This window comes from Candidatus Woesearchaeota archaeon (assembly GCA_030651135.1).
In the GTDB taxonomy this organism is placed as follows: Archaea; Nanobdellota; Nanobdellia; order Woesearchaeales; family JACPBO01; genus JACPBO01.
In genome coordinates this window covers 111,979-161,472 of sequence record JAUSCS010000009.1, presented here as the reverse complement: position 1 = coordinate 161,472, position 49,494 = coordinate 111,979, and the positions used below count along the sequence as shown (strand labels likewise).

Genomic DNA, 49,494 nt, shown 5'->3' with positions numbered 1-49,494 from the left:
AATTGCTGAAAAATATAAAAGAAGCAATTGAATTATGCTTACAGGTAGAGAAGGAGATTCCTGGAGGAGAATTTGTAGGCATACAGCAGGTGCAGGTTGAAGTATGAAGCTTCCTTTGTTGTCTGCTCAGGAATTAATAAGATTTCTAAAGAAAAAGGGGTTTGAAGAAATAAGGCAGCATGGAAGCCATAAGTATTTCAAGCATTCTGATGGAAGAGCAACTATAGTTCCAGTCCATTCAGGAAAGGACATAGGAAGAGGATTATTGAAAAAGATTTTGAATGAGATAGACGTAAGCAGAGAAGATTTTTTGAATGAGATAAACTGAGGATGTTTTTATGACGGATGATGACATAGAAGCACTAAGGGAAGCTGAGGAAGACTTCAAAAAAAGAAGAACACAGAGACTGTAAAATCAAGATTGACAAAAGGCCAAGAGTTTACGACAGATAATTGTATAATAAAGCGATATATGAAATAAATCTGTCCTGCAGATTCAAGGAGAATTCAAGATAGAAAACGAAATGGCAAAAAAAGACGATTTGGATGCGTTAACAGAGTCCCTTGAGATCATTGCAAATCCTGAAACAATGAAAATGCTGAAACTAAGTGCAAAGAATAAGGCGAAAGGAAAGGTATTTGAAGCTAATTATGTTAAAGACTTACTTAAACAAAATGTATAGATCTTCTTCACACGAGCTGTCAAGAATTACAAGAGCAAAAGAATTATCAATGAACTTGGTACAAACAGCCATCGAAAGCTTTTTAAACATGAACATTACAGATAATTCACATGGAAGAAACGAGGATGATAGAGACAGGGGTAGATAAATTAGTCGAGCTTATAAAGAAAGCAGGCAGGATCTCTGTGCCTGATGCTGCTGAAAAACTTGGCGTTTCTGAAGATGTTGTTGAAGAGTGGGCTGATTTTCTAGAGGAGGAAGGCATAATAAGCATTGAATACAAGTTTGCAACAGCATACCTGCAGGAAAAGAAATTAAACAGCAGGGAAATCAAGGAAAAAGAAAAGGAATTCGAAAGAAGAAAAGACGTCTTTGTAAGAAAAGCAGAGATTGTCTTGAAGAGCCTTGATAAAGAATCCACTTCCTTTAAAACCGCGGAAGATCAGTTTAAAAAAATAAAAAATGAAATAGGCTCTGAAGTTGAGCATGTCAGGGGCGAAGTTGAAGAGCTTGAAAAGCTTGAAGAAACCAAAAAGAATCTCGATGCTGGTCTGGTGAAGCAAAATCACGATTATGCTGATAAAATCAGAGAGTCGCAGAATGCGATGAAAAAGGAGCAGGAGAAATACAGAGATGTCATGAAAGAGGTCTCTATAGAAGAAAAGAAAGTAAAGAAGAACCTAAAAAGCGAAGAGTGCGATATCAATAAGCTCCAGGGAAATGAAAAGCTGCTGGCCAAAAAGCTTGAAAAATTCAAGGCAATGATAGGCAAAATCGAGGAAAAGGCAAGAGAAGAAAATCAGCTGATTTACGATGAAAAGAACCATGTTGAGAATCTGAAGAGCCTGGCTGAGCAGATAGAAGAAGAAATTGAAGCCGAGCAAAAGAAAGTCCGCAGCCTTGCTGAAGAAAGCAGAGCCAGGGAAAAAGACATCATCAAATCACGCTCCGATATACTTAAAAAATTAAAAGAAAAAAAATACGCTATCAGCTCTAAGGCTAAAAAAGGCAGGGAAGTCTCAAAAAAATTCGAGGAATTTTTCAAGAAAAAATTAAATGTTTACAAAATGATGAGCGACCTTGAGCACCAGAAGCACGATTTGCAGATTGAGCTGAACCAGCTTATAAAAAAGGCGCAGGCTTTTGCAGTTTCAAGCAAGAGCGGAGATATCAAAGGCTATGCCAAAGAGCTCGATAAGAAGTTTAATGAAATAACAAAAAAGAAAGCTGAGTACGAAAGCCACATTAAAAAGATAACAAGCTTAATATAATGTCGGACATCATATATGAAAATTTAGGTTCGTTACTATAAAATAAAAAAAGAGGTTGAGATGGTAATAAAAGAGGAGTATAAATTTTTCTCTGCAGACATGCCTATTTCTGTAAAAATATATATGAAGGCAGGAGAGTATGTTCCAATATACGAGATTTCAATTTCCGCAATAAGCAAGAACACTGAACTAATTCTTGAAAAAATAAGGCAGGAGCTCATAAAAGAAGTCAGCCTGGGCATAGTTGAAATTGCAGATATAAGAAAGGCAGGCGTTATAGAAGAGAAATTCAGGGATATGATTGAGGTTCTTGTAAAGAGATATTTTCCAGATGTTGATGAAAAGGCAACAATGTTTCTTACAACATACCTTATACAGAGAAGCCTTGGCCTGGGCAACATAGAAATACTGATGGATGATGTGAATCTGGAAGAAGTTGCGATCAACAATGCCGACGAGTATGTGTGGGTTTATCATAGGACATACGGCTGGCTGAAAACAAACATAAAGGTTGCAAGCGAAGACCAAATAACGCATTATGCAACAATGATTGGAAGAAAGGTTGGCAAGCAGATCACTGTCCTGGCGCCGTTGATGGACGCCAACCTGGAAACAGGCGACAGGGTTAATGCAACATTGTCTCCGATATCGACAAAGGGGAACACAATAACTTTCAGAAAATTCGCGTCAAAGCCGTGGACTATAACAGATTTCATTGAAAGCAGAACAATCTCAGCGTCAGCTGCTTCGCTCATATGGATGGCTGTGCAGTACGAGCTCTCGACTTTAATAACCGGCGGCACAGCTACCGGAAAAACATCCGCATTGAATGTCATGTCTGTATTTTTTCCTCCGAATCAGAGAATAATAAGCATAGAAGACACAAGAGAGCTGCAATTGCCAAGCTTCCTGCACTGGATACCGATGGTTACAAGGATGCCAAATATAGAAGGCAAAGGCGAAATATCAATGCTTGACTTGCTTGTCAATTCATTAAGGATGAGGCCGGACAGGATAATTGTAGGCGAAATCAGAAGAAAAAGGGAAGCAGAAGTTTTATTTGAAGCGATACATACTGGCCACAGCGTTTACGCAACTGTCCATGCAAACAATGTGCAGGAAACAATAACAAGGCTGACGAGCCCGCCGATCGAAGTGCCAAAGACCATGCTGCCTGCAATTTCAATGATAATTGTGCAGTACAGGAACAGAAGAACGGGAATAAGAAGGACGTTCCAGATTGCAGAGATACTGCCTGACGCGAGGCCAAACATACTTGTACAGTTTGACACTTACAAGGACATAATGCAGAATGTCAACAAGCCTGTTGCGCTTTTTGACACATTGCAGCTGTATACAGGGCTTTCAAAAAAAGAGATAGAAGATGATTTGAAACTCAAGGAAAAGGTGCTGAAATACCTTGTGGGCAACAAGATCAACACTGTTGAAAGCGTTGGCAGGGTTATGGCCGAGTACTATACTGACAAAGATAATTTAATGGCATTTGTGAATAAAAATAAATTGCTGGGTGGTTTAAAATAGCCAATATCATAATCAAAAGGCTCGCTTCCTTAATGCCCGGCTTGGGTGACAAGCTAAAGCAGGCAGGAATGGTGGAAGAGCCAGAGGAATTTGTAAAGAATACCCTAGTCAGCAGTTTTTATCTGACAACAGGACTTATTTTTTTCATTACAGCGCTATTGTCAAAAACAAGCTTTAAGCTTGCTTTGCTGGTATTTGTTGCGCCCTTTATTTTCCTACTCGTCTTCCTTTATCTGTCAAAACTGCCGGATGTTAAAATATTCAGAAGGAGAAAGCAGATCAGCAAGGAAATTATTTTTGCAGGCAGATTTTTGATAATAGAGATCGAGTCAGGCATCAGCCTGTACGATGCAATAAAGAATGTTGCAAACAGCTACAAGGATATTGGCGTATATTTCAAGGAAATAACTGACAAGGTCGAGATTGGAACAACATTGGAAGATGCGCTGAATGAATCCATTGAATACACCCCGTCTGAAGATTTCAGAAGAATGCTGTGGCAGATATTAAATTCCCTGAAGACCGGATCTGACATCGCCAAGTCATTGAGGGACGTGATTGAGCAGATCACAAGAGAGCAGAATATAGAGATGAAAAAATACGGCAGGACATTGAATCCATTGGCGATGTTTTATATGATGACTGCAGTAATAGTCCCTTCATTGGGTGTTACAGTACTTATTGTACTGGCGACTTTCATGTCCATTAAAATAACGCTTGCAACCCTGCTTGTCGGTGTTTTGCTGCTTGCATTTGTCCAGTTCATGTTCGTTTCAGTAATAAAATCACTGAGGCCGGCTATCGAGTTTTAAGATGAACAGCAGGAATAATAATCACAACAAGAGCAAATTAAGTTTTCTGAAGAACATTTTTAAAACAAAGAAACATGAAGAAAGCCTGGTTGAGCGCAGAAAAAAGATTTTCATAGAGCATTTGAGGAAGACAAGAGAGGAAAAGAAAAAGGAGCGCAAAAGGCTTAAGCTGAGAGCTTATCTTGAAAGGGCCGGGCTGGCTTTAGAAGAGCATAATATTTCAAAATGGATCTTTGATTTCTGCGTCCTGATCAACCTTGCCATATCTTTCTACCTGATGTATTTTTTCTCTGTCAATTTAGGCTATACGCTGGCATATGTCATTTTCACAATGTTCTTTTTGTGGATATTTGTTTTTATAGCGATACTGCTGCTGTTATGGCTTATTTTTTATGTTTTTCTTGACTTGAAAATTTTCAAAAGAAAAGTTACAATAGAGCAAGTGCTTCCTGATTTTCTGCAGCTGACTGCTTCCAATGTAAGGGCAGGAATGCCGATTGACAGGGCGCTGTGGAGCGCAATAAGGCCGCGCTTCGGAGTTTTGGCAAAAGAAGTCGAAGATGTTGCGAAGGAAACCATGACTGGCGAAGATTTGGAGGCTGCACTGCAAAGATTCTCAGACAGGTATGATTCTGATACGCTGAAAAGGTCTGTTACGCTGATAATTGAGGGCATCGGCTCTGGAGGCGAGATTGCAGATCTTCTGAATAAGATTGCGCTCAATATAAAGGAGTCGCAGACAATAAAAAAGGAAATGTCAGCAAATGTGACAACTTATATGATCTTCATATCATTTGCAACTGTGCTTGCGGCGCCTTTTTTGTTCGCATTATCCAACCAGCTGCTGATAGTGATAAACAAAATGACAGGCATAGCAGGAGCTGGCGCGAGCTCTGCAGCTGTAGGCTTTCCAATATCATTCTCAAATGTCGCCATTACTCCGGCAGATTTCAAGATATTTGCAATTTGCTCGCTGCTTGTAACGTCATTCTTTTCAGCAATAATCGTGGCAATCATAAACAAAGGCGATGTGAAATCGGGCATAAAATATGTTCCTGTATTTATGATAGTCACACTTTTGATATTTTTGGGAGTTTCAATTGTGCTGGAAAGGCTTTTGGGAGGAATATTTTGAGAACGATGCAGCTAAAACATATAATCAAAATCTTTATAAATAACTTATGTTATTGATAGGTAAAAGGTGTGATTTTGTGGCAGAACTGATAAAAAACGTACGCGACTTTTTAAAGGGTGTTGAGAAAAAGGAAGCGGCAGCTGAAAAAGAGCCTGAGCACAAGCAAAAGAAGGCATTGCTTCTTGACGCGATAAATGACCTTGAAGAAGAGCTGAAAAAGCTTACAAGGATAAAGTCGAAAGTAGAGGATGAAGTTGAGTCAACCACGAAAGATATTTCTTCGACAAGAGATGAATTCAGGGCTATTAAAGACAGATTAGCAGTATTGACTGAAAAAGAAACTACATTAACAGCGAAGAAAGAAGACTTGCAGGATAAATTGTCAAGGCTCAAGGAGAAGATGGGCAAAGTCAAAAAGATAGAAGATGAGCTTAAAGAAGTTTGACCTATGTTATTGTTATTTAATCATGTTTATCATACGATACAATAAAAAGAGCTGGTGAATGATGAAAGGAGGTTTTTGGATAGCGTTAATGGTAATTCTATTTGCATTTATGCCCTTTGCTTATGCTGTTTCCCCGAATCTGACAATAACTGAAATTTATAGGCAGGATTATCTTAGGAATGGAACGTCTACCGGCACAAATGTCAATCTTGGATATGTTGCAATAAGAGTTGTGAATGTTGCTGATGTTTTGCAGTATGTCCGCCTTAATGTGTCCAGTATTGGGCTGAGCAGGACAAACATTGCAAACAGAACAGACACAGACGGAAGAATATGGAATTTCTATGCAGGAGCGGCAAATGATAATTCAAGCCTTTATCATAATGCAAGCGGAAGCGACAGCAATACTTACACGATAAATGCTGATGGCCCAAGGCTGAATATTTCGATGGCAGTATCGAATTATGCCGGAGGCTCAGATGTTTATAATGATGACAATATTTTTGACAACAATTATGAAGGCAATTTGAATCAGTCATGGAATAATCTTAATATAACGATCAATATAACAAATCCTTCTGGGTGGAGAAGCCTTAACAGCGTTAATGTTACAATAACATTTGGCCAAAGCACGCAGACAGGATATGATATTGTCAATGTAACAGGGGTTGCAATATTCAATGGAACTGTGTGGATAAGCTTCAGAGGAAATCAGACAGCAGCAGTAAGGAATGCAACTGGCGGGATGGATTCTGAGCTTGTCAACTGGACAGGCGATATTGTCGCTTACGGCAATATAACAATAACAATAAATGCAACAGTAAGGACGAACAGAAATCTTGCAGACAGCGGAACAACAAGCTACAACTTAAATGATGCTGCCGGCACAACAGGCGTTATTTCAGTATTTAACAGCTCTGCAGTGTCCGGATTGGACAACAGCAAATTATTGACTGGAATGAATGTTACAGTGAAATTCAGCAGAGGGCCTGTCAGGCAGGGGGTTGATTTGGCATTGACGAATCCTTCAAATGGATCATCATCAACATGGCGCGTGCGCGGCTATTTTAAAAATGCAGCAAATGAAAACGGCGGAGGCCTGAATTATCTTATTGGATCATGGAAACTATACCAAGTGCTGGCAAATGGAACTCCTGTTGGAACAGCAAATTCAAGCAACATAAATCCGGGATGGGGGAATATAACTGCAGGCACAACAAAATACACAGACTGGCTTGATACCCTGACAACAAGCAAGCCTTATTTTGCGTCATACTTTGACTGGAATGTAAGCTGGGGCGGGGCTGAGGGATATGACGCTGAAGTAAGGGGAAGATTGGATATGGGCTCGCTTTTCATAATAGATATTTCAAATACAAAAGCAATTGATGGAGTGATGCTGCCAGATTCAGGAGTTGACAGGGGATTGCCGGAGCAGACAATAAAAATAAGAGACAGCACAACTTATTTAGGGGACAATGGAGCAAGGGGCCTTAATTTTTCAATATTTTCTATTTATCCGCCGAAATCAGTTAATGGAACTGCTGTAATATTTTATGCAAACTGCAGCTCTGTTGCTGTGACAGTCAACGGAACAGCGATAACAAATAATGTAACGATAACATGCGTCAATAATACGGCAAGCGCAGAAGGATATGTAAAAGCTGTGATAAAAGATTTGAACCAATCAGTGTATAAGAGCTATCTGCTGACTAATGAAGTGGTGAATATTTCTTATGATCTTGTTTTCAATGAAAGCCTTCAGGAAGGGCTTGTTTTTAACATGACGGGAAATGTGACTGTGTGGACGCAGTCAGGAACTCCGATAGTGGAGAATATGCCGCTGACAAATGTTACTGTTGCCACAAAAAGACTGAATGCATATAAGGAGCTTAAGATAAACAACCCTGCGCAGCCAAACAGCGTTAATGCAACTATTAGGGTTGATGTTGTTGATAAATCATCAGCTGCTGACGGCATTGCAGATATAAGATTGCTGGATTATATTGTAAACGGAACTAACTTTACAATAAGCAATGTCCTGATAGTTTATTTCAACAATTCAGGGAGCAACTCAATAACTTTAGTCAATGCGACAAATATAAATGTGACTCATATAGCTGGAACAACTACACTTACAGATGGAACACCTGTTGATTCTTATGAATACAGCAGATTCCTTCAGAACAACACATTCTGGAACGGCACAATGAAAGACGGCGATTACCTTGTAATTTCATACAGGTTCAACATAACTGCAACTGGCACTTACACAATTCCGATGCAGGTATTCGGCGTTGACCCGGCGACAGGAGAGCAGATATCCACATCTGCATTTGGTGTTGTCCATGTTACAATCCCCGAGCCTGCAAAGCCGTTTGAGATAGAAGACAGCAATCTTACACTGGCAAAAATAATTGTTGTCGGGCAGCCTGCAACATGGTCGAAGAAATTCACTGCTTATAACCCGAATTCCAGGCCAATACAGTCGAGATTTGAAACAACAGTATTTGCTGATTCAACACAGGCGTATGCAAGCTATTATGATGCATTCGGCCAGAAGATAGACGAGAAGGTTGAAAAAGACAACGGCCTTGTTTTCTGGGAAACGATTGTTGGAGCTTTGGAAACAAGAACTTATGACATAACTGTGCTAACACCGCCAATTCTTGAAGTTGACAGGAAAGTTGAAGTGCTGGAAAAACTGGAAAATAAAAAAGTGAAATTAAAGACAGACATTTATCTGAAGAGCTTTGCAAAAGAGACATATAAGAATATAAGATTGAATCTTCCAATAAGCTATAGTAAGATCATCGAGGTTAAAGACGCATTCGGTGAAAAGTTGAAGTTCAATGGCGGCGCAGATTCAATTTCAATAGAACTAGGTGAGATGGAAGCAGAGGGCATTAGAACAATCACAGTGCTCTATGAGGAAAGCTATCCTGCAATCATTATAACTTCTGACAAAGACAGATACTCATCAGATTCGCCAGTAGGATTGGCAATACTTGTGATAAACGGCGGTGAAAAAATAGAAAGGCCTTATTTTGAGACAGAGGTTTTTGACCCTAATTTGGATACCATTCATTCTTCATTCACCAGCCTGAATTCGCTTGAGCCGTTGGAGAAGACAGAAAACTCCGAGAAATTCATAATACCGGCTCAGGCGATTACAGGCAGCTATGTTGCAAATGTCAGATTCAGGGAGGATTTCACAACAATAAGCGAGGGATTTGCTAATTTTTATGTGCTTGGGAGAAGAGAAAGCATATTGAGATGGGTTGAAAGCGCAGCAATAGTAATGCTTGGATTAGGCTTGCTGGTTTTGACATACAGAAGGGTGCAGGAAATAAGAAAAAGAGCCTGACGCAAAGATTTAAATACTCCGATTATCAACATAAATAAGTAGAAAAAAGAGGTGCTTCATATGTACGTTTTTGGATTAAACTTACCTATACTTGAATTGCTTGTTGTTTTCTCCATTGTTGTTGTCGGCTACCTTATTCTGCTCGAAATAGAATTCAGGCAATTGAGAAAAATAGCTGGAAAATTTGAAAGCGAGGAAACTGAGCTGAGCAAAGAGCTGAAAGAATTGAAGGAAGAGATTGCTGATCTGCGAGCCATAATAGAAGCAACACATAAAAAAAGATAGCTTTATATATTGATTATTTTTCTGAAAAGATATGGCTGACAAAGAAATTACAAAGATGGTGTCGAAATACATTGCAGGGAGAAGAAGATCTGAAACAGCCAAGAAGATTGCAAAGCTTTTTAAAAAGATAAAAATTCCAAGAAAGATGGAAGCTTATCCCGAGCTGAAGGAAGCCAAGAAATCAGGAGTTGAAGTGAAAATGATGGTTAATGAGCCGAAAGAGGAACAAGAAGAATTCTCAGAAACAGCAGAAGAAATGGGAAAGGAAGAAAAGCCTGGATTTTTCTCAAGGCTTTTTGGAAGGAAAAAGAAAGAGCCTGCTGAAGAAGTGAAAGTTGAAGAAACAATTGCGAAAGAAGAGGCTTCGAAAGATATAAAAGAGCTGTCCAGAATGTTTTTATCAATGCTCGATAAGCTTTCAGAAAAGGATTTCGGCAAGTTCAAGGATTCTGAGAGTTATGTGAAGTTCAAGGAGATTGTGAAGAAATATAAATGAATCATTTTATCTTCTTTCGTTTTTGGTGCTGGTGTAATAGGCATCATATAAAACACCACCAATAAAACCAAGGCCATCTTTCGGATAAGCATCATCTGCTCCTGCGTTGCGCGCCTTTACGAGCCTTGTTTTGGCATCACTTGTCGAGCCTTCTGTTAATGCGCAAATGTAAATCTTATCTTTACAGCTTTTGTATAGATTTTTCAGATGAGATATTAATTTGTAGCTGTTTGTATCTGGAATTTGGAGGTCAACAAAAGCCAATCTGGGCCTGCCTGTTTTAAGGATTTCTAGAACTTCATTGCTGTTTGCAGCTTTTCTTACACTAAGACCTCTGCCATTAACACGCGTTTGAATAAATTTTGCTGTATCTGCATTATCATCAACAATCAAAACATAATCATCAACATGCTTAAGATCTTTCTTTATCCCCATAGCTCTATCAAATCATCATCAGATATTTAAATCTTATGAAACTGAATGCGAAAAACAATTATGTCCCTTCCTGCCATGAACTGAGATATTTCTTCTGCTCTTCTGTCAGCGCATCAATCTTGATATCCATTGCTTCAAGCTGAAGCTTTGCTATGCTGTTGTCGATCTCTTCAGGCAGCAATATAACATCCACTGGAAGCTTTCCTTTGTTTTTGACAGCGTATTCAACTGCCAATACCTGTCCGCAGAAGCTGGTTGACATAACCTCGCTCGGATGGCCTTCTGCAGCAGCAAGATTTACCAAGCGCCCTTCTCCGCAGAGGAAGATCTTTTTTCCGTCAACAATGTATTCGTCAAGGAAAGGCCTTACCCTTCTTTCGCCTGAAGCTATTTGTTTCAATCCCTTGACATCAATCTCAATATCAAAATGGCCTGAATTTGCCAGGATTGCGCCTTCCTTCATCTGCCTTATATGCTCTATTCTTACAACGTGCTTGTTTCCTGTCAGAGTGCAGAATATATCGCCTATTTTGCAGGCATCTTCCATTTTCATAACTCTGAATCCATCATAAGCAGCCTGCAATGCGCAGAAATTATCAACTTCTGTCACAATTACATTTGCGCCAAGGCCTTTGCATCTCATTGCAAATCCTTTTCCGCAGCTTCCGTATCCTAGAACAACAATATTTTTTCCGGCAAATAATATATTTGTGGCTCTTATTATTCCGTCAACAGTTGACTGGCCTGTTCCATAATAATTGTCCAGCAAATGCTTTGTTTTATTGTCATTAACAGCAATTATCGGATATTTCAGGGCATTGTCTTTTTTCATTGCTCTCAGCCGTATAATCCCTGTTGTTGTTTCCTCGCAGCCTGCAATTATATCTTTTATTAGTTCAGGGTGTTTTGAATGTATTTCAGAAACTAAGTCGCAGCCATCATCAATTGTTATGTGGGGCTTAAAATCAATTACATTTGCTAAATATCTGTAGTAATCTGCATTGTTCTCTCCTTTGTATCCCCAAACCTTGACTCCTTGTTTTGCCAGCGCAGCTGCAACATCGTCCTGCGTGCTTAATGGATTGCAGCCAGTTATAGCAACTTCTGCGCCGCCAGTAATCAATGTTTTAACAAGAACAGCTGTTTCTTTTGTAATGTGCAATGCCAGCCCAACTCTGATACCTTTTAACGGCTTTTCTTTTTCAAATCTTTTTTTTATTTTTAACAAAGCACCCATGTGGGATTCTGCAATCTCAATGTTCATCCCTCCCTGCTCTGCTAATTTAATGTCTTTAACTTCATAAGTTTCGCCTTTGTCCATTTTATCACCTGAATTGATTAATTTATACACATTTATATATTTTTTTCAATAAAAAGTAAACATTGTCCATAATTTGATTAAAAATAAAGACAAATATAGAAATATTTAAATATAAGCTGTACAAATTGATTTCCATGTCAAGAAGGCTCTCTGAACATGCCCCCAACTTAGCTTTAAAGATTTCTTGTTCAGAGAGTCTTTAAACATTAAATGAAAAATGATTAAGATGCGAATAGAAGACAATATATGGAAATTTTACATTTACAGGGTTTTAGGCACTCTCATATTTGTAACTCCAATATTTGTCTTATTCCTTCTTGAAAACAATCTTACACTGATGCAGGTTATGATTCTGCAGGCGTATTATGCAATCATACTTGTTTTTTTCAGAATACCTGCAGGAACATTTACAGATTTTGCAGGAAGAAAGAAAGCAATTATTTTGTCCCAGTTTCTTTTTTTAGCCAGCTGGATTTTTTACGCGCTCGGAACTAATTTTTTAGGATTTGTGATTGCGGAAACGCTGATAGGCGTTTCATCGGCCTTGTGGGGTTCTGCATCATCAGCTTTTATCTATGATACGTTGGCTGCATTAGGCAAGGAGGAGCAGTTTAAGAAAATATTCGGGACAGTTACATCTATCAATTATCTTGTGTGGGGCATTGCTTCGCTTGCGGGCGGATATATTGCCTCAGTTTATGGGTTAAGAATGACATTTTGGGCAACGGCATTGCCTATAGCTATTTCGTGCCTTATTCCCCTATTTTTTGTCGAGCCTTATGTGCACAAGCCGCTGGAAAAAAGGTATCTTGCCCATATTAGAGAAGCTATTAAATTTTCATTGAGCCACCCAAAAGTTAAATTTTTCATCATTTATTCAATGATATTTAGCGGTGTGGGGGCTGCTGCTTATTTCTTTTACCAACCATATTTCAAGCTAATCAAGATTGACATCTTTTATTTTGGCGTTATATTCTTTTTGATGAATGTTGCAGGAGCGATAGGATCGAAATTTGCGCACAACATAGAAAAATTGCTTGGAGAAAAAACAACATTATACGCAATGCTCATAATCCCAATAATATCGTTTTTGTTCCTGTGGAAGCTGCTCATTCCATTGGCCGTCTTGTTTCCAATAATCAAGTTTTTTATCGGAGGCTTCTCCGAGCCTGTTCTTGAGGATTACGTCAACAGGCACATACAAACACATCATCGCGCAACAATACTTTCATTGAAGAATCTCGGAGGTGATCTGTTTTTCAGCATTTTATCTCCTATTCTGGGTTATCTTGCTGATTTGTGGTCAATACAGACAGCATTTTTGATTTCGGCAATAATCTTGTTCGTTGATTTGGTTATTTTGTATATATTTATGCACCTTAAAACGAGGTATGTGGAATGGACTCCAAAGACAGCAGAATAATTGAGATACTGAAGCAGAATAGCAGGGAATCAATCAGAAGCATTGCCAAAAAGGCAGACTTAAGGCCGTCAACAGTGCACCAAAGGCTGACAAAATTAAAGAAAGACAAAGTAATAGAAAAATTCACAGTCAAATTAAGCAACAAGGCTGTTGGAGAGAATTTCATTGTCTTCATGCTGCTGACAACTGACAAGGATCTTGAGCCGTCTTTTTTTGAGAATAGGCATATAAAGGAATCATTCGGCGTAACTGGAGAGCATGACCTGTTTCTGAAGCTCAAGTTCAGGGATATTGATGAATTCAATGATTACATCATCAGTCTGAGAAAAAACAAAAACATTAAAAAAACCCTGACGATGATAAGCACGATAAATATAAAGGAGGAAATATAAAGGTTTAAATATAACGCTCCTTTAACTATCTGAAATGGAAAGGAGAATAAGTGACAGAAACATACTTGACAAGTTTTGTTTAAACTTCTGCAAAGTTCTGGAAAAACACTGCAAATACATAGTTGTTTCTGGTTTTGTAGCGATATCTTCCGGCAGGCCAAGGGGAACTGAAGATATAGACATAATACTTGAAAAATTAATAAAAGAGCAGTTTATTCTTCTGCATAATGATTTGGTCAAAAAAGGATTTGTCTGCATGCAGGGATTAGATGCTTCAAAACTATATGACGACTACATGAATGAAAATATTTCGATAAGATACACATGGAAAAACGAGCCTTTACCTGAAGCAGAAATAAAATTCAGCAAGGATGCGCTTGACGAATATCAATTAAAAACAAAGGTAAAGTTGAAATTAACGGGATTAGATGTTTGGTTCGGTTCAATTAATATGAATATAGCGTTTAAGGAAGAGTACCTTAAATCAGAAAAGGACATGGGAGATGCAAAACATTTAAGAATAGTTTATGCAGAACTTGTTGATGAAAAGGAGATTAATAAAATAAAAGAACTGATAAGAAGGCTGAGACTATGAATGATGAGCGCATGGAAGCGGTTATAAGATGGGCGAATTATGTTAGAAACAATAAAAACTGGAAAAAAGAGCATACAAAATTCATCAATGCTCAGTTTGAGAAGACATATGCTTTTCTTAAAAGGCTGGCGAAGCAAAAAGGCGGCAAGGATAAAATAATAAAGATGTATGGAATTAGAAATGTTAGGGGGTATCCTAAGTTGCTTGGTTAAGATGAACGAGTATCCTGAAAGAAAAACAAGAGAATTAAGTGAGGAAGAAAAAAAAGAAATAAGAAAAAGAATTGGAGAAGGTGATGAAGATATATACGAATTGGCAAAAGAATTTAGTTGTTCTTCTTCGCAGATCGCAGGGATAAAGGCATGGGTAAAGCACTCAGATAGTTGGAAATAAAGCAACTTTATGCGATAAAATCTCAAGTGTTGACCAAAGGGATGGCTGCTATCTAAATATGATGTACTCATTGAGTGATTCTTCAATCTGCGATAAAATAACAGGCAGCAGCCAGAAGCAGCAGTGTTTGCAAAATATACAGGGAAATCAAGGAAACATCATGAAATACTGATATCTTATATAAGTTTCTTTATCTCATCTTTCAGGCTTTTGCTTAATCTTGCGCCAATCTGCTCTACAACTTTTGCAGCAGCATAACTCGCTATCTTTCCTGCTTTTTCTAATGGAAGATCATGGCTTATTCCGTATAGAATCCCGGCAGCATACATATCACCTGCTCCTGTTGTGTCAACTGCTTTTGCTTCAAAAGAATTTATTTTATATACTCTGTTTTTGGATTTTATTAAAGAACCCTTAGACCCTAATTTAACAACAGCAACATCTGCAAATTCAGCAATTTCATCCAATGCCGCTTCTTCTTTTTTACCTGTGAAAGCCTCTGCTTCCTTTTCATTTGCAAAAACAATATCTGCATATTTTTTAACTAAATTTTTCATGTCCTCTAAGTTTCTTCTTATAAGAGCCGGATCGGCCAGGTCAATTGAAACCAAAACATTATTATTTTTTGCAATTTCCATTGCATGAATCGCAACTTCCCTCATGGCTTTTCCTTCCAGTTGGTAGCCCTCAATATGCAGAATCTTGCTTTGCCTTAATTCTTCCTCCAGAACATCTTCTTTTCCCAATTCAAGCGCTGCTCCAAGATGAGTTGCGAAAGTCCTTTCAAAATCTGGCGTTATAAAGGTTATTGTATGGCCGGTCATTAAGCTGCCTTTTTTAATGTTTGAAAAAACACCGCCTTCTGTCATTTTTTGCTCGTAGACTGCGCCATGCTCATCTTGGCCGACTTTGCCGCAGAAAACAACCTTGCCGCCCAAAACAGCAACTCCGGCAAGAACATTTGCAGCTGATCCGCCTGGGGCAATCTTGAATTTATACTTTTTCAGCTTTTCAAAGATTTTTTTGGAGTGGGCTTTATCAATAAGATGCATTTCGCCATGCTTTAAGTCCATTTCGAGCAGCTCTTTATGGTCTACTTCGACAAGAAAGTCCATCAAAGCGCTTCCGATTCCGAAAACATCGTATTTTTTCATTATGATTCGCCATAAACTCTTTTGAATTCTTCCAGGTATTTTGAGGCAACACCGGCATCGTTGATGATCAAAACATTCTCGTCATTTGATTCATCAGCATTCCTTGTAGGATTGTAGCTGCCTGTGATCACGGTTTCATTGTCTACAATAAAAACCTTGTGGTGCATGTTGTATTTGTTGCTGTCCCATTTTACACTTATGTTGCTGTCTGCAAGCCTTTGAAACTCCGCATATGTGTTGTTTTGCGCTCTTTCCATGACTCCTTTTATATCAAGCCTGTCTTTGCTGCTGATTAAAACATTGCCGATATTGTTGTCTGTAAAGCTGAACTGCATAAAATAAATGCTTTTCTTAGCATTGTTTAATGCAGTTATGACGTGCGAGCTGCAGTGGTCTTCAGAACAGAAGTAATTCTCGATTTTTTTGCCATTTAGGATTATTATAGGGTGTTTTACGTTTTCTCCCTTTCCAAAGATGCCCTTCCATATTTCATTGAATTCATCTTCGTAATTTTTTGCAAGGTAATTTGAATTGTAAACAATCATGTTGTTGTCGTTTTTGATGTTGTTTTTCACTGTTGGGTTGAATGAGCCGCTGAAGATGATTTTATTGTCAAAAACGCAGAATTTGTTGTGCATTAGCTGATTTTGATTGTCTTGCCTTACAAAATTGAGATTTTTGACTTTCTTGAAGTTTGCATTATCAACAACAACCTTCACGTCAATTCCGCTGTTAAGCTTTTCGACCATTGCATCAGTTATATTCTCATATTCAAAATCGTAAAGCGCGCAATGCACAGTCTTGTTTGAGTTTTCTATTAATCTGATGAATTCCTTTGCGCAGTCATCATATCTGCAGAAATAGACTGAGGGAGTGAAATTGTTATTTTCAGCAACAATGCTGATTATTGCCTGGCCTGTTATTTTGTTACCTGAATTATTTTCATAATCCATGAATTTTGAAACCGATATGATTATTGCCAGAACAACCATATAAGTGAAAAAATTCTTTAATAATTTGTCTATAAGCCGGAATATGCTCATTTCACCAGTTCCAGGCTGCTTTTCAGCAATCCAAACTTGCTGCCGGGGTATTTATTTTCAATTTCATTCAAAAGATTTTTTATATTGTTTTTATTTCCTTTTTTTGAAACCTTAAAACCCCTGCATTTTGCAAAAGCAGCGCTTTCGTCATCTGTAATATTTATTAATAATTTTATGAAGTGTGATTTTATCGAGATTTTTGAATTAAATACGTTTTTCAAGAATAAAGAATCTTCATCATCCATGGTCCACGGAATGATTATTTTTGAATTCTTTGAAAGTTTTATTATTTTTTTGTCCTTTAAAAAATCCCATCTATTCCCTATTCTTATTTTTAAAACTTCTATTTTTACAGGAAGGCCTTTTATTATGCTTTTCAATAAAAACTGCGTATTCAGAAAATCATGAGAGCTGTCATCAACAATGCAGATATTATCGCCTTTTTTAAAGATCTTGTTGATCCTCACAAACTTTCTGACTCTTTTTTCGATCATCCTGCAGAAGCAGGCGCAGCAGTATGGCTGCAAGTGCTTTAAAATAATAGTTGCCGGCTTGTTGCATGAGATGCATTTCATAAGAGCCAAAAAACAAAGAACTGTTTAAATACCTTTCTTACCATGTTGTCACCACTTTAAAATGCTCTTAAACCGAAAGATTTATATACTAGTAACACTACTCCAGAGTAGATAAGTTAAGTTGGGGCGTGGTAAATTCATATTACGATCTATCACCTCTTTTTCCAGGGCAGATGTCCGCAAGGTCGTTTGCCCTGGTTTATGATCACCTCTTTTTCCTGGAAGCGAGCTTCGAAAGAGGCTTGCTTCTAAGGTTTAATTTAACAGATTTCTTGGATTTATTTTTTACCTTCACTACAAGGCTCCTTAGAACAAAGCCGACTAAAATACCTGAAACAAAAATAATAACTAAATTATAGTCAATATCTATTTTTTTCCTGAATATGTAGGGGATCTCTTCTTTTTTGAAATAAATATCCAGATTGCTCAGTTCAAGGGCGTATTCTGAAAACAGAAGAGAGGAATAAGGATCTTCTTCTTTCAGTTCCTTTGCGTATTCATAATAGCTGTAGCCCAATATTGGAAAGATTCCCTTATTTGTTTCCTTCAATATCTGCCTGTTCACCAGCTCCAGTTTCTTGTTTATTATGTTGCTTAAATTCTGCCCGCTTATGCCGATGGACATCATTACAACATCAACCTGCGCTTTCGCTTTTGAAGCTTTGAAAAGGCAAAGCTCGTTGTTTTCGTTTTTTTGATCCTGCTTTGCGTTTTCTAATTCATTGCTGATCTGGCCTAAATTGGCAACAGGAACAAACAAGGCAACGTAATCAAAGCGCTCCTGGGCCTCAACTATTTTCTGAGTGCAGGAATCCCTGAGCATCTGAGCGTCAATATCGAGCTTTATGCCGCTTTTTCCAAAAAAGAAAGACCAGGAATTAACTGTGTAGAGCCTTTCGATTGAATATGCAAGATAGTATGCGCTGTCATCCAGTTCTTGCCCGCCAAGGCTTGCCAGGCTCAGGTTAAGGTAATCATTCACTTCATCAATCCGCTCTTTTACAATGATGTATGTTTCCAGATCGTTTATTGTTTTATAATCATTTTTTAGCTTTTCCTCGCGCTTTTTTAGTTCGGCAGATGTGCTGTTGAGCTTTTCCCTTAATTTGCTCTCATTAATGTCTTTTATGCTGAGATAATTGTATTTTATATTTGCGCTGAAACAGAAGGAAGCAGAAGAATAATATTTCTTCTGGCTGAAGGCATTTTTTCCCCTTTCGCTGGAATTAATTGCAGCCTCCAAAACATCATTCTGCCCAGAAACATTTAAGCTGGCTTTTAAGGAATCTGCCCTTGAGCACAGGTCTATTGAAATGTTTCTCATTGTTCCCTCATAGTCTGCTGTTATGTTGATTGCTTCAACTCCATCACTGTATTTCTTTCCTGTAAATTCATATACCGCGTCATTCAAGCTGAGAATTTCAACAACATCTATTCCGATCTTTTTTCCATATTCAATGATATCTGTCTTGTTGCCTTCCTCGCCGACAAATCTTTCACCTTCAGGAATCAGCACTTTTTTTATGCTCGCATTTGCAGCTGCCTCTGTTTTTTCCTTTATTCCGCCGACAGCGCCTATTATTCCGCCTGAGTTTATTGTTCCTGTCATTGCAATATCTTCCCTCAGCTTCAGGTCATCAAGCACAGCAACAGTCAAAACAGCCATTGCAGCACCGGCGCTTGGCCCGCCTATTATCGGCGCGTCTGCCCTTATTGTGTAGAAAAAGTCATATCTGCTGCAGTCTTTGTTCAGAAAATCGCATGCAACGCTTTTTGCAAATCTTGTCGAGAACTGCGTGTCAAACTTTGTCAACGGATAAGAATCAATAAAAACCCTGCCTGTGCCTTCTTTTATTTCGATATAGAGATCAGCAGTGCTGCCTATAAAGCCGCCGTCTGTCTCTGAAACAGCAAGCAGCGTTGTACTGCCTGTTTTGGCATAAGCCAGGGGAATGGCTAAGAGGAGTAACAGTAAAAGTACAAGCTTTTTCATAGTAATTAAGAAAAATTTTGAGTTTTTATATGTCAAGAACCACTCACCAAAGGTATGTGCAATGTTGCCGCTATTCGCCGTATCAGGTGGTTCTTGATCATGCTCAAAAATTTTCCATATTCTGGAGCTTGATCGATTTTTGCCACCACTTACAAACTGGTTAAAAATTTTTGACATTTTGTGATTTAGTCTCTATCTTTTCTATATGCCTGCACTTGGGATAAGTTGAGCAGCCATAGAATGACCCATATACACTTTTTCTCAGAACAAGATTGCCTGTTCCGCATTTCGGGCATTTCCTTTCTATTTTGCCTGATTCGATCTTTTCAGCTTCTTTTTTCAAAGCTGCATCCATTATTTGCTTTGAGGGGCATTCCTTGTTGATGCAGATTTCCTGCGGCCTTTTGCCTTTCATGATCACCATTATCATCGGATATTTGCATTGCTCGCATATCTTTTCAGATGGCTTGATCAATCCTGAAGAAGGAAGCTTGAATGTTGTCTTGCATTCAGGATATTGGTCGCATGCAATGAATCTTCCAAAGCGGCCTTTTCTCATCTTTAATGTCCCCTTTTCGCATTTAGGGCATTTTCCAATTTCGCTTTCCTGCCTTAGCTGCTCCTGATAAGTGTCTTTCAAGCCCTCGCCAATCTTCTTTTCCTTTCCCTTAAATTCATTGAGGATTTTTATCAAAGCAGCTTTTGCTTCTTCAAGAATTTCCTTGGGCTTTTTCTTCTGCTCTCTTATTTCTTCCATCTCTTCTTCAAAATGCCTTGTCAGTTCTTCATCAAGGATCAAAGGAGAATATTTTTCCAAAGTTTCAACTGTTTTAATTCCCAAATCAGTAGCTTCAATAACTTTTCCTGTTGTGTATCCCCTTTGTGACAGGGTGTCAATGATCTGCGCTCTTGTAGATTTTGTTCCGAGGTTTCTTTTTTCAAGCTCTTTTATAATTGAAGCTGGAGTGAATCTCGCAGGAGGTTGTGTTTCTTTGTCATACATTGTTATTTTATCTATATTTACAATATCGCTCTTGTTTATCGGAGGAAGCTCCTCTTCTTTTAATGTGACATAAGGCTCGTATAAAACATGCCATCCTTTTGCTATTGTCCTTGTTCCTTTTGCAATAAAAATCTCATTTTTAACATTTATGTCGACTGCTACAGTCTCTCTTACTGCATCCTCGCCGAATGTTGCAAAAAACCTTTTTACAATCAAATCATATATTTTATATTCCCTCGCATCAATCTTTTTTGGATATTCTCCTGTGGGATGGACAGCAGGATGAGCAGGATCGGTTTTTTTGCCGTTGTTGGGGATTAATTTTTCTTTTGCAAGCAAAAGCTGCGCTAATTTTTTGTAGCTTTCATTTGAGCTTAAATTTTTTAAAATCTTTTTAAAATTCAAGACAAAAGGAAGCTGTTGGCTTGATGTTCTTGGATAAGATATTAATCCGGCAAGATAGAGATTTTGCGCGATTTCCAATGTTTCCTTCGGCTGTATCTTGAAGATGTGGTAAGCTTCTATCTGCAGCGCTGTCAGGTCAAAAGGAACAGGAGCTTTTTGGTTGAACTGTGTTTTTTTGACTTCCTGCACAAGGCCTTTTTTCTCAGATTTAACTTTGTGCATTACAGCTTCTGCTTTTTCCTTTTCCCAGAACTTGTCTTCTTTGTGCAATGCTGTTATGTCTCCCTTGTTTACATTGCCTTTGAGATCGATCTGCCAGAACGGAACAGGCTTGAAATTTTTTATTTCTTTTTCTTTGTCAACAATTATTTTCAGTGCCGGGCCTTGAACTCTGCCTGAACTCATTATCTTGAACATCCCGCCTGCTTTTATCGCAGCTGTCAATGCCCTGCTCGTGTTGATGCCCCAATACCAATCCAATTCATGCCTTGTCTCGCCGGCCATTGCCTGGCCCCAGTTTAATGTTTTTGCCTTGTTCTCATAAGCTTCAATTAAATCAGGCTTTGTTAATGTTGAGAATTTCATTCTTGCAGCATCTTTTTGATTGCAGATGAATCGGATTACATTCAGGCCGATGACCTCGCCTTCAATATCATAATCAGTTGCAACCGTAAATGTTTTTGCTTCCTTTGAAAGCTTTTTGATTGTCTGAAGGTATTTTTTTGAGAATGCAGCTCCTTTATTTGTTTCAGAAGTCGGCTTCCATTCGATATCGAAAACTGGATAAGTCCATTTTCCCTTCTCTTTTTCAGCCAATCCATAGAGATGGCCTACTGCGCATGCCACAATGATGTCGTTTTTGCCATGGGTTACTTTGTAATAAGGCACTCCCAAGTTCGATTCCTTTATCGCTTTTCCGTCGGCAAGAGCCTCAGCTATCTTCAATGCTGCTGCAGGCTTTTCGGTTATTATTAGTTCAACCATTTTTAGTCATTTTGCCAAGCCCTTTATAAATCTGATGAAACTGTCCTGCCCAAATAATACAACTCCTTTTTTTACAGCGTCAATAAACGCCTTATTTGGCTTTTTTAATTCACTTTTGAATTCTGCTTCTGTGAAATTTAACGAATGGACCTTCTTAACCTGGGTCTTCTGCAAATTAGCTGTTATTTTCTCAATCTGTATAAAGTTTTTCCTATTTGAGATCACGCTTACTATATCAATGTCATTCGCTTCTTTTGGCTTGTTCAGAATGCCGCCATAGATTATGCTGAATTTTGCTTTTCCCTCAAACTCTGAAAAGCTGCTTACCCATCTTTGATTTTTCAATGTTTCTTCTGTAAGGATCATGGCCAGCATTTTTTCAACAATCGGATTTTCCCAGTTCAGGCTGATTGTATGGGTGCTTGTTTTTCCAGAGCCAACAGGGGATAAGATAAGGATTTTTTCAGATTCGAGTTTTCTAAGGACCTTCCATACACCCCATCTGCTCATGCCTATTTCTTTTGAGAGTGTGGTTACAGTATGCCTTGTAGCAAAATCCTTGAATATTAATTTCAAAATCCTGCTGGTTGTTTTTGCTGTCTCCATTTTGTTGATAGTTGTCAACTGTTAGTTGATAGTCATATATAAAGGTTTTGTTTTCAAGTTTAGAAAATCCCTGATTTAATACGAGACTATTGGCTTTTTATAGCAACAACAAAAAACCTTATAAACAACCTCTGTTCATTATGCGCTATGATAAAAGAGGATATGAGAGATCTTGGAAGATTCTACCATGTGCTGAATGTTTTGTTCAAAAACAGGCTCGGCTATTTTCTTGAAAAGCATGGCTTGCATATTTATCTGCCATTCCATAAAAAACTGATGAGGCACAAATTTATTGCGCCGTCAAAGCCGGAAGTGAAATGGAGGCAGGCATTTGAGGAATTGGGGGGAACTTTTGTAAAGCTGGGGCAGCTGCTTAGCTTAAGGCCGGATCTGGTTCCTTTTGAATACTGCGAGGAATTCCAGAAGCTGCAGGATGATGTGCCGGCTTTTCCGTTTTCCGAAGTTAAAAAAATAGTTGAAAAGGAATTGAAAAAACCATTAAATAAAATCTTCAAGTCTTTCAATGAAACACCTATCGGCTCTGCATCTATCGGCCAGGTGCATGAAGCAGTGCTGAAAAACAACAAGAAGGTTGTTGTGAAAGTGCAGCGGCCTCATATTGATCAGATGATGAAGGCTGATATTGATATTCTTTATACCTTTGCAAAGATGATTGAAAAAGGCAGGAAATTCCCGAATATTACACCAACAGAGATTGTGAATGAATTTGAAAAATATACAAAAAAAGAGCTGGATTATGTTCTTGAAGGAAGAAACATAGACCAGTTCTACCAGAATTTTGAAAACTCAAAAACAATCAAAATTCCAAAAGTCTACCTGGATTACACAACAAGCAGAGTATTGACGATGGAGTGCATCAAAGGAACAAAGCTGAAAGAGATAAAAACCAAGAAGATTGACAGAAAGCTGATAGAAAAAATAGCTGCTGATGCCATATTGAAGCAGGTGTTTGAAGACGGATTTTTCCATGCAGACCTTCACCCAGGAAACATACTGCTGACAGACCATAAACTAGCATTCCTTGATTTTGGGATAGTGGGCTATATGAGCAAGCAGCTTAAGAACCAGTCATTGGATTTGTTCATAGCAATAATGGAAAAGGATTCCAGAGAAGTAAAAAACTTATTGATGAAAATCGGGAAATCCGATAATGCCACTGGCTTAGAAACATTTGAGGATGAAATTACTGAAGTAATCAATGAATGGCGCGGCGCGCAGATAAAGCAGATGAATATGACCAGTATGATGCGCAATCTGCTGAACCTTTGCTTTAAGCACAATATAAAAATGCCTACGAATATTGTTTTGTTTGCAAAGGCATTTGTGACATTAGAAGGATCTGCCAAGCTGATAGACCCTGAGTTTGATATCAACGAGTATGCTAAGCCATATGTCAAAAAAATTCTGGTTAGCAGGGCAAGGCCCAGTGAGCTTATCAGATCATTCTTGAAGAAAGGCAGGGAGATAAAAGAGATACTTGATGATTTTCCTGAGAAGGCAAAAGAATTGCTTGACAAGGCAGCAGCAGGCAAGATAAAGATCGATATAGAGGACGAAGAGATCAAGAAACTCGGCATGGAAATAGATAAGTCGAGCAACAGATTGGCATTAGGCATGATAATCGGGGCAATTGTAATTGGTATGGCTCTGCTTATGAAAACACAGTACGAGTCATATGCATTTGCCGGGATGGCTGTTGTTTTTGTGTTGGGTGCAGTATTAATAATATCAATTTTAAGGGAAGGAAAATATTAGGAGGTGAAAAATGATAAAAGAAGCGAAGAAAATAGCAAAGCTCGGGATAAAAGCAGTTTCAATAACAAAAGGCATTGCAGAGAGGGAGATAAAATACCTGATGAAGAAAGGCATATTACCGAAAAAAGACGGATTTGCATTGCTGCTCAAGATAATGAACGAAGCAGAGAAGCAGAGCAAAGGGATTGAAAAGAACCTGAGGAAACTGGCCAAGAGAGTGCTGAGATATAGCAAATGACACAATTATTTATACAAAACTATGTCATTTGCTTACGAAAAAACGCTTTGCGTTTTTTGTATCCCTCTGGGATATTACAAGCAGACAATTATTACAAATTATTTTGTCTGCGAGTATAGGTTTTGAACAAATCTTTATAAATAGGCAAAACACTCTGTATTCATGAATTCCGAGATATTTGAAAAGATAATAAGATTCCTGAATACAGACACAGAAAACCAGGGAAGCTACTGCATGTTTTCAGACAAGGCATACAAGCCGGTCAAGGTTTCTAAAGATAATTTTAAGGAGATCAAAACTGCCAATAATAAAAACAAGATTGCCTTTATTGACGGAGGCAATGCGGAGATACTGTCTGCCTCTAACTTTTCTCTGCAGCTGATAAGGCTTTATTATACGATCTATGAAAAAAATAAAAGGATCAAAGCAGAGAAATTTGAATTTTATTTATTGATCAATTCGCTGAATGATGGCGGCAATATTTTTTATAAGACAGAAATATTTCCTGTGAATTTTGATATTGAATCCTTTTCATTTGATTCCTACGATGCCACGATAAAAGAAGGAAACAACCAGATAAGCATATCAAAAATAGGCGATGTGATAAGAAGATTCTCTGAGATAAAGCTTGCACTAGAGACTGCAAAAGATCTAGAAGCAAATGACGTTATAGTTTTGGACGGCACATTGCAGGCAAATTATACGAATGAAAAAAATGTACTGGAGATGCTTTATAATGAAGCCGAAGAAAGAGGCATAATAATAACAGCGCTTTCCAAGACTTCAACATTGTTCACTGAAACCGGAGGATCGTATATTGCCTTGCTTGATGGCATTTCACCTTATAAGAAATGGGTTTATCATCCTGTTGCTGAAATAAACAGCGAAAAGCACAAGGCAGAGCTGTTTATTGTTAAATTAGATGAAAGATCAAGCTACAACCTTAGATTTGAGGCTTATAAAAACGTTAAATTCGATATTGCCGGCATAGTTTCAGGCCTTTCACTTAATGCTTCTGACCCTGTGCTGCCAGGCTATCCTTATGGCATGATAGAAGCGGACAAGTTTGCGAGGATCACAAATGAGGAAAAAGAGGCGCTGAAGATGGCATTTGCTGTCAAGGCAGGAAAAGACTGGAAGAAGATAGCTGCGTTCCTGAATACAAGGAACCTGCATGAGATTCTGGATAAAATGGGTTTTTAGCAAAAAGTTCAAAAACCTCTTCTTTATAAACAATTTCCGAAACCTTTATATATCACATATTCTAGGGTATATATGCTTATAAATCAGAAGCGATGCTTTTGGTTAAAAAAAGGAGGTGTTCATAAAATGGACAAAAAAGTAGGAGAGTATGCCTTCATAGTGGGCATAATTATTGCATTAGTGCTGGGCCTGTTAGGCGGTCTAGAAGCATTGCAACCTGCTGAACCATATCTGGTTTCAATACTTGTGATATTGGGACTGGTAATAGGATTCTTGAATGTAACAGGAAAAGAGACAATGCAGTTCTTGACGGTTTCAGCAATATTGGCTATTGTATTGTACGTAGGAGGAGGAGCAGCAGGACTAAAGGAAATACTATATATCGGTAATTATATCGATAGCATAGTGAAGTACATAATGGCGATTGTTGTACCTGCTGTCATCGTGGTCTCATTGAAAGAGATCGTTGACATGGCCAAATCAAAGTAGATTTTTATTTTATTTTTTATTTTTATTTTCTTTAGATTTTTATAAAAAGCTTTATAAATGAGGTTAATTCAGAATATAAAATGTACGATGTCATAACAATCGGCTCTGCTGTTGTTGATACTTTTGTTGATACAGGAAACAGGCTTTTTCAAGATGTTCATAGGGGATGTGTAAGGGTTCCTTTTGGATCGAAAATTCTTATTGAAAATGTAAGGGTTGATACAGGCGGAGCAGGAACAAACACAGCAACTGTATTTTCAAGATTGGGGTTCAAGGCTGCCTGTGTAAGCAAGGCTGGATGCGGAACGAACTCGCAGAGGATAATAAATGCCCTGAAAAAAGAGCATGTTGATACAAGCTTAATTATTTGTTCTCCGAAAGGAAGGACGGGCTTTTCAATTATACTTGATGCAAAGGGGCATGACAGGACGATTTTGGCGTTTAAAGGATCGAATGATGACCTGCGCTATAATGAAGTTAAAAAATCAAAGTTAAAAACGAAGTGGTTTTATATCGGGTCAATGCTTAACGAGTCATATAAAACAGTTGAAAAGCTGGCTGATTTTGCTGTTAGGAACAATATAAAGACAGCATTCAACCCCAGCGCTTATCTGGCTGAAAAAGGAGTCGGGTTTTTAGGAAAACTGCTGAGAAATATAGATGTATTAATTCTGAATAAAGAGGAAGCAGGCTATATAGCCGGAAAAAGCGAAGATATTGCAGTTTTATTAAAAAAATTAAAAAAACTTATAGCGGGCATTGTTGTGATAACAGATGGGAAAAAAGGAGCCTATTGCTATGATGGAAAGTATTCATATCATATTGCGGCGCATCATATCAAGGTTGTAGAGGCGACTGGCGCAGGAGATGCATTTGCAGCTTCGTTTGTTGCTGGGTTGATGAAAGGAAAAAGCATTGAATTTTGCCTGCAGCTAGGTATTGCAAATTCTGAATCTGTTATAACTCATCCCGGGGCTAAAAATAAACTGTTGCATTGGAAGGAAATAGTGGAAATGATAAATAAGAACCCCGGAAAAATAACAAAGCAAAAGCAGAGTCACTAATGTTCCTAGCTTTTTAAACAAAAGCTTTAAATAAAAACCATCTTCTGCATTTTATGGCTGAACAGGAATCAATGGTCTATAAATGCCCTTCATGCAGCAATGATATCCGCGCTAATTTGAGCGAAGGCGTAACAGCTGTTTTCTGCCAGTACTGCAAGTGCAGGGTAGATGTTGGGCTCTAATAACCGTGCTTTCCCTTTAATGGAACAAAACTGAAATATCCAAGCGATGCTGTTATTAATTTGCCGTTCTTTTTAATGCCTTTTACCATTTCCTGGCCCAGAATGCTTTCAACTGGCGCAACAATTATTCCGCCTTCCTTGAGCTGATCAACCAGTGGCTGCGGAATCTTCGGACAGGCTGCAGTGACGATTATTCGGTCATACAGTGCTTCTTTAATGTAGCCTTCACTTCCATCACTATGCAGGATTTTTATGTTTTTTATTTTTAATTTTCCTATGTTGTTTTTTGAGAATTCAACTAATTCTTTTATTATTTCTGTTGTTATTACTTTCCCTTTTTTACCTACGAGATCAGCTAATATCGCGGCTTGATAGCCTGAGCCTGTTCCAATTTCAAGAATTTTTTGTCCTTCTTTAACATTGAGTGCATCAGTCATTATCATCACAGTTGTCGGCTGCGATATTGTCTGGCCTGCTTGAATCGGCAAAGGATAATCTCCATAAGCTTCATGTTCATAGCCGCCAAGAATGAACAATTCGCGAGGAACTGCTTTGAACGCTTCCAATACTTTTTCGTTTTTTACAATTTTTTCTTTTTTCCAGAATTCTATTAGCCGGTTTTTCATGGTATATATGGCTTAAACTTTTATTTTATCTTTATAATGGTTTCGCTAGTATAGATGTCAAGAACCACCATTCACTAATAAGTCCACCTGAAGTTCGGGTGACATACTTTAGTTTAAATAAATTTTATTGGCTTAAAAATGTCAGAATTTTCCATCCAGTCTTTGACTGGTGGCAGAAAGCCAACCTTTTTTGTATGTGGAAAATTCTGAGCATGCTCAAAAACCACCTGATGCGATGGAACGTAGCTACATGCCACCCATCTATGATGGGTGGTTTTTGACAATATCATTTTCAAGTGTTAGACGATTAGAAAGTATACATGACCTGGAAAGCCATATACAAATTAATGCGGACATCAGCTCGCACTCAGTACGGATAGCAGTATCCATCTGTTGCAAGATAATAACCTGGATTGCAACTTAATCCTCCATTCTCTGGGTAGCAGTATCCATCTGTTGCAAGATAATAACCTGATTCACAAGAGCCTCCTTCAGGATAACAATACCCATCTGTTGCAAGATAATAACCTGATTCACAAGAGCCTCCTTCAGGATAACAATACCCATCTGTTGCAAGATAATAACCTGATTCACAAGAAATGCATTGCCCCATGTAGCACGTGGAATCGCCTATGCAGTATGTGTCGCTGATCCCGCATTCTTTGTGGCATAACCCATCCTCGCCTAAAATATACCCAAAATTACAAGAAGTATCTGGGTAGCATAATCCGTCTATTGCTAGGTAATATCCTGGTTCGCAAGTACCTCCATCTTCAGGATAGCATAATCCATCTATTGCAAAGTAATAGCCTGGTTCGCAAGTACCTCCTTCAGGATAGCATAATCCGTCTATTGCTAGGTAATATCCTGGATCGCAGGCTGTGCATTGGTTGTTGAAGCATTCTGAATCTCCAAGGCAGTATGTTCCGCTGTTGCCGCATTCTAGGTGGCAGTAATCATCTGCTCCCGGGATGTATCCTGGATCGCAGCTTGATCCTTCATTTTCAGGATAGCATAATCCGTCTATTGCTAGGTAATATCCCGGTTCGCAATCACCTCCATTTTCTGGGTAGCATAATCCGTCTATTGCTAGGTAATATCCTGGATCGCAAGTACCTCCATCTTCAGGATAGCATAATCCATCGTCTCCGTAGATGTAGCTTTCAGGGCAGATTGTATCTTCGCCGCCATTTTCAGGATAACAATACCCATCTATTGCTAGGTAGTATCCTGGGTCGCAGCCTACACATTGTCCGCTGTAGCATTGTGAATTTCCTATGCAGTATGTTCCGCTGTTGCCGCATTCTGGATGACAGAAGCCATCGTTGCCTAAAATATACCCAGGGTCACAGGTGGTTGCAGGTTCTGGATAACAAAATCCATCTGTTTCTAAGTAATAGCCTATATCGCAATCAAAGCAATTGCCATTAAAGCATTCTGAATTTCCTGCGCAGTATGTTCCGCCAGTGCCGCATTCTGAATGACAACGCCTGTCTTTTCCGTAAATGTATCCTTCAGAGCATTCGCGCACAATTTTATTGAAAATGACAGGCATAATTTTTTTGATAACATAACTTACTGGGTCATTGCACGAAAATAAATATGCATTCGGGCATCCTATTGGGCCCGGCACTTCAGGCGCTTGCTTGTATTGGCATGTGTGAGTGCTCAAGTTGCATTCTTTTCCTGGCTCGCAATTTGAATTCTCACCGCAGTATCCTTCTGTGCTGATGTCCAGGCAACCCAGCAACTGTGAGGTTTTCTTGTCTGATTTAAATAGCCGGAGATAATTGCCTGCTTTTTTGGCAAAGTCATCAGCGTAGCCCTGCCCGCCATTTATCTTTTCGCCAATCGTCAGGTAATCCTCTTTTTCTGCCAGCTGGACAAGATTGCTGTTTTTGTATTTAGTTCCGACATAATATGAGGCAAATATTTTTCCAGCATACTCTGGACGCAGCGCCTTGAGCTGCGGGCATAAACTCTCGTCAGTTTGGGCGCAGTGCTTCTTGTTTTTGCAGCCGCATACATCCAGTTCCGGAGTTGAATTTCCAACACACTCCTGGCCGCAGTACTTTGCATAATTCTCCTTGTGCGTTATCTGAATATAACCTCTTCCCTTATAATCCACTCCTCCATCGTAAGAATTTTTTCTGCATTTTCCGCTTATCTTATAAGTGCAGTCGCCTCCTTGCCCATAATCTCCATTTTCCTCAACCGGCAGAAAGTTTTCCGCGCCAACTTCCTTTTCAAGCGTTGCCATTACCGCAGCCAATAATTTCGGAGTGATTTTTACATTTTGTTCCTTGAAAGAAATGCTAATTGAATATAACGCAGTTGCTAAGTTCTTGTTTTTCCCTTCATCGTATTTGAATAGCCCTGGAAAATCCTTTATACTGCATTTGCTGTCATTGCCCGAATTGATTGCAGCCTGGCCAGCATAAGCAACCGTAAGAAGAACCAAGAAAATTAAAACCAAAATGCTCAGAAACCTGCCTCTTTTGTTTAACATTTTGAAACACATCTAAACTAAATTTAAAATTTTTGTCTTATAGGACATTAGTTTATAACTAAATCCTAATGGCTTTCTAATAAGCTCCTATATATATTTTTCTATGCTATTCGTCTTTTTCCCAGAATTCTATTAGCCTGGTTTTTCATAGAATGGCATTATGGCGAATATGGTATTTAAGGTTAATTATTTTCACTATTGAAAATAAATACGAAAAATATTTAAATCAAAGCAGAAAAGGAACAATATGCCACGAGGACGCCCGGTAAAAAGCGAGATAAGGCAGAACATCATTGAGATTCTTTATTTCATTAAAAAAGGATATGGCTATGACATTTATAGAATTTATAGAGAAATATTTCCAAAGGTTACAATGCGCTCAATTTATTATCACCTTAAAAAAGGGATGCAGACAGGAGAGATACAGATTGAGAAAGTTAAAGTAGAAAAAGGAGAATACTCATGGGGCAATGAAGCTGAGAAAGTGTATTATGAGCTTGGGAAAAAAGCAGAGCCGAAGGGCGATGAGAGGGTTAAAGCATATTTGGAGAAGAAAAAATGAAGAAAGCGCAGATAACGATTTACATAACGCTCGGAATTGTGCTTTTGGTAGGAGTAGCATTCTTTATTTATTCTTATTATTCTTCAATAGAAGAAAAGCTTGAGGCTAAGTCAGAGGAAACAAGGCAATTATCGCCGCAGGAGAGGGCTATAAAAGAATATGTCGAAAGCTGCCTCGGCTTGGTTGGCAAAGGTGCGTTGGTTGAAATCGGGTTTGGAGGAGGCTACCTAGATCCGCCATTTTATGCATCAAATTTCTTTTTCGATATTGCTTATTTGTATTATGATGATCTGGTAATTGTTCCTTCAAAAGAAGAGGTTGGCAAGGAAATTTCCAAATATATCGATAGAAGCATAGATGGCTGCATTAACTTTAGCTTTTTGGCTGATTTGGGTTATAATGTTACAAGGGGGAATATAAAAGCAAATACAGCGATTTTAGAAAACAAAGCAATAATTACACTGAACTATCCATTGAAGTTCCAAAGGCATGACAGCACCTTTACAGTCTCTGAATTTTCAGCATCGCATAATGTAAGATTAGGGCATATACTTGATATTGTAGACGATATTGTTGGGGATGAATTAGACCATCCAGAATGGATTGACGTGGAGAAGCTCTCATCGTACGACGTTGATGTCAGCATAAGGGGCAAATATCTGGATACAATAGCTTATTTTATGATTGACAATCAGTCAAAAATAGACAATTCACCTTATATATTTGTTTTTGCAACCCAGTTTAACACAACAAAATACTTCCTGCCCGAAAACAATGCCCCGCAATTCAAGGATCTAAAAAAAGAATTTAATATCAGCGCTGGGAAGGGATTTTTATATAAAGTGGAAGCGTATGATCTGGAGAATGATACAATTACTTTTGAGTCTGAAACAACAATGTTTAACATTAACGCGGTTACAGGCATAATAAGCTTTACACCAGCTGAAATAGATAAAGGGCTTCGCCTTGTTCCGGTTTATATAGCGGATTCAAAAGGTACTGTGAACTATGCATTGCTGAGGTTTAATATAAAATGAAGAGGTTAATTTTTGCAATATTGGTTATTTTGCTAGTTGCTAATGTTTACGCCCAGGGAGAGCAAGTAGACTGGAGCAAGGAAGAGTCATGGACTCCTGAAAACATTATGGCGCATAAGCAAGAAGCTTTTACTAAAAATCCAGATATGGCGGTTGAAAAAACCGAGGGATCCATTTTAGTGGACAAGGACATAAGACAGAAGTATTTCACGCAAGGGGATATTGGAGAGCATATAACAAAATATCCGACTTATGCGCAGCAGCATTTTCAACCGGATAATCTTGGCGGAGAAGGCGGAAAAGCTTATTTGAAATTCAAATCTAATGGCAATGTTGAATTTGATGGCGAATTCGAAAATGTAAACGTTAACGATAAGAAAATACAAAATACCCAGGGCTTCTCGATTCAGGACATTTCGTCTTTTCCAAAAGGAACGAAAATAAAGCCGAATGGGGAGAATGGGTTTATTGTAATTCTTCCAAATCAGAATGCGAATGGAATCGTTTTGTCTGGAGGAGCAGAGCAGAATATAAACTTCAACCAGCAGACAGGAAGCCTTGAGATAAATGACAGAGGAACAATACACACTGTAAATAATCGTAATGTGGCTGAGATTGTGCATGAAAATGGGAAGTACAAAATCCAGATGGCCAATGGAGATTCTCTTGTTATTGACAACCAAAATGGCGGCGTGTTTAATATTGAAAAAGACAAGGTGCAGATGACTGAGGGCATGAAGATAGGTTACAAAATAAAAGACAATAGGGTTGATGCCAAGATAAATGGCAAGACGACATTGGAGTTTAGGAATGGCGGCTATAAAATCACAGGCGATTTTAATGCAATAACTGACACAAAAATAGGCATGTTAGATGTGCCGAGCATTGTTGAAGATATTATCGGGAAAGAGCTTTCAAAAGATGCAGTGAAAAAGGATATTAGCTTGTGCTTTAAATGCGGCGAGGAAGTATCTGACAGAGCAGTTATAATTGAAGATTCAAAAATCCTGGTTGGCGGCAAGACCAGCGTAAGCTTGGAAAAGGATGGCGAAATTATTGGAACTGGCGGCCTCGTGGATGGTGTTGTTTACGCAATGGATGACAAAGGCGTGAATATTGTAAAAAGGCCGTCCCTTGACGAGTTGAGGGGTGCTTTAATGGACGAGATAAATGAAAAAAGAGAAGATTACGCAAAAAGAATAAAAGAGATTACTGGAAAAATTGCGAAACTCAAGGAACAAGACAAGCTTTCTAGCGAAGACGAAAAACATCTGGGATTTTTAGAAAGAACTCACAAAACACTCATTAAAAATGTTGAGGAATTGCCTAAACCACTTACAGCTCAAGAAGCCAGAGACATAATTAAAAACAGTGAAGAAGTGTATGAAATACGAGGAAAGGGCAGATATAGTGTGGATGATTTTAAAAAATATAAGTCGGATGTGCCCTTATTGATGGCTGTAAACTTAAAGGGGAGCCAGATATACGCGACAATGTTGAACACGCGGGTTGAGGAGGAAGAATACAAGATTTACGCGAACAAGATAGACATATTCTCAAAGCAAATGCGCGTCGGCTCTAAAGTGCCAATCGAGCCAATCGAATTTGGATTTAATGTAAAAGGAAAACAGATGTGGGAAATCAGTGATAACAAGCTTTTTGAGGTTGCTGGAAAGAAGAGCAAGAATATTGATTTTTATACTGATGTGAACTTTTGGGTGACAAAAAATACAATCTCTTTTGATGCTGATGTTAGCACAATGTTGGCAGATCTTGGCAAAAAAAATCTTCCTTTTGGTGCTATTGTAGAAGGACCTCTTAAAAGCTATTTCAAAGACAGAAATATTCAAATTGGAGATTTGGCTATAACTGAGCAGGAGATAGTACTACGGACGAATATTGAAGGCCAAAGAGGAGTGATAAACTACGCTAGAAATAAGCCAGAGGAGTTGATTTCGAAAATAGACCCAACAACAATTATTGAACAGGACTTGGCAAATAGTGTGCGTGATGCAGTATATACTGCTGATGAAAAGGGATTAAAGTCCTTTAGCGATGTTGTTGACAAGCTGGCTGCAAGCAACATGATACCGGGGTCATTGGCATCTGCAATAAAAGATGGCACAAAGGACTCTCTAAAAGAGCTTCAATATTCAGAAAAGCTGAGCAATATTGAAAGGATTACTGGACTGACAGCGACCATAAATCAGGAAAAGGGCAACAAGAATGAAGCTCTCTTCAATCTTGTTTTGCATGGTATACCTGAAGATATTCCAATTAAAATAAAAATAAATACTCGAGACATCAATTTGATTGATGAGACAGCGAAGCATGTTGGGATGGTCAACCAGCAGAAAAGCATAACAGATGTTTTCAGGATACTGGTTGAATCTGATGTCAAGAACAAGATGATGGAGATCGGATCTTAGATTATTTCTCTGCTATATGACAGGTAAATATTGCCCTGCCTTTCTTGCCATCTTTAAGATAACGTATTTCTATAATTGTACGAAGACCTTCAGGTGTTGTGTCGAATTTATCCAGTTTATGATCTATGATGCCATTTTTAACATCGAAATTTGGTGAAGATGATTCTGCTGCCTCTACCTTTCCACCTAAAAAGTCATTTAGGTCAAAATAGAGTTTTTTCCCAACAACATATTTCCCCAAGTAATGCCATTTAGTTCCTAAGAGTTCTGGTATAGTGCTTTCCAGCGCCTTAGGTAAAACAATATCTGTTAAATTTTCAATAGTCCCAGATTTTTCAGAATAATCAATTTCGAGTTCTTTTTCATTTGATTTGATGGCGGGAATGTTAGCATTGGCACTATTCAGATATCCGAAAAAAGCTAATGCTGTTGCCAATCCTAAATAGCGCCCTTTCATGCTTAATATCATATAAGAGCTACTATTTAAATCTTTCGGTTTTTTGTCACTTTCTGGTGGTTATATTTTCTTAAAGAAGCCGCACAGAGCAAACGCCTCTCTTCTTGTGAGCATTGATTTTCCGATAACCCTTTTCCAGATCTTCTTCTGGGTTTCTTTTTTTGCTTTTGTCTGGAAAGTCATTTTGTCCAATGCTCTAAAGACGTAATTCAAAACAACTTCCTTGTCTTTTTTATCAGCAAATGCTATGTTTTCGCCTATTTTGCTGTTTTTTGAATTCTTGAAGATTTCATAAAGCAGAATTGCAGCAGCATGGCTTATGTTTAATGCCGCGTATTTTGGAGAAGTGGGAATTGCAACGATAAAATCACATTTCTGAATTTCTTTGTTGTTAAGGCCAGCGCCATCTCTGCCGAATAAAAGTGCTATCTTTGATTTTTTGGTGTTTATTTTTTTTAAAATTTTCAAGAATTTTTCAATATCGAGAGGAGATCTCGGAATGTTGTAGTCTGTGCCTATTCTTGAAGTTGTTCCAACAAGATAATCAAAGCTGTTTAAATAAGAAAAATTCTTTATTTTAGCATTTTTCAGGATTTTTGAGGAAGAGTGCTTTGCCCTCAATATGGCTTCTTTATCGAGATGATCGCATTTTGGGCTGATTAAAATAAGATCATTAAAATCAAAATTAGCCATGGCTCTGGCAATTGCGCCGATGTTAGACGGGTACTCTGGCTGGATCAAAACGATTGACAACATAGAATAAGAGAATGATGAGGGTTATTTAAATATGGCGTATTTTTATTTTCCTGAATAATGTATCAACGCATCAATTTTCTTGTTTTCTTCTTTGGTTAATTTGAAGTCAAAAATATTCTTATTCTCTTTTAGATGCTGTACATTGCCGGATTTGAATAATGCAACAACATTCTTTTTGGATATCAGCAAATTCAAAATTATCTGGGCTTCTGTTTTATTGTATTTTCTTGCTAAAGCGGATAATAGGATACTTTTTTCTTTTGTTAAACTTCCTCTGCCAAATGGTTTGTACGCAATCACCATAATATCATTTTGCTGGCAATACAGTATAGTCTTTAGGTCAATAAATTTTGCCCAGAGGTTATATTTTAACTGGTTGGCAACAATTGAATGCTTTGAATATTTTTGCGCCTCTTTCATTTGTTTCAAATTGAAGTTGCTCACACCGATATTTTTTATAAGGCCATTATCAACTAGATAATTCATCGCCTCCATTGTTTCTTTAATGGAAATATCAGGGTTTGGCGCATGTACTAAATACAAGTCAATATAATTTATGCTCAAGCGCTGTAAACTTTTTTTCGCAGAATTAATGAGGTCATCATATTTGAGATGTTCTTTGGCAACTTTCGTTGTGATGAACAATTTTTTCCTATCGAATTTTTTGATTGCTTTGCCAACCAATTCTTCTGTATGCCCTCCACCATAGATTTCAGCAGTATCAATGTGCGAGTAACCCATGTTTATGGCTTCTTGAATTGCTTTGATATGTTTATTATCCTGGCTGTAATCTGGCTTGCAATCTTCTCCACCCATTCCATAAGTGCCTATTGCCAATACCTGAAGTTTAAAGCCATTTGACAATCTTTTGGTCTGCATGAATAAAAGAAAATTAGTGGCTATATAAATTTATTTAAGTTGATTGCACATTAACGGCATTAAATGCCCTTCGTTCAAAACAATCCCCATACTTTCAGATAATGCCCTGCCAAACCGACAACAAGGAGAAGGACGAACAATATTGTTATAAATCCCCATACTTTGTTTGCCTTCTTCTTGTCCTTCATTATGTTGTGCAATGCAACCTGCAGCATTCTTCCGCCGTCAACTATGCCGAGAGGCAATAAGTTAGCCAGGCCGATCAAAAAGTTAAGTATAAAAAGCCATTTGAACAATCCTTTAAACCAGTAATATGCAGGAGAAATTGATTTGTATTCATTCTTTATCATTCTTTCATTTTTTATGCTGTTTAAGTTAACGCCAAAATAGCCTGCTCCCTTCAAATCAGGGTGCTCTATTGTTAAAACAGAATAAGTTTTGCCTTCTACACTGCCTAAAACAACAGTCTGGTTTGGCTTCAGGCTGAGCATCGTTCTTAAGAATAAAAGTGATTCAGTACCATTCACATTATCTATTGAATTGAAAATCATGCCTGACTGTATTCCGGCAATTGCGCTTGGAGCTGTTGCGTTTGGAACAGAAAATGAGAAGCCAACTGGCTCTGTAATCTTTATTTCAAAAGGAGCATAAGCAGATGGATTCCACACATATGGCATCAGCAAAAAAATAATAAAAGCCAGGATAATATTTGCCATTGGGCCTGCTGCAAATACAGAATACTGCACAATGTCTTTTCTCTTGACTAATTTTTTCTCATCAGGCTCGACAAAAGCTGCTGGGATTACAGGCAGGAATATTGCGAGAAAGGCAAATCCGCTGCTTTTAAGATCAAGATCATGCGCTCTTGCAACAATTCCGTGCGCGAATTCATGGACAATGGCGAGGATGAAAATAGAAATTATCCAATACCAGAATGATAAATAACCAATGCCCGGGATTGAGGTGCCCGGCAGAACAAGAACAAAGCCAGTGTCAACAGCAGCAGGCTTTATTAAAAACATGATTATGACAACAATTATTGCAACAGATATATAGACCATGCCTAAAAAAGCAAGACCGATAAAGGTATAGCCTAAAAACTGCACAAGATTTCTGCGCTTTTTTGCAACGCTGTTCATGAATTTAAGCCCGAAAGAAGTCCTGTACATGATCATGTAAAGCGCAGGATAAACAATTTTTTCAATGGAAATTTTATCTCTTTTTTTGTATAAGAAGAAAGCCATTAACAATACAAACACGCTTATTGAAACAATATCAGCAACATTCATTCTTATTTCTTCCTTTTAGGCCTGAATGCCCTTCCGTGGCATTTCCTGCACTTGATCTTGCCAGCAATTATTTTTAGATTTGAAGAGCTGATTACAGTGTTGCATCTCCTGCATACAAACTTGTTGCGGAAAATCCTCATATCAGCTTCTGGAAATTTTACCATTTTTAACCTGTTTTTATCTGCTTCATGACTCTTTCATCCAAAACAGTCCAATAAAGCACATTAACGCCTTCTGTAATCTGCTCCTTTAGTTCTTCCGGAACCTTTAAATCAAAAGTTTCGAAAGTCTCAGAGTCCATTACATTTGCAGCATCGCCGTGTATTGAAAGCACCTGCGCAGTCCTTTTGTCTATTATAGGAATGTCAACCATGTCCTGGCCAGGCATGACAATCTGCCTGCTTTTGCCGTCCAATATGCCTTCAGCATCAATCCTCGCTTTTGAATGGCCGTGCTTTCCCGGCTTCGAAGTCTGAGTGCCATTGACAACGCATGCTACGCCGTCTATTATGATGTAATTGCCTTTCTTCATTGAAACAGCGTTTGCCTGCCTTATCTCTCCCATCATATCACCTTTATAATACACTTGAAAGTTATTGTTTTATTTATAAGGTTTTTGTTTTCACTTTATAAAAAGCTCCTCTGGATTATTATCTTATAGACTTCTACGTTGCCGAGAACATAGGTTTCAATTGTTACGGCAATGACAAGCACTATAGCTGCAAACACAAACAATATTAATGTGTTTTTTATTATCCTGAGGAATTTTTCTGAGAAAAAGCTTTCTTTGATTATTGCTTTTGATATAATGCCGCCTGCAGATGCTGAGCAGAAGTAGGAGAATGCTTCCAGGATCATGTGCGGGAAAACAACAACAAAAACAATTATGAAGTAGATGAATGGATTCTGGCCCACATTCAAGGCAGCTGTTTTAGCCAGATTTCCGAATATGGTGCCCCACACAGAAGCATTCCAAACAAGCAGGAAGATTGCGCCATCTCCGAAGATGAAGGCGGCGATAAAGCACAATATCAAAACACCAAGATTGTTGAAAAAAATGCTTTTGAACAGGCCTGAGCTGAATACTGCGCCGCCTGTTGTAGCGCCGTAAAGCACATCAATCTGATTTTTGAAAATATAGTTTGTTGCCAGGCTTGGCAGGACCAAGGCAAAAATCGAGAATGACAATAGAATGCCTAAAAATAAAAATACATAGACCTTGAATATGGTCTTATGATCAAAGAAAAATCCAAACAAGCTGAAGCCTTCCTTCTTGCTCTCAGTTTCTTCTTCGCGCTTTAGCAATTTCCTCAATGTCGGCACGATCATTATTGCAGTGAAGGCGACAGCAACAATAGCTGGATCCTCCGGAAACAGGATAAGCGCGGCTCCAATGCCGATAACTGAATAAGCAAGGCCCATTACAAATGCAATTATTGAATGCTTTTCAATGAATTCCAGCGAGTAAAGCTCTTCTAGCATGATATTTAATTTTGGTCAAGGTGGTTTATAAATGTTTTTAGTTTTTATGCTGTTTAAGCAAATCTAAACACATCAAAAACCCTTTTTCTGGATATCAGATGGGAGATCCTTTTTTCCATTATTTCAGAATTCTCAAATTCTTTCTCCCTAATCCTGAATTCTTTTGTGTGAGAATAATTCCTTCCATTCCTGTTTTCAAACTTGTGCTTCTTGTGCAGCGATTCATGGTACATTATGTAATCAAGCAGATCTAGGTTTTTTTCAAATACCCTGCTTATTGTAATTGTGTCGCTGCCATAATCATAGCAGCCTAGCTTTGTTTTCGAGTGAGAGCCCCATTTCAGATTTGGCTTTTCAATAAGGCTGAAAAAATATTTTTCATTTACATCATTGAAGCTTTTTTCAAGAACAGGATCAGAATAAACCTTTGGGATGGCTATGTGGATCTTTTTCATGAATATATTGTACATGTCGATGTTTATCGTCTTTTTTTTAGCTTTAAAAATCTTCAAAAGCAATGATTGCATCAAGCCGATCTGAATTTCCCTGTCAACACCCCTCCATTGTTTGCTCAGGTTTATTTCAAGTTTTCTTAGAAGCCTGTTGAACCTTATATTTGCATTATAGCCGTTGAACCTTCCCGAATATTTTAATGAAGAACTGAAGTCAGGCTCTTTTTCAGGATAAAGCCTTTTGAAGGAGTCTGTAATGAGATCCATTTTACCTTACTTCATACCTTAGTATCGCAGCTATCTTCCCTATATCTCTCAGCTGCACACCCTCTCTTGTTTCAGTTGAGATCATCATGACTTTTGTGCCTACTTTTTCAGCTTCTTTTTCAAACTCTTCAACAACAGAATCTTCGCAGTCCTCAGACAGAAGCAGAACATCAACTGCGCCCATTTTCAGGTCATTCGTAACTTCTTCCCTGCCATAGCCGACCATTCCCTGCTTTGTGGCCAGCAACTCGAAGAATCTGGCCATTATTGCCTTTTCTTCTGCAATGCCCTCCTGCGCAAGAATATCCTGGCATTTATCAAGCAATTCCTGCAGGCCGAACTCATCTGTGTAACTAATGTCTTTTATTGCAATTATTTTCTTTTTTAAATCGCCCGTTATGTAATCGCCCTCAACTAATTCGTATTTTGTCGGGCCAGGGCCTCCAATCAATATACCCTTCAGCTCGGTTATTTTTGTCAAAAATTGATCCTTCATATAATCAGCAACTTTATGATAGAATTCCTTTGCTGCCAATTCACGGTTGCTTTCAAATCTTTTAGCGCTCTGTCCTCCGCTCTTGTACTTTCCAGGCACTGTCGAGTGAGTCCTGACAAGCGGAATAATTGCCTTTCCTTTTAGCATGGCTATTGTTCCATCTCTTCTATCCATGACAACCAAGCCATACACTTCTTTTATTTCAAGCATATCTCTCAACGGATCTAAAACAAATTCCTTGTCGCATCTGTAGATTCTTATCTTTAAAGGAACTGGCGGCTCCAGGCTCCATACCTTTATGTCGCTCTGGCCTTCCCTTTCAGCAACATTGCCTGAAAAAACAGCCAAGCCATTTTCCGGGGTTCTTTTGAAAAGCTTTAAATGTTGGATCATCCTTTCCAATGCATCAATTACATTCTTTCTTGTAGAGGTTGACTTTATGTTTGTGGCAGTGCCTTTCTCCTGGTCAAGATGCTGGATTATTTTATTGAGATCGTATTCCTGCGGAACATAGACGCTGACCATTTCTGTATGCCTGCCTTTATACTGATCTAATTCCTTTATTACTTTCTTCAGCTTGAATTTCAGCTTTGCGTCTGCCATAGGCGATAAGAAAGAGAAGGGATTTATAAAAGTTTGTATGTCGTCATTTTATTCAATTGTTCTTAAAAACTGCCTTGCTATCTCAGCAACATTCTCGTCTGACCTGATCCCGGTCCAGGGATCTGCTGCAGATACGATGTTCACAACAACTATATTTGCGCCGTTGAAGATTGCGCTTCTTGCTTCCCTTAAGTCAACACCGCCGGCAGCAGAGATCAGAACATCATATTTGCTCTTTATTTTGGCTATGTGCTTGTATTGTATTAGTTTGCCTCTTGTTGTTTCTTCGTCTCTGCCTTTGTGGAGGATAACAACTCTCGGAGGCTGTTTTAACTTTAATATGGCTTTCAAAGGCTCTTCGACATTGATCATGTCAATCATTGAATCCATGCCAAACTCTTTGCATCTTTGCAAGAATAAATTCTTTGTTTCAACTGATGCGCTTCCCAAAACTGTTGCTGCAGAAGCTCCTGCGTTATAGGCAAGGTCAACTTCTTCTAATGCGCCGTCCATTGTTTTCAGGTCCGCAACAATCTTGCCGCCCCATATTTCTGAAATTCTCCTTATTCCTGCAAAACCCTCTCTTTTAATAAAAGGAGTTCCTGCTTCAATCAGAATTCTGTCATCTTCAGGGATTGCAGGAAGAATCCTATTTATCAATGCCAGGTCGTCATTGAAAGCTATCTGTAAATAACGGGTTTTGTGATCCAGCATTTAAGCATCTCCTATTTCTTAGTGAATTTTTTAATCAGGCCTGCCGTATCTGAAGGCAGAAACAAAACAATTTTTTCTGATGGATCTGCTGCAATGTCCCGTATAGTCTGCAGGGTTCTAAGGTGAACAGCAGCCGGGCTTTTGGATAAGTTGTCAGAAGCCTTTCTCAGATTTTCCGAAGCTTCCAGCTCTCCTTCAGCAGCAATAATAACTGCCCTTCTCTCCCTTTCTGCTTCAGCCTGCTTTGCCATTGCCCTTTTCATTTCAGCCGGAAGCTCTAGTTCCTGTATCTTTATTGATTCTATGTCAACACCCCAGCCTGAGGTTTCTGTATCGACTATCTTTTTAATGCTGCTTGCTATCTTTTCTCTTTCTGTCAAAACAAAGTCAAGCTCTGAGTTGCCAATAACATCCCGTAATGCAGCTTGCGTGTATTGTTTCACAGCATATTCAAAATCCTCGATCTTTATGATGGCATCTGCAGGCTTTTCAACTTTAAAATAAACAACTGTGTTTGCAAGAAGCGGAATATTGTCTTTTGTAATAACTTCCTGGCGAGGGATATCTGCAGTTTTGATGCGAATATCAACCTTCCTCATATTTTGGATTACGGGCATGACCCATCTTAAGCCAGGATCTTTAACATGGCTGTATCTTCCTAAGGTAAAAATAACCCCTCTTTCATATTGGTATAACAGCTTGATCCCTGATAGCAAGAAAAAAAAGATTATTGCTCCAATGACGTATAGCGCATATGGCATTTAGACCACCTCTTTAGTTGATTTTTGTTATAGGGCTATGCTTATTTTTAAATGTTTGGTTCTGAATGGCTTTTTGACTGATTTATTATCAATTCTAATTGCAAAACATCCACGAGGAATTCAACTATCTTTTTGATATGGAACAGGATCCTTATCTCAGCTACAGAGTTTGTTTTTAACAATCTGCCCATTTCTTCCTTTATTTCGTTTCTTTTCTGGTATATTTTAAGGGCACTCTCATTGCTGAATTTGTAATAATTGTCATGCACATCCCTCAATAAAGAGTTTGTTCTTTTTATCATGGCTGTTATTTTTTTATTTGCAGACCAATCCCTTGAAATGTCTATATACGAGTCGCTTATATTTTCCACATTCCAGATTATGCTGTGAATATAGGTTGTTTTATCAAAATCTCTGTAGCCTTTTCTGCTCAGTATCCTTAAACAGGCGTAGAGAATCTTGTTTATTGCCCAGTCCCTTGATTCAAGGCTTTCCAGCAGTGCTTTGTCTTTATTTTCTATTCCGTTAAGGCAGTCTTCTGTCAGCTGGAATATCATGAAAAAAGCCCTTCTCAAAAGATTGTCAAATTCATTTTCCTTCAAGTCTGCAATATCCCTTATTATGCAGCTTTTTTTTGTCTGGCTTATCACAGTGAGGCCGATCAAAGAGCCCGATATGTCTTGTATTAACTCCATCTTCTTAGGATCGCTGAATAAAAGCTCAATTTCTTCAATGCCCGATATATAAAAAGCATTAATGTATCGGTAAAGCAGTTTTCTCTGCAGAGCTGAAACTTCCAGAACAGCTTTTTCCTTTTTGAACGGCTTTTTTGTTGACAAAAGAAGATTTTTCCCCACTTCCTCGACATTTATCTCGTCTTTTGCTTCAAGGCTGAATTTTTTTGTCCAGGAAGAAGGCAATGACACAGTCAAAGTTGCCGCTCCCTGCTTTATTATTCTTCTTTTCATGCAGCAACTATGGCTGTGGCTGTATTTAAAGCTTTCTAAAGAATATAAGAATATACCAGAATATATACTATAATAAAAAAGAATATATTTTTTCTTTTCCATGCAGATATCAGGGAGGTTGATGAAAATGGAAAAGCCCAAAATAAAAATAATAGGTTGCCAAGGTAAATTTGACAAAGCAACAAGAGATTTAGCAAAACAAGTTGCGGATGAATTAGGAGTTTCATCTAGTCAGTTACTTGGAAATTTAGAAAGAAATGTGCAGAGAGTTGCAGGAATGAGAAAATCTGATGTTGGTAAATATAGGGTTCTTGGAATTGATAAATTTGATGGTGGCGATTGGGTTCATGGAGAATATGATTCAGCAGATGAAGCATTGCGAGAAGCAAGAAAAATGACAAGAGGAGCAATGGAATCAGCATCGGATTCACATGTTGCAACTGTTTATTACGCATATGATCCAAAAGGAGGATACCTTGGCGGGGATACTTGGAATTTAGAATAATGCTTTTGAGCCCGTTCGCTTATTGAAATTAACAATTAATGTACTGCCCAGAAAGAAGCAGAGGGGTAGAATCAGAGTGATTAAAATGGAAATGCATTTGGAAAAAGCAGAAAGATTTGCAACAGAAAAACATAAAGGAGGTTGATGAAAATGACAAGGATACTGCCTGAAATTAAAAACAGACCGAGCATAGGAGTAAAAGCTACAAATGAAGGGCATCCCAATTATGATGCCATAAGGAACGAAGAGCCAGAAAATGGCTTTTTATTGAAGTGCGGCGTTTGTGATCAAAAGGCTGCGGTGGTTGATATTTATAAAAAATATAAAGAGATGAGAATATCAAGTGCTTTGAGAAGTTTTGTAATAAAAAGCAAGCAACTTGAAGACATTATTATTTCTTTCAAAAAAAAGGATCTTGGTTTTATTCATCAATATCTTATCAACTGCAATGGCCTTGATGGATATTGCCCTGATTGCAAGAAAGTTTATTGCCATGATCACTGGCAACTTAACTCGATTTTTGATGGGAGTTTCTCCGATTACACAAAAGGGGAATGCCCTAAAGGACACAAAAGAATATTGGATGATTAAAATGGAAATGCATTTGGAAAAAGCAGAAGAATTTGCAATAGAAAAACACCAGGGCCAGTATAGAAAATACCCTTCAGATGTGCCTTACATAACACATCCCGGGGGTGTTGTAAAGATCCTTAAAATGATGGGAGTCAATGATGACATAACCTTGTCAGTTGCATGGCTTCATGATGTTGCAGAAGATTGCAATGTAAGCTTGGATGAAATAGCAAGAGAATTCAATGAGGAAATTGCTGATCTTGTAAAAATATTGACAAAGTGCGACAACAAAGAAGAATACGTAAAAAGATTTCTGAATACAGACAGAAGGGCGCAGTTGATTAAGCTGGCGGATGTTGCGCATAATTCCGGCAATATAGGCTCGGCATTGAGCAATGAGAAGGCAGAGAGGTTCAAGTATTTTTGTGAGAAGTATTATCTGCCTTTGGCTGAAAGAATCTGCCCAAGGCTGTACAGCGAAATCAAAAATAACCTGAATTAATTTTTAACTTCAAAATACCCTTTCCATACTATATTTTAAACTTTGATAATGTATTTAAATGCAGATGAATGCTTTATTTTTGTTCTCCTATGAAAATAAAAATAAAAAAGCTAAGCAAAGATGCGAAACTGCCTTCATACGCGCATGAAGGGGATGCCGGCTTGGATCTTTACTCTGATGAGGATTTTATTCTGAAAGTCTGCGAAAGGGCTGCAATCAAGACAGGAGTGCAGATTGCAATTCCAAATGGCTATGTGGGCTTGGTTTGGGACAAGAGCGGAATTGCGCTGAATAATGGCATTAAGACAAAAGGCGGAGTTATTGATTCTTCATATAGGGGGGAGATAAAGGTTGTAATGGTTAATCTTGGAAAAGAGGATTTTATAATCAAAAAAGGGATGAAGATAGCCCAGATGCTTGTGCAGAAAGTTGAAAAGGCTGAACTTGAAGAAGTTGAAGCATTGGATGAGACAACAAGGAATGAAAAGGGATTCGGAAGCACAGGGCTGTAAAAAAAGAGGTGATTTTAATGAAGGACAAAGAGAAGACAAAAAAGATAAGCTACAAGACCATAGTTAACAACAAAACACTGGAAGGGTTTTTTGATAAGAAGGAAGATGCTAAGAAAGCAGTTGAAGAATAGTTTTTAAAACAACAAATTATAAAAACAAACAGCTATTTCTGTGCCTTATGGAGGGGTATATCAGCGATATAGTTGTCAAGAAGGATCTTTGCACTGTTAATTTTGCAGGCTGCGATTTCAAATGCCCTTTCTGCAGCAAGGCTGAGCTTGTGAATTTTGACAAAAGGTTCCTGAATGATTTAAAGATCATAAAAAAAGACATTAAAGCAAGCAAGTCAGGTTATGTTGTTTTTTCCGGCGGAGAACCATGCCTTCAGAAAGATGCGCTAATCGAATTAATGTCTTTCTGTAAAAAACTAAATAAAAAAAACATTCTTGAAACCAATGGCAGCAATCCGGATGTTATATTGGAGCTGATAAACAAGAAACTGGCTGATGTGATAAAACTGGATATTAAAGCTCCTTTGATTGAGAGCATATTTGAAAATGCGACAAGATCAAATACTTTTTTTAAAAAAACAAAAGAAATAATTGAAAACATCAAAAAAACCCTTAGGATTCTGAAGGAGAACGAATCGAAAGTTGATGTTGAGATAAGAACAACAATTGTGCCGTCGCTTATTTATAAAAAAGAGGATATTGCTAAAATCGGGGACGAGATAAAAGAGATCAACTGCATGTGGAGGCTGCAGCAGTTCAGCTCAGATGATAAGACAGTTGATCCAAAATTTGAGAATATCAAATCACCATCAAAAGAGTTTCTTGAGAATCTGAAAGCTTACTGCCTGAAGAAGAATCCGAATCTGAGGATTGAAGTTTAATAAGGCAATACTTTATCCAGTTCCTTTTTTATCTCATTGAAAACTTCTTCCCTTGACTTAGAAGCGTCTATTATTACAATGTTCTCGTTTGGAAGATCTTTCTTTAAATTCAAAAAATTATGCCTCAGCTTTTTCATGAATTCAAGATTTTCGAATTTCTCTGTTTCGCTTCTGTTTTTTATCCTGGCCAATGAAGCTTCAGGGTCCAGATCCAGGATTATAATTAAATCAGGAACTATGAACTTTGCATTTGCCTCGATCAGCTCTTTTTTATCTATCCCCTGAGTCTGCTGGAATGCAATGTTTGAATATTTATACCTGTCCATAAGAACAATCTGGCCTGATTTAAGTGCCGGGGCGATCATATTATCAACGTGGTGCTTCCTGTCTTTTATGAAAAGCTCAAAGCACATCTTGGCATTCTTTAGCGGATCTTTTTCCTCACGAAGCATTTTCCTTAATTCCTGCCCATAAGGGGAATAAGTCGGCTCTCTTGTCAATAATAAATGAGTGTACTGCTTTGTTTTTTCGAAGATGTATTCTGCTGACTTGTACAAATTGGTGCTTTTGCCAGTTCCATCCATTCCGTCGAAAACAATGAAGATTCCTTTTTGCATTTTTACCTTATTCTGCTCACATACAAATGGCCGCTGAAGTCTGTCAAAACCAATGGACCAGATTTGATATTTAAAGCTTTTGCCATATTCTGCTGCAGTGAAGCAATTGCATAAATATTCGGGACAAAAGCGCCCTCTCCGGGCAATAATTTTCCATCTTCTGTGACAGTTGCAATATGGTGGCTTCTATAGACGACATGGAATTCCAAAGCATTGTCCCTTATAACAGCCCATATGAAGTCAAGGCACGGAGGGCTTTCATTTCCCAGATCATCATTCGGATCCCACAATGTTATTAATGCCCTTCTTGTATTCGGATTTTGCTTTAGCAGAGCAATGATTTTTTCAGGCTGGTTGCCCCATTTTTTAAAAATCCTCTCATGGTATGTATAGACGAATTCGTCGAGTTTTTCTCCCCTGCCATTGAGGAATTCATCAAGGTATTTGTCCAGGTATTCTTTTGAAAAATTATCCGGGATTTTTTCAAGAGGGCATAAAATGGTTATTGCTATTGACCTGCATTCAATTGTTATGATGTTTCTTTGATCGAGTATTGTAGAGCCGTTTTTTAAGATAAACGCCACTGTGTTTTCCAAGGCATCTTTAAGGTTATTGGCTTGCACTGACTGGCCTACAGATGCAATGAGGTTTTTCTGCTCAAACTTGACATTCTGGGCAGAGCTTGAAAGATCCAGAATAAAAGGCTCTTCAAACCTTGCTCCATCGTCATAAAACATATCGTTTTTTATAGTGTTTGAGTGGAATTCAAGATTTAATTTTTGAAATTCATTTAAGCTGATTGCATTTTCCGGCTCTTGGATTAATTCCTTCAATAAGGATTCAATTTCATTATAATTATTTTTTATATTCTTTAAAATCAGTAAATCTGCCTGCTGCCTTATTCTTTCCAATGCTTCTTTCGGCACCTGCTCGAATTTTGGATTCGGCGCTTTTGAGCTGATTATAACATTGTTGTCATTAATGCCGTTTTTCCAGAAGTTTCTCAAGGCATCGACTAAGAGATGGCCATTATCTTCGCTTTCAAAAACAAGCAATAGAAGCTTGTTTATGTTCGGGTTTGAAAGGATATTTGCAAATGCATACCTTGCCCCATTTGTAGTGCGCCAGTAGCCAGTCAGCGCAGCATAATTTGAGAGCCTTTGAAACAAATTTCTTATATTTTCAGGGGCAACATCTGTTTTCCAGTTGTAAACAAATGCTATTGCAATGTTAGAATTAGGATTGCCTGCTATTACGTCGGCTGTGTTGAAGAGCTGGACTTTAGGGAGATCCTTGCTTTCAAAGTTTATTTTTTTTACATCTTTTTTCAGGAAATTGTCATAGCCGATTGTGACTAGTTTCATTATTGCCCCCCACGTATATTAACATAACACTATATTTAAATGTTTATACGCCCCTACGGAGATTTGAACTCCGGTCTTAGGTTGTTTACATCAGCAAATCCCAGATTCGCTTTGCCGCAAACCCAAATTCTATCCAGGCTGAACTATAGGGGCACTATCTTCTTGAAATTGCCCTGAAATACCGTACTCCTCTTTTAAGCAGAACATACGGCTTTCTTAAATGTTTCCTTACTTTAAGTGTCTGCGAGGCGGCATTAGGCAAAAATCTTCTTTCCTTTCCAACAACAAAGTTGGTGTTATTTAGAATAGAATTTAAGAACCCATTTAAACCTTGCTCTTTTTTTACATAAGTGACTGCTTTTCCTATTTCCATTAATGTGTGGGCGTCTGATCCTGCAGTTATGGGCTTTTTTATTCTCTCAGCCAGGTCTAATGCCCTTAAGTTTCTTTTCCTTAGATTACAGGCAGATAAAACTTCAACTGCATGAAAGCAGTTTATCAGATTTTTATTTACGATTTTGCTGTGAATCTTATTGAACATCGCTGTCCAGCCAGGGGCATAAGGATGCGCAATTGCCATTATGCACTTGAACTTAGAAGATGCCTTTACGATGTCTCTTAAGCTTATTCTCAAAAAGAAGTCTCTCTTTACTTTGTTTGGGAGAACAATGCTGTTATAAAAATTCTTAAGCTCTTTTATTGTGTAAAAATAAAATAATGCATGGATCCCCTCACTTGAGCTTGTTTCAATGCCAGGAATAACAAAAACTTTTCTGCTTTTATGGGCTTCTATCGAACCCCTGATTTCATTATGGTCTGTTATCGCTATGCCAATTCCAAGCTTTTTGGCCCTGTTCATTATGCGCTTTATCTTATTAACGCCGTCAGAATACCTTGAATGAACATGCATGTCAGCAACTGTGAATTTCTTT

The 49,494-nt window shown here is 38.2% G+C and carries 54 protein-coding genes and 1 tRNA gene (1 of these 55 only partly in view); 29 read left to right on the top strand and 26 right to left on the bottom strand.

Annotated features, from left to right (window positions below):
* The first annotated feature begins 103 nt into the window (after window positions 1-103).
* The 10 genes from Q7J54_05435 (at window position 104) to Q7J54_05390 (ending at window position 10,036) form a co-directional block, all read left to right on the top strand.
* A complete protein-coding gene (locus Q7J54_05435) occupies window positions 104-328 on the top strand; it encodes a type II toxin-antitoxin system HicA family toxin (protein ID MDO8740984.1) in 225 nt (74 codons plus the stop codon).
* A gap of 196 nt (window positions 329-524) precedes the next feature.
* The gene (locus tag Q7J54_05430) at window positions 525-683 is read left to right on the top strand and encodes a hypothetical protein (protein ID MDO8740983.1); all 159 of its coding nucleotides are present in this window, start codon (window positions 525-527) and stop codon (window positions 681-683) included.
* A 110-nt stretch (window positions 684-793) separates the two neighbouring features.
* Window positions 794-1,954, top strand: coding sequence for a hypothetical protein (locus Q7J54_05425; GenBank protein ID MDO8740982.1), 1,161 nt, complete (start codon window positions 794-796; stop codon window positions 1,952-1,954).
* Between the two features lie 60 nt (window positions 1,955-2,014).
* Window positions 2,015-3,496, top strand: coding sequence for a type II/IV secretion system ATPase subunit (locus Q7J54_05420; GenBank protein ID MDO8740981.1), 1,482 nt, complete (start codon window positions 2,015-2,017; stop codon window positions 3,494-3,496).
* 32 nt (window positions 3,497-3,528) lie between these two features.
* Window positions 3,529-4,308 (top strand): type II secretion system F family protein, encoded by a 780-nt coding sequence (locus tag Q7J54_05415; GenBank protein ID MDO8740980.1) that lies wholly within the window; start codon window positions 3,529-3,531, stop codon window positions 4,306-4,308.
* 1 nt (window position 4,309) lies between these two features.
* Window positions 4,310-5,443, top strand: coding sequence for a type II secretion system F family protein (locus Q7J54_05410; GenBank protein MDO8740979.1), 1,134 nt, complete (start codon window positions 4,310-4,312; stop codon window positions 5,441-5,443).
* Window positions 5,444-5,519: 76 nt separating this feature from the next.
* Window positions 5,520-5,888 (top strand): hypothetical protein, encoded by a 369-nt coding sequence (locus Q7J54_05405; protein ID MDO8740978.1) that lies wholly within the window; start codon window positions 5,520-5,522, stop codon window positions 5,886-5,888.
* Between the two features lie 88 nt (window positions 5,889-5,976).
* A complete protein-coding gene (locus Q7J54_05400; protein MDO8740977.1) occupies window positions 5,977-9,255 on the top strand; it encodes a hypothetical protein in 3,279 nt (1,092 codons plus the stop codon).
* Between the two features lie 60 nt (window positions 9,256-9,315).
* Window positions 9,316-9,540 carry a hypothetical protein gene (locus Q7J54_05395; protein MDO8740976.1) on the top strand — a complete coding sequence of 75 codons (225 nt, stop codon included), beginning with the start codon at window positions 9,316-9,318 and terminating at the stop codon, window positions 9,538-9,540.
* A 31-nt stretch (window positions 9,541-9,571) separates the two neighbouring features.
* The gene (locus tag Q7J54_05390) at window positions 9,572-10,036 is read left to right on the top strand and encodes a hypothetical protein (protein ID MDO8740975.1); all 465 of its coding nucleotides are present in this window, start codon (window positions 9,572-9,574) and stop codon (window positions 10,034-10,036) included.
* A gap of 6 nt (window positions 10,037-10,042) precedes the next feature.
* Here Q7J54_05390 and Q7J54_05385 read toward each other — a convergent pair whose 3' ends face one another.
* Both Q7J54_05385 and ahcY read right to left on the bottom strand, forming a co-directional pair.
* Complete coding sequence (locus tag Q7J54_05385) at window positions 10,043-10,471, bottom strand: response regulator (protein ID MDO8740974.1); 429 nt, start codon at window positions 10,469-10,471, stop codon at window positions 10,043-10,045.
* A 58-nt stretch (window positions 10,472-10,529) separates the two neighbouring features.
* Complete coding sequence (gene ahcY / locus Q7J54_05380) at window positions 10,530-11,792, bottom strand: adenosylhomocysteinase (GenBank protein ID MDO8740973.1); 1,263 nt, start codon at window positions 11,790-11,792, stop codon at window positions 10,530-10,532.
* A gap of 217 nt (window positions 11,793-12,009) precedes the next feature.
* Between ahcY and Q7J54_05375 the strand changes: the two genes are divergently transcribed.
* From Q7J54_05375 to Q7J54_05355, 5 genes are read left to right on the top strand one after another with little or no spacing between them, the layout of a single operon-like run.
* Window positions 12,010-13,215 (top strand): MFS transporter, encoded by a 1,206-nt coding sequence (locus Q7J54_05375; GenBank protein ID MDO8740972.1) that lies wholly within the window; start codon window positions 12,010-12,012, stop codon window positions 13,213-13,215.
* On the top strand, window positions 13,191-13,607 hold the full coding sequence (locus Q7J54_05370; protein ID MDO8740971.1) for an Lrp/AsnC family transcriptional regulator: 417 nt from the start codon (window positions 13,191-13,193) through the stop codon (window positions 13,605-13,607). The genes Q7J54_05375 and Q7J54_05370 overlap by 25 nt, the downstream gene beginning before the upstream one ends.
* Window positions 13,608-13,641: 34 nt before the next feature.
* Entirely contained in the window at window positions 13,642-14,202 is a 561-nt protein-coding gene (locus Q7J54_05365) for a hypothetical protein (GenBank protein ID MDO8740970.1), read from the top strand.
* Complete coding sequence (locus Q7J54_05360) at window positions 14,199-14,414, top strand: hypothetical protein (protein ID MDO8740969.1); 216 nt, start codon at window positions 14,199-14,201, stop codon at window positions 14,412-14,414. Before Q7J54_05365 ends, Q7J54_05360 begins: the two co-directional genes overlap by 4 nt.
* Window positions 14,407-14,595 (top strand): hypothetical protein, encoded by a 189-nt coding sequence (locus Q7J54_05355; GenBank protein MDO8740968.1) that lies wholly within the window; start codon window positions 14,407-14,409, stop codon window positions 14,593-14,595. Before Q7J54_05360 ends, Q7J54_05355 begins: the two co-directional genes overlap by 8 nt.
* 176 nt (window positions 14,596-14,771) lie before the next feature.
* On the opposite strand, the gene Q7J54_05350 is transcribed toward Q7J54_05355, so the two are convergent.
* The 6 genes from Q7J54_05350 to Q7J54_05325 form a co-directional block, all read right to left on the bottom strand.
* On the bottom strand, window positions 14,772-15,749 hold the full coding sequence (locus Q7J54_05350) for an adenosine kinase (GenBank protein ID MDO8740967.1): 978 nt from the start codon (window positions 15,747-15,749) through the stop codon (window positions 14,772-14,774).
* Window positions 15,749-16,792, bottom strand: coding sequence for a phospholipase D-like domain-containing protein (locus tag Q7J54_05345; GenBank protein MDO8740966.1), 1,044 nt, complete (start codon window positions 16,790-16,792; stop codon window positions 15,749-15,751). The genes Q7J54_05350 and Q7J54_05345 overlap by 1 nt, the downstream gene beginning before the upstream one ends.
* Window positions 16,789-17,367 carry a hypothetical protein gene (locus Q7J54_05340; GenBank protein MDO8740965.1) on the bottom strand — a complete coding sequence of 193 codons (579 nt, stop codon included), beginning with the start codon at window positions 17,365-17,367 and terminating at the stop codon, window positions 16,789-16,791. Before Q7J54_05340 ends, Q7J54_05345 begins: the two co-directional genes overlap by 4 nt.
* Before the next feature lie 205 nt (window positions 17,368-17,572).
* Window positions 17,573-19,360 (bottom strand): S16 family serine protease, encoded by a 1,788-nt coding sequence (locus Q7J54_05335; GenBank protein MDO8740964.1) that lies wholly within the window; start codon window positions 19,358-19,360, stop codon window positions 17,573-17,575.
* Window positions 19,361-19,520: 160 nt separating this feature from the next.
* Window positions 19,521-21,752 carry a DNA topoisomerase I gene (topA, locus tag Q7J54_05330; GenBank protein ID MDO8740963.1) on the bottom strand — a complete coding sequence of 744 codons (2,232 nt, stop codon included), beginning with the start codon at window positions 21,750-21,752 and terminating at the stop codon, window positions 19,521-19,523.
* A 6-nt stretch (window positions 21,753-21,758) separates the two neighbouring features.
* Complete coding sequence (locus Q7J54_05325) at window positions 21,759-22,358, bottom strand: hypothetical protein (GenBank protein MDO8740962.1); 600 nt, start codon at window positions 22,356-22,358, stop codon at window positions 21,759-21,761.
* A gap of 147 nt (window positions 22,359-22,505) precedes the next feature.
* Here Q7J54_05325 and Q7J54_05320 point away from each other — a divergent pair, with 147 nt between their 5' ends.
* The 6 genes from Q7J54_05320 (at window position 22,506) to Q7J54_05295 (ending at window position 27,310) form a co-directional block, all read left to right on the top strand.
* Window positions 22,506-24,134, top strand: a complete 1,629-nt coding sequence (locus Q7J54_05320; protein MDO8740961.1) for an AarF/ABC1/UbiB kinase family protein — start codon at window positions 22,506-22,508, stop codon at window positions 24,132-24,134.
* Window positions 24,135-24,144: 10 nt separating this feature from the next.
* The gene (locus tag Q7J54_05315) at window positions 24,145-24,372 is read left to right on the top strand and encodes a hypothetical protein (protein ID MDO8740960.1); all 228 of its coding nucleotides are present in this window, start codon (window positions 24,145-24,147) and stop codon (window positions 24,370-24,372) included.
* A gap of 162 nt (window positions 24,373-24,534) precedes the next feature.
* Window positions 24,535-25,575 (top strand): DNA double-strand break repair nuclease NurA, encoded by a 1,041-nt coding sequence (locus Q7J54_05310; protein MDO8740959.1) that lies wholly within the window; start codon window positions 24,535-24,537, stop codon window positions 25,573-25,575.
* Between the two features lie 72 nt (window positions 25,576-25,647).
* Window positions 25,648-26,064 (top strand): hypothetical protein, encoded by a 417-nt coding sequence (locus tag Q7J54_05305; GenBank protein MDO8740958.1) that lies wholly within the window; start codon window positions 25,648-25,650, stop codon window positions 26,062-26,064.
* 80 nt (window positions 26,065-26,144) lie between these two features.
* The gene (locus tag Q7J54_05300) at window positions 26,145-27,128 is read left to right on the top strand and encodes a carbohydrate kinase family protein (GenBank protein MDO8740957.1); all 984 of its coding nucleotides are present in this window, start codon (window positions 26,145-26,147) and stop codon (window positions 27,126-27,128) included.
* A 53-nt stretch (window positions 27,129-27,181) separates the two neighbouring features.
* The gene (locus tag Q7J54_05295) at window positions 27,182-27,310 is read left to right on the top strand and encodes a hypothetical protein (protein ID MDO8740956.1); all 129 of its coding nucleotides are present in this window, start codon (window positions 27,182-27,184) and stop codon (window positions 27,308-27,310) included.
* On the opposite strand, the gene Q7J54_05290 is transcribed toward Q7J54_05295, so the two are convergent.
* Complete coding sequence (locus Q7J54_05290; protein ID MDO8740955.1) at window positions 27,307-27,936, bottom strand: protein-L-isoaspartate(D-aspartate) O-methyltransferase; 630 nt, start codon at window positions 27,934-27,936, stop codon at window positions 27,307-27,309. The two genes, Q7J54_05295 and Q7J54_05290, sit on opposite strands and share 4 nt — an antisense overlap.
* 367 nt (window positions 27,937-28,303) lie before the next feature.
* A complete protein-coding gene (locus Q7J54_05285) occupies window positions 28,304-30,445 on the bottom strand; it encodes a hypothetical protein (GenBank protein ID MDO8740954.1) in 2,142 nt (713 codons plus the stop codon).
* 247 nt (window positions 30,446-30,692) lie between these two features.
* Between Q7J54_05285 and Q7J54_05280 the strand changes: the two genes are divergently transcribed.
* From Q7J54_05280 to Q7J54_05270, 3 genes are read left to right on the top strand one after another with little or no spacing between them, the layout of a single operon-like run.
* The gene (locus tag Q7J54_05280; GenBank protein MDO8740953.1) at window positions 30,693-31,007 is read left to right on the top strand and encodes a hypothetical protein; all 315 of its coding nucleotides are present in this window, start codon (window positions 30,693-30,695) and stop codon (window positions 31,005-31,007) included.
* Window positions 31,004-32,044 carry a hypothetical protein gene (locus tag Q7J54_05275; GenBank protein ID MDO8740952.1) on the top strand — a complete coding sequence of 347 codons (1,041 nt, stop codon included), beginning with the start codon at window positions 31,004-31,006 and terminating at the stop codon, window positions 32,042-32,044. The genes Q7J54_05280 and Q7J54_05275 overlap by 4 nt, the downstream gene beginning before the upstream one ends.
* Entirely contained in the window at window positions 32,041-34,473 is a 2,433-nt protein-coding gene (locus tag Q7J54_05270) for a hypothetical protein (GenBank protein MDO8740951.1), read from the top strand. Before Q7J54_05275 ends, Q7J54_05270 begins: the two co-directional genes overlap by 4 nt.
* 1 nt (window position 34,474) lies before the next feature.
* Here the strand turns inward: Q7J54_05270 and Q7J54_05265 are convergent, their stop codons facing one another.
* From Q7J54_05265 to Q7J54_05210, 12 genes are all read right to left on the bottom strand, one after another.
* On the bottom strand, window positions 34,475-34,930 hold the full coding sequence (locus tag Q7J54_05265) for a hypothetical protein (protein MDO8740950.1): 456 nt from the start codon (window positions 34,928-34,930) through the stop codon (window positions 34,475-34,477).
* Window positions 34,931-34,990: 60 nt separating this feature from the next.
* Complete coding sequence (locus tag Q7J54_05260; protein MDO8740949.1) at window positions 34,991-35,686, bottom strand: RNA methyltransferase; 696 nt, start codon at window positions 35,684-35,686, stop codon at window positions 34,991-34,993.
* Between the two features lie 42 nt (window positions 35,687-35,728).
* The gene (locus Q7J54_05255; GenBank protein ID MDO8740948.1) at window positions 35,729-36,565 is read right to left on the bottom strand and encodes an aldo/keto reductase; all 837 of its coding nucleotides are present in this window, start codon (window positions 36,563-36,565) and stop codon (window positions 35,729-35,731) included.
* Window positions 36,566-36,639: 74 nt separating this feature from the next.
* Window positions 36,640-37,854 (bottom strand): site-2 protease family protein, encoded by a 1,215-nt coding sequence (locus Q7J54_05250; protein ID MDO8740947.1) that lies wholly within the window; start codon window positions 37,852-37,854, stop codon window positions 36,640-36,642.
* Between the two features lie 2 nt (window positions 37,855-37,856).
* Entirely contained in the window at window positions 37,857-38,018 is a 162-nt protein-coding gene (locus Q7J54_05245) for a 50S ribosomal protein L40e (protein ID MDO8740946.1), read from the bottom strand.
* Window positions 38,019-38,020: 2 nt separating this feature from the next.
* Window positions 38,021-38,419: a translation initiation factor IF-5A gene (locus Q7J54_05240; GenBank protein ID MDO8740945.1), complete on the bottom strand. Its 399-nt coding sequence runs from the start codon at window positions 38,417-38,419 to the stop codon at window positions 38,021-38,023.
* A gap of 62 nt (window positions 38,420-38,481) precedes the next feature.
* Entirely contained in the window at window positions 38,482-39,336 is an 855-nt protein-coding gene (locus Q7J54_05235; GenBank protein ID MDO8740944.1) for a stage II sporulation protein M, read from the bottom strand.
* A 53-nt stretch (window positions 39,337-39,389) separates the two neighbouring features.
* Entirely contained in the window at window positions 39,390-40,055 is a 666-nt protein-coding gene (locus Q7J54_05230; protein ID MDO8740943.1) for a hypothetical protein, read from the bottom strand.
* A gap of 1 nt (window position 40,056) precedes the next feature.
* A complete protein-coding gene (gene prf1 / locus Q7J54_05225) occupies window positions 40,057-41,154 on the bottom strand; it encodes a peptide chain release factor aRF-1 (GenBank protein ID MDO8740942.1) in 1,098 nt (365 codons plus the stop codon).
* Between the two features lie 48 nt (window positions 41,155-41,202).
* Window positions 41,203-41,868 (bottom strand): hypothetical protein, encoded by a 666-nt coding sequence (locus Q7J54_05220; GenBank protein MDO8740941.1) that lies wholly within the window; start codon window positions 41,866-41,868, stop codon window positions 41,203-41,205.
* Between the two features lie 11 nt (window positions 41,869-41,879).
* The gene (locus tag Q7J54_05215; GenBank protein MDO8740940.1) at window positions 41,880-42,629 is read right to left on the bottom strand and encodes a slipin family protein; all 750 of its coding nucleotides are present in this window, start codon (window positions 42,627-42,629) and stop codon (window positions 41,880-41,882) included.
* A gap of 47 nt (window positions 42,630-42,676) precedes the next feature.
* Window positions 42,677-43,597 carry a hypothetical protein gene (locus tag Q7J54_05210; GenBank protein MDO8740939.1) on the bottom strand — a complete coding sequence of 307 codons (921 nt, stop codon included), beginning with the start codon at window positions 43,595-43,597 and terminating at the stop codon, window positions 42,677-42,679.
* A 127-nt stretch (window positions 43,598-43,724) separates the two neighbouring features.
* Here Q7J54_05210 and Q7J54_05205 point away from each other — a divergent pair, with 127 nt between their 5' ends.
* The 5 genes from Q7J54_05205 (at window position 43,725) to Q7J54_05185 (ending at window position 46,581) form a co-directional block, all read left to right on the top strand.
* On the top strand, window positions 43,725-44,102 hold the full coding sequence (locus Q7J54_05205; GenBank protein ID MDO8740938.1) for a hypothetical protein: 378 nt from the start codon (window positions 43,725-43,727) through the stop codon (window positions 44,100-44,102).
* 150 nt (window positions 44,103-44,252) lie between these two features.
* The gene (locus Q7J54_05200) at window positions 44,253-44,693 is read left to right on the top strand and encodes a hypothetical protein (GenBank protein ID MDO8740937.1); all 441 of its coding nucleotides are present in this window, start codon (window positions 44,253-44,255) and stop codon (window positions 44,691-44,693) included.
* Entirely contained in the window at window positions 44,686-45,177 is a 492-nt protein-coding gene (locus Q7J54_05195) for an HD domain-containing protein (protein MDO8740936.1), read from the top strand. Before Q7J54_05200 ends, Q7J54_05195 begins: the two co-directional genes overlap by 8 nt.
* 89 nt (window positions 45,178-45,266) lie before the next feature.
* Complete coding sequence (gene dut, locus Q7J54_05190) at window positions 45,267-45,689, top strand: dUTP diphosphatase (protein ID MDO8740935.1); 423 nt, start codon at window positions 45,267-45,269, stop codon at window positions 45,687-45,689.
* A gap of 178 nt (window positions 45,690-45,867) precedes the next feature.
* Window positions 45,868-46,581 carry a radical SAM protein gene (locus Q7J54_05185; GenBank protein MDO8740934.1) on the top strand — a complete coding sequence of 238 codons (714 nt, stop codon included), beginning with the start codon at window positions 45,868-45,870 and terminating at the stop codon, window positions 46,579-46,581.
* Here the strand turns inward: Q7J54_05185 and tmk are convergent.
* From tmk to Q7J54_05165, 4 genes are all read right to left on the bottom strand, one after another.
* Window positions 46,578-47,198 carry a dTMP kinase gene (tmk, locus tag Q7J54_05180; GenBank protein ID MDO8740933.1) on the bottom strand — a complete coding sequence of 207 codons (621 nt, stop codon included), beginning with the start codon at window positions 47,196-47,198 and terminating at the stop codon, window positions 46,578-46,580. The genes Q7J54_05185 and tmk overlap by 4 nt on opposite strands.
* Before the next feature lie 2 nt (window positions 47,199-47,200).
* Window positions 47,201-48,562 carry a thymidylate synthase gene (locus Q7J54_05175; GenBank protein MDO8740932.1) on the bottom strand — a complete coding sequence of 454 codons (1,362 nt, stop codon included), beginning with the start codon at window positions 48,560-48,562 and terminating at the stop codon, window positions 47,201-47,203.
* Window positions 48,563-48,610: 48 nt separating this feature from the next.
* Window positions 48,611-48,715 (bottom strand) — tRNA-Arg (locus Q7J54_05170).
* A gap of 1 nt (window position 48,716) precedes the next feature.
* Window positions 48,717-49,494: the 3' portion of a PHP domain-containing protein gene (locus Q7J54_05165; protein ID MDO8740931.1), read on the bottom strand. The gene runs 56 nt beyond the window's last position; 778 of the gene's 834 nt are visible here — the last part of the coding sequence; the start codon falls outside the window, past its right edge — the gene reads right to left on this strand; it ends in the stop codon at window positions 48,717-48,719.

What these genes read in the sequence shown, in the direction of transcription:
- Q7J54_05195 (MDO8740936.1), top strand. Translation starts at nt 44,686, where the DNA reads ATGATTAAAATGGAAATGCATTTGGAAAAAGCAGAAGAATTTGCAATA.
- Q7J54_05280 (MDO8740953.1), top strand. Translation starts at nt 30,693, where the DNA reads ATGCCACGAGGACGCCCGGTAAAAAGCGAGATAAGGCAGAACATCATT.
- Q7J54_05215 (MDO8740940.1), bottom strand. Translation starts at nt 42,629, where the DNA reads ATGCCATATGCGCTATACGTCATTGGAGCAATAATCTTTTTTTTCTTG.
- Q7J54_05175 (MDO8740932.1), bottom strand. Translation starts at nt 48,562, where the DNA reads ATGAAACTAGTCACAATCGGCTATGACAATTTCCTGAAAAAAGATGTA.
- dut (MDO8740935.1), top strand. Translation starts at nt 45,267, where the DNA reads ATGAAAATAAAAATAAAAAAGCTAAGCAAAGATGCGAAACTGCCTTCA.
- Q7J54_05235 (MDO8740944.1), bottom strand. Translation starts at nt 39,336, where the DNA reads ATGCTAGAAGAGCTTTACTCGCTGGAATTCATTGAAAAGCATTCAATA.
- Q7J54_05360 (MDO8740969.1), top strand. Translation starts at nt 14,199, where the DNA reads ATGAATGATGAGCGCATGGAAGCGGTTATAAGATGGGCGAATTATGTT.
- prf1 (MDO8740942.1), bottom strand. Translation starts at nt 41,154, where the DNA reads ATGGCAGACGCAAAGCTGAAATTCAAGCTGAAGAAAGTAATAAAGGAA.
- Q7J54_05320 (MDO8740961.1), top strand. Translation starts at nt 22,506, where the DNA reads ATGATAAAAGAGGATATGAGAGATCTTGGAAGATTCTACCATGTGCTG.
- Q7J54_05305 (MDO8740958.1), top strand. Translation starts at nt 25,648, where the DNA reads ATGCTTATAAATCAGAAGCGATGCTTTTGGTTAAAAAAAGGAGGTGTT.
- Q7J54_05300 (MDO8740957.1), top strand. Translation starts at nt 26,145, where the DNA reads ATGTACGATGTCATAACAATCGGCTCTGCTGTTGTTGATACTTTTGTT.
- Q7J54_05285 (MDO8740954.1), bottom strand. Translation starts at nt 30,445, where the DNA reads ATGTTAAACAAAAGAGGCAGGTTTCTGAGCATTTTGGTTTTAATTTTC.
- Q7J54_05185 (MDO8740934.1), top strand. Translation starts at nt 45,868, where the DNA reads ATGGAGGGGTATATCAGCGATATAGTTGTCAAGAAGGATCTTTGCACT.
- ahcY (MDO8740973.1), bottom strand. Translation starts at nt 11,792, where the DNA reads ATGGACAAAGGCGAAACTTATGAAGTTAAAGACATTAAATTAGCAGAG.
- Q7J54_05400 (MDO8740977.1), top strand. Translation starts at nt 5,977, where the DNA reads ATGGTAATTCTATTTGCATTTATGCCCTTTGCTTATGCTGTTTCCCCG.
- Q7J54_05425 (MDO8740982.1), top strand. Translation starts at nt 794, where the DNA reads ATGGAAGAAACGAGGATGATAGAGACAGGGGTAGATAAATTAGTCGAG.
- Q7J54_05345 (MDO8740966.1), bottom strand. Translation starts at nt 16,792, where the DNA reads ATGAGCATATTCCGGCTTATAGACAAATTATTAAAGAATTTTTTCACT.
- Q7J54_05410 (MDO8740979.1), top strand. Translation starts at nt 4,310, where the DNA reads ATGAACAGCAGGAATAATAATCACAACAAGAGCAAATTAAGTTTTCTG.
- Q7J54_05245 (MDO8740946.1), bottom strand. Translation starts at nt 38,018, where the DNA reads ATGGTAAAATTTCCAGAAGCTGATATGAGGATTTTCCGCAACAAGTTT.
- Q7J54_05335 (MDO8740964.1), bottom strand. Translation starts at nt 19,360, where the DNA reads ATGAAAAAGCTTGTACTTTTACTGTTACTCCTCTTAGCCATTCCCCTG.
- Q7J54_05375 (MDO8740972.1), top strand. Translation starts at nt 12,010, where the DNA reads ATGATTAAGATGCGAATAGAAGACAATATATGGAAATTTTACATTTAC.
- Q7J54_05315 (MDO8740960.1), top strand. Translation starts at nt 24,145, where the DNA reads ATGATAAAAGAAGCGAAGAAAATAGCAAAGCTCGGGATAAAAGCAGTT.
- Q7J54_05395 (MDO8740976.1), top strand. Translation starts at nt 9,316, where the DNA reads ATGTACGTTTTTGGATTAAACTTACCTATACTTGAATTGCTTGTTGTT.
- Q7J54_05385 (MDO8740974.1), bottom strand. Translation starts at nt 10,471, where the DNA reads ATGGGGATAAAGAAAGATCTTAAGCATGTTGATGATTATGTTTTGATT.
- Q7J54_05220 (MDO8740941.1), bottom strand. Translation starts at nt 41,868, where the DNA reads ATGCTGGATCACAAAACCCGTTATTTACAGATAGCTTTCAATGACGAC.
- Q7J54_05295 (MDO8740956.1), top strand. Translation starts at nt 27,182, where the DNA reads ATGGCTGAACAGGAATCAATGGTCTATAAATGCCCTTCATGCAGCAAT.
- Q7J54_05200 (MDO8740937.1), top strand. Translation starts at nt 44,253, where the DNA reads ATGACAAGGATACTGCCTGAAATTAAAAACAGACCGAGCATAGGAGTA.
- Q7J54_05415 (MDO8740980.1), top strand. Translation starts at nt 3,529, where the DNA reads ATGCCCGGCTTGGGTGACAAGCTAAAGCAGGCAGGAATGGTGGAAGAG.
- topA (MDO8740963.1), bottom strand. Translation starts at nt 21,752, where the DNA reads ATGGTTGAACTAATAATAACCGAAAAGCCTGCAGCAGCATTGAAGATA.
- Q7J54_05260 (MDO8740949.1), bottom strand. Translation starts at nt 35,686, where the DNA reads ATGTTGTCAATCGTTTTGATCCAGCCAGAGTACCCGTCTAACATCGGC.
- Q7J54_05370 (MDO8740971.1), top strand. Translation starts at nt 13,191, where the DNA reads ATGGACTCCAAAGACAGCAGAATAATTGAGATACTGAAGCAGAATAGC.
- Q7J54_05340 (MDO8740965.1), bottom strand. Translation starts at nt 17,367, where the DNA reads ATGAAATGCATCTCATGCAACAAGCCGGCAACTATTATTTTAAAGCAC.
- Q7J54_05420 (MDO8740981.1), top strand. Translation starts at nt 2,015, where the DNA reads ATGGTAATAAAAGAGGAGTATAAATTTTTCTCTGCAGACATGCCTATT.
- Q7J54_05435 (MDO8740984.1), top strand. Translation starts at nt 104, where the DNA reads ATGAAGCTTCCTTTGTTGTCTGCTCAGGAATTAATAAGATTTCTAAAG.
- Q7J54_05430 (MDO8740983.1), top strand. Translation starts at nt 525, where the DNA reads ATGGCAAAAAAAGACGATTTGGATGCGTTAACAGAGTCCCTTGAGATC.
- Q7J54_05290 (MDO8740955.1), bottom strand. Translation starts at nt 27,936, where the DNA reads ATGAAAAACCGGCTAATAGAATTCTGGAAAAAAGAAAAAATTGTAAAA.
- Q7J54_05365 (MDO8740970.1), top strand. Translation starts at nt 13,642, where the DNA reads ATGGAAAGGAGAATAAGTGACAGAAACATACTTGACAAGTTTTGTTTA.
- Q7J54_05270 (MDO8740951.1), top strand. Translation starts at nt 32,041, where the DNA reads ATGAAGAGGTTAATTTTTGCAATATTGGTTATTTTGCTAGTTGCTAAT.
- Q7J54_05350 (MDO8740967.1), bottom strand. Translation starts at nt 15,749, where the DNA reads ATGAAAAAATACGATGTTTTCGGAATCGGAAGCGCTTTGATGGACTTT.
- tmk (MDO8740933.1), bottom strand. Translation starts at nt 47,198, where the DNA reads ATGCAAAAAGGAATCTTCATTGTTTTCGACGGAATGGATGGAACTGGC.
- Q7J54_05255 (MDO8740948.1), bottom strand. Translation starts at nt 36,565, where the DNA reads ATGCAGACCAAAAGATTGTCAAATGGCTTTAAACTTCAGGTATTGGCA.
- Q7J54_05230 (MDO8740943.1), bottom strand. Translation starts at nt 40,055, where the DNA reads ATGGATCTCATTACAGACTCCTTCAAAAGGCTTTATCCTGAAAAAGAG.
- Q7J54_05325 (MDO8740962.1), bottom strand. Translation starts at nt 22,358, where the DNA reads ATGGAGACAGCAAAAACAACCAGCAGGATTTTGAAATTAATATTCAAG.
- Q7J54_05205 (MDO8740938.1), top strand. Translation starts at nt 43,725, where the DNA reads ATGGAAAAGCCCAAAATAAAAATAATAGGTTGCCAAGGTAAATTTGAC.
- Q7J54_05240 (MDO8740945.1), bottom strand. Translation starts at nt 38,419, where the DNA reads ATGGGAGAGATAAGGCAGGCAAACGCTGTTTCAATGAAGAAAGGCAAT.
- Q7J54_05250 (MDO8740947.1), bottom strand. Translation starts at nt 37,854, where the DNA reads ATGAATGTTGCTGATATTGTTTCAATAAGCGTGTTTGTATTGTTAATG.
- Q7J54_05390 (MDO8740975.1), top strand. Translation starts at nt 9,572, where the DNA reads ATGGCTGACAAAGAAATTACAAAGATGGTGTCGAAATACATTGCAGGG.
- Q7J54_05210 (MDO8740939.1), bottom strand. Translation starts at nt 43,597, where the DNA reads ATGAAAAGAAGAATAATAAAGCAGGGAGCGGCAACTTTGACTGTGTCA.
- Q7J54_05265 (MDO8740950.1), bottom strand. Translation starts at nt 34,930, where the DNA reads ATGAAAGGGCGCTATTTAGGATTGGCAACAGCATTAGCTTTTTTCGGA.
- Q7J54_05310 (MDO8740959.1), top strand. Translation starts at nt 24,535, where the DNA reads ATGAATTCCGAGATATTTGAAAAGATAATAAGATTCCTGAATACAGAC.
- Q7J54_05275 (MDO8740952.1), top strand. Translation starts at nt 31,004, where the DNA reads ATGAAGAAAGCGCAGATAACGATTTACATAACGCTCGGAATTGTGCTT.